Annotated in this window: 61 protein-coding genes; 50 read left to right on the top strand and 11 right to left on the bottom strand. The window is 41.5% G+C overall.

All coding sequences use genetic code 11. From position 1 onward, the window contains the following. Positions 1 to 9 precede the first annotated feature (9 nt). The 18 genes from CTT30_RS22390 (at position 10) to CTT30_RS22475 (ending at position 18289) form a co-directional block, all read left to right on the top strand. Entirely contained in the window at positions 10 to 546 is a 537-nt protein-coding gene (locus tag CTT30_RS22390; RefSeq protein WP_229631175.1) for a hypothetical protein, read from the top strand. A 2-nt stretch (positions 547 to 548) separates the two neighbouring features. Continuing rightward, positions 549 to 2015 carry a secretion/conjugation apparatus DotM-related subunit gene (locus CTT30_RS22395; protein ID WP_252037752.1) on the top strand — a complete coding sequence of 489 codons (1467 nt, stop codon included), beginning with the start codon at positions 549 to 551 and terminating at the stop codon, positions 2013 to 2015. After that, on the top strand, positions 2015 to 4843 hold the full coding sequence (locus CTT30_RS22400) for a type IV secretory system conjugative DNA transfer family protein (protein ID WP_252037754.1): 2829 nt from the start codon (positions 2015 to 2017) through the stop codon (positions 4841 to 4843). Before CTT30_RS22395 ends, CTT30_RS22400 begins: the two co-directional genes overlap by 1 nt. Positions 4844 to 4845: 2 nt before the next feature. Next, on the top strand, positions 4846 to 5409 hold the full coding sequence (locus CTT30_RS22405; protein WP_252037756.1) for a lysozyme family protein: 564 nt from the start codon (positions 4846 to 4848) through the stop codon (positions 5407 to 5409). Beyond that, positions 5393 to 7774, top strand: coding sequence for a DNA topoisomerase (locus CTT30_RS22410; protein WP_252037757.1), 2382 nt, complete (start codon positions 5393 to 5395; stop codon positions 7772 to 7774). The genes CTT30_RS22405 and CTT30_RS22410 overlap by 17 nt, the downstream gene beginning before the upstream one ends. Beyond that, entirely contained in the window at positions 7771 to 9999 is a 2229-nt protein-coding gene (locus CTT30_RS22415) for an ATP-dependent helicase (RefSeq protein ID WP_252037759.1), read from the top strand. The genes CTT30_RS22410 and CTT30_RS22415 overlap by 4 nt, the downstream gene beginning before the upstream one ends. Positions 10000 to 10001: 2 nt before the next feature. Further along, positions 10002 to 10145, top strand: a complete 144-nt coding sequence (locus CTT30_RS22420) for a hypothetical protein (protein ID WP_229631182.1) — start codon at positions 10002 to 10004, stop codon at positions 10143 to 10145. Continuing rightward, positions 10129 to 11178: an ArdC-like ssDNA-binding domain-containing protein gene (locus CTT30_RS22425; RefSeq protein ID WP_229631183.1), complete on the top strand. Its 1050-nt coding sequence runs from the start codon at positions 10129 to 10131 to the stop codon at positions 11176 to 11178. The genes CTT30_RS22420 and CTT30_RS22425 overlap by 17 nt, the downstream gene beginning before the upstream one ends. A 54-nt stretch (positions 11179 to 11232) precedes the next feature. Then, positions 11233 to 11880 carry a hypothetical protein gene (locus CTT30_RS22430; protein WP_252037761.1) on the top strand — a complete coding sequence of 216 codons (648 nt, stop codon included), beginning with the start codon at positions 11233 to 11235 and terminating at the stop codon, positions 11878 to 11880. 9 nt (positions 11881 to 11889) lie between these two features. Beyond that, complete coding sequence (locus tag CTT30_RS22435; RefSeq protein ID WP_229631185.1) at positions 11890 to 12609, top strand: DNA/RNA non-specific endonuclease; 720 nt, start codon at positions 11890 to 11892, stop codon at positions 12607 to 12609. A 418-nt stretch (positions 12610 to 13027) separates the two neighbouring features. Further along, the gene (locus CTT30_RS22440; RefSeq protein ID WP_252037763.1) at positions 13028 to 13507 is read left to right on the top strand and encodes a hypothetical protein; all 480 of its coding nucleotides are present in this window, start codon (positions 13028 to 13030) and stop codon (positions 13505 to 13507) included. Positions 13508 to 13609: 102 nt separating this feature from the next. After that, positions 13610 to 14248: a hypothetical protein gene (locus tag CTT30_RS22445; RefSeq protein ID WP_252037765.1), complete on the top strand. Its 639-nt coding sequence runs from the start codon at positions 13610 to 13612 to the stop codon at positions 14246 to 14248. A 216-nt stretch (positions 14249 to 14464) separates the two neighbouring features. Then, positions 14465 to 14686, top strand: a complete 222-nt coding sequence (locus CTT30_RS22450) for a hypothetical protein (protein ID WP_252037767.1) — start codon at positions 14465 to 14467, stop codon at positions 14684 to 14686. 349 nt (positions 14687 to 15035) lie between these two features. Further along, positions 15036 to 15713, top strand: a complete 678-nt coding sequence (locus CTT30_RS22455; protein WP_252037769.1) for a hypothetical protein — start codon at positions 15036 to 15038, stop codon at positions 15711 to 15713. 23 nt (positions 15714 to 15736) lie between these two features. Further along, positions 15737 to 16027 (top strand): hypothetical protein, encoded by a 291-nt coding sequence (locus CTT30_RS22460; RefSeq protein ID WP_252037771.1) that lies wholly within the window; start codon positions 15737 to 15739, stop codon positions 16025 to 16027. Next, positions 16015 to 16299, top strand: coding sequence for a hypothetical protein (locus tag CTT30_RS22465; RefSeq protein WP_252037773.1), 285 nt, complete (start codon positions 16015 to 16017; stop codon positions 16297 to 16299). Before CTT30_RS22460 ends, CTT30_RS22465 begins: the two co-directional genes overlap by 13 nt. A 4-nt stretch (positions 16300 to 16303) precedes the next feature. Further along, positions 16304 to 16672 carry a hypothetical protein gene (locus tag CTT30_RS22470; protein WP_252037774.1) on the top strand — a complete coding sequence of 123 codons (369 nt, stop codon included), beginning with the start codon at positions 16304 to 16306 and terminating at the stop codon, positions 16670 to 16672. Between the two features lie 501 nt (positions 16673 to 17173). Continuing rightward, complete coding sequence (locus CTT30_RS22475; protein ID WP_252037777.1) at positions 17174 to 18289, top strand: tyrosine-type recombinase/integrase; 1116 nt, start codon at positions 17174 to 17176, stop codon at positions 18287 to 18289. Positions 18290 to 19328: 1039 nt separating this feature from the next. On the opposite strand, the gene CTT30_RS22480 is transcribed toward CTT30_RS22475, so the two are convergent. Further along, on the bottom strand, positions 19329 to 21179 hold the full coding sequence (locus tag CTT30_RS22480; protein ID WP_252037778.1) for a replication initiator protein RctB domain-containing protein: 1851 nt from the start codon (positions 21177 to 21179) through the stop codon (positions 19329 to 19331). Between the two features lie 713 nt (positions 21180 to 21892). On the opposite strand from CTT30_RS22480, the gene CTT30_RS22485 reads away from it, so the two are divergent. After that, on the top strand, positions 21893 to 22339 hold the full coding sequence (locus tag CTT30_RS22485) for a hypothetical protein (protein ID WP_255907037.1): 447 nt from the start codon (positions 21893 to 21895) through the stop codon (positions 22337 to 22339). Positions 22340 to 22377: 38 nt separating this feature from the next. On the opposite strand, the gene CTT30_RS22490 is transcribed toward CTT30_RS22485, so the two are convergent. The 5 genes from CTT30_RS22490 to CTT30_RS22510 all read right to left on the bottom strand — a co-directional run bounded on the left by CTT30_RS22490 (position 22378) and on the right by CTT30_RS22510 (position 30184). Beyond that, positions 22378 to 23367, bottom strand: a complete 990-nt coding sequence (locus CTT30_RS22490) for a DNA replication terminus site-binding protein (protein ID WP_252037781.1) — start codon at positions 23365 to 23367, stop codon at positions 22378 to 22380. Further along, positions 23322 to 25025, bottom strand: a complete 1704-nt coding sequence (locus CTT30_RS22495) for a hypothetical protein (RefSeq protein WP_252037783.1) — start codon at positions 25023 to 25025, stop codon at positions 23322 to 23324. The genes CTT30_RS22490 and CTT30_RS22495 overlap by 46 nt, the downstream gene beginning before the upstream one ends. An 896-nt stretch (positions 25026 to 25921) precedes the next feature. Beyond that, on the bottom strand, positions 25922 to 27463 hold the full coding sequence (locus CTT30_RS22500; RefSeq protein WP_252037785.1) for a UvrD-helicase domain-containing protein: 1542 nt from the start codon (positions 27461 to 27463) through the stop codon (positions 25922 to 25924). 115 nt (positions 27464 to 27578) lie between these two features. Further along, positions 27579 to 28499 (bottom strand): hypothetical protein, encoded by a 921-nt coding sequence (locus CTT30_RS22505; protein WP_252037787.1) that lies wholly within the window; start codon positions 28497 to 28499, stop codon positions 27579 to 27581. A gap of 5 nt (positions 28500 to 28504) precedes the next feature. Further along, on the bottom strand, positions 28505 to 30184 hold the full coding sequence (locus CTT30_RS22510; protein WP_252046782.1) for a PD-(D/E)XK nuclease-like domain-containing protein: 1680 nt from the start codon (positions 30182 to 30184) through the stop codon (positions 28505 to 28507). A 414-nt stretch (positions 30185 to 30598) separates the two neighbouring features. Here CTT30_RS22510 and CTT30_RS22515 point away from each other — a divergent pair, with 414 nt between their 5' ends. The 4 genes from CTT30_RS22515 to CTT30_RS22530 all read left to right on the top strand — a co-directional run bounded on the left by CTT30_RS22515 (position 30599) and on the right by CTT30_RS22530 (position 35118). After that, positions 30599 to 31774, top strand: a complete 1176-nt coding sequence (locus CTT30_RS22515; protein WP_252037790.1) for a ParA family protein — start codon at positions 30599 to 30601, stop codon at positions 31772 to 31774. Continuing rightward, positions 31774 to 32940, top strand: a complete 1167-nt coding sequence (locus CTT30_RS22520; protein ID WP_252037792.1) for a hypothetical protein — start codon at positions 31774 to 31776, stop codon at positions 32938 to 32940. The genes CTT30_RS22515 and CTT30_RS22520 overlap by 1 nt, the downstream gene beginning before the upstream one ends. A gap of 12 nt (positions 32941 to 32952) precedes the next feature. Further along, entirely contained in the window at positions 32953 to 33654 is a 702-nt protein-coding gene (locus CTT30_RS22525) for a hypothetical protein (protein ID WP_252037794.1), read from the top strand. Between the two features lie 564 nt (positions 33655 to 34218). Further along, positions 34219 to 35118 (top strand): hypothetical protein, encoded by a 900-nt coding sequence (locus tag CTT30_RS22530; RefSeq protein ID WP_252037795.1) that lies wholly within the window; start codon positions 34219 to 34221, stop codon positions 35116 to 35118. Between the two features lie 221 nt (positions 35119 to 35339). Here CTT30_RS22530 and CTT30_RS22535 read toward each other — a convergent pair whose 3' ends face one another. After that, positions 35340 to 35660, bottom strand: coding sequence for a hypothetical protein (locus CTT30_RS22535; RefSeq protein WP_252037797.1), 321 nt, complete (start codon positions 35658 to 35660; stop codon positions 35340 to 35342). 402 nt (positions 35661 to 36062) lie between these two features. Between CTT30_RS22535 and CTT30_RS22540 the strand changes: the two genes are divergently transcribed. From CTT30_RS22540 to CTT30_RS22595, 12 genes are all read left to right on the top strand, one after another. Then, positions 36063 to 37310 (top strand): hypothetical protein, encoded by a 1248-nt coding sequence (locus tag CTT30_RS22540; RefSeq protein ID WP_252037799.1) that lies wholly within the window; start codon positions 36063 to 36065, stop codon positions 37308 to 37310. 157 nt (positions 37311 to 37467) lie between these two features. Next, the gene (locus tag CTT30_RS22545) at positions 37468 to 38190 is read left to right on the top strand and encodes a site-specific integrase (RefSeq protein WP_252037800.1); all 723 of its coding nucleotides are present in this window, start codon (positions 37468 to 37470) and stop codon (positions 38188 to 38190) included. Positions 38191 to 38205: 15 nt separating this feature from the next. Then, positions 38206 to 38544: a type II toxin-antitoxin system RelE/ParE family toxin gene (locus CTT30_RS22550; RefSeq protein WP_252037803.1), complete on the top strand. Its 339-nt coding sequence runs from the start codon at positions 38206 to 38208 to the stop codon at positions 38542 to 38544. Positions 38545 to 38616: 72 nt separating this feature from the next. Beyond that, a complete protein-coding gene (locus tag CTT30_RS22555) occupies positions 38617 to 38925 on the top strand; it encodes a helix-turn-helix domain-containing protein (protein ID WP_252037805.1) in 309 nt (102 codons plus the stop codon). 13 nt (positions 38926 to 38938) lie between these two features. Next, the gene (locus tag CTT30_RS22560) at positions 38939 to 39217 is read left to right on the top strand and encodes a hypothetical protein (protein ID WP_252037807.1); all 279 of its coding nucleotides are present in this window, start codon (positions 38939 to 38941) and stop codon (positions 39215 to 39217) included. Positions 39218 to 39285: 68 nt separating this feature from the next. Next, entirely contained in the window at positions 39286 to 39633 is a 348-nt protein-coding gene (locus CTT30_RS22565) for a hypothetical protein (protein ID WP_252037809.1), read from the top strand. 76 nt (positions 39634 to 39709) lie between these two features. Next, positions 39710 to 39970 (top strand): hypothetical protein, encoded by a 261-nt coding sequence (locus tag CTT30_RS22570; RefSeq protein ID WP_252037811.1) that lies wholly within the window; start codon positions 39710 to 39712, stop codon positions 39968 to 39970. Positions 39971 to 40060: 90 nt separating this feature from the next. Beyond that, complete coding sequence (locus CTT30_RS22575; RefSeq protein ID WP_252037813.1) at positions 40061 to 40450, top strand: hypothetical protein; 390 nt, start codon at positions 40061 to 40063, stop codon at positions 40448 to 40450. Positions 40451 to 40693: 243 nt separating this feature from the next. Further along, a complete protein-coding gene (locus CTT30_RS22580) occupies positions 40694 to 41053 on the top strand; it encodes a hypothetical protein (protein ID WP_252037815.1) in 360 nt (119 codons plus the stop codon). Positions 41054 to 41099: 46 nt separating this feature from the next. Next, complete coding sequence (locus tag CTT30_RS22585) at positions 41100 to 41594, top strand: hypothetical protein (protein ID WP_252037817.1); 495 nt, start codon at positions 41100 to 41102, stop codon at positions 41592 to 41594. 302 nt (positions 41595 to 41896) lie between these two features. Next, the gene (locus CTT30_RS22590) at positions 41897 to 42154 is read left to right on the top strand and encodes a hypothetical protein (protein ID WP_252037819.1); all 258 of its coding nucleotides are present in this window, start codon (positions 41897 to 41899) and stop codon (positions 42152 to 42154) included. A 30-nt stretch (positions 42155 to 42184) separates the two neighbouring features. After that, positions 42185 to 43147 carry a hypothetical protein gene (locus CTT30_RS22595; protein ID WP_252037821.1) on the top strand — a complete coding sequence of 321 codons (963 nt, stop codon included), beginning with the start codon at positions 42185 to 42187 and terminating at the stop codon, positions 43145 to 43147. A gap of 479 nt (positions 43148 to 43626) precedes the next feature. Here CTT30_RS22595 and CTT30_RS22600 read toward each other — a convergent pair whose 3' ends face one another. Next, positions 43627 to 44814: an AAA family ATPase gene (locus CTT30_RS22600; RefSeq protein ID WP_252037823.1), complete on the bottom strand. Its 1188-nt coding sequence runs from the start codon at positions 44812 to 44814 to the stop codon at positions 43627 to 43629. 304 nt (positions 44815 to 45118) lie between these two features. Between CTT30_RS22600 and CTT30_RS22605 the strand changes: the two genes are divergently transcribed. The 4 genes from CTT30_RS22605 (at position 45119) to CTT30_RS22620 (ending at position 47898) form a co-directional block, all read left to right on the top strand. Further along, positions 45119 to 45445, top strand: a complete 327-nt coding sequence (locus tag CTT30_RS22605; RefSeq protein WP_229631508.1) for a hypothetical protein — start codon at positions 45119 to 45121, stop codon at positions 45443 to 45445. A 2-nt stretch (positions 45446 to 45447) separates the two neighbouring features. Then, positions 45448 to 46251, top strand: coding sequence for a hypothetical protein (locus tag CTT30_RS22610; protein ID WP_252037825.1), 804 nt, complete (start codon positions 45448 to 45450; stop codon positions 46249 to 46251). A gap of 612 nt (positions 46252 to 46863) precedes the next feature. Then, positions 46864 to 47250 (top strand): hypothetical protein, encoded by a 387-nt coding sequence (locus CTT30_RS22615; protein ID WP_229631512.1) that lies wholly within the window; start codon positions 46864 to 46866, stop codon positions 47248 to 47250. Between the two features lie 195 nt (positions 47251 to 47445). Beyond that, positions 47446 to 47898 (top strand): hypothetical protein, encoded by a 453-nt coding sequence (locus CTT30_RS22620; RefSeq protein WP_252037827.1) that lies wholly within the window; start codon positions 47446 to 47448, stop codon positions 47896 to 47898. Between the two features lie 127 nt (positions 47899 to 48025). Here the strand turns inward: CTT30_RS22620 and CTT30_RS22625 are convergent, their stop codons facing one another. Beyond that, a complete protein-coding gene (locus CTT30_RS22625; RefSeq protein WP_252037829.1) occupies positions 48026 to 48805 on the bottom strand; it encodes an EAL domain-containing protein in 780 nt (259 codons plus the stop codon). A 205-nt stretch (positions 48806 to 49010) separates the two neighbouring features. Between CTT30_RS22625 and CTT30_RS22630 the strand changes: the two genes are divergently transcribed. Genes CTT30_RS22630 through CTT30_RS22645 form a run of 4 tightly spaced genes read left to right on the top strand, consistent with a single transcriptional unit; the run spans position 49011 to position 51449 of the window. Further along, positions 49011 to 49868 (top strand): polyamine aminopropyltransferase, encoded by an 858-nt coding sequence (locus CTT30_RS22630; RefSeq protein ID WP_252037831.1) that lies wholly within the window; start codon positions 49011 to 49013, stop codon positions 49866 to 49868. Between the two features lie 25 nt (positions 49869 to 49893). After that, a complete protein-coding gene (locus CTT30_RS22635) occupies positions 49894 to 50859 on the top strand; it encodes a hypothetical protein (protein ID WP_252037833.1) in 966 nt (321 codons plus the stop codon). Positions 50860 to 50906: 47 nt separating this feature from the next. Further along, entirely contained in the window at positions 50907 to 51101 is a 195-nt protein-coding gene (locus CTT30_RS22640) for a hypothetical protein (protein WP_252037835.1), read from the top strand. Positions 51102 to 51131: 30 nt separating this feature from the next. Next, entirely contained in the window at positions 51132 to 51449 is a 318-nt protein-coding gene (locus tag CTT30_RS22645; protein ID WP_252037836.1) for a hypothetical protein, read from the top strand. Positions 51450 to 51524: 75 nt separating this feature from the next. Here the strand turns inward: CTT30_RS22645 and CTT30_RS22650 are convergent, their stop codons facing one another. Further along, the gene (locus tag CTT30_RS22650) at positions 51525 to 51938 is read right to left on the bottom strand and encodes an H-NS family nucleoid-associated regulatory protein (RefSeq protein ID WP_229631521.1); all 414 of its coding nucleotides are present in this window, start codon (positions 51936 to 51938) and stop codon (positions 51525 to 51527) included. Positions 51939 to 52250: 312 nt separating this feature from the next. On the opposite strand from CTT30_RS22650, the gene CTT30_RS22655 reads away from it, so the two are divergent. Then, positions 52251 to 53447 carry a hypothetical protein gene (locus CTT30_RS22655; protein ID WP_252037838.1) on the top strand — a complete coding sequence of 399 codons (1197 nt, stop codon included), beginning with the start codon at positions 52251 to 52253 and terminating at the stop codon, positions 53445 to 53447. 137 nt (positions 53448 to 53584) lie between these two features. Then, complete coding sequence (locus CTT30_RS22660) at positions 53585 to 53944, top strand: hypothetical protein (RefSeq protein ID WP_252037840.1); 360 nt, start codon at positions 53585 to 53587, stop codon at positions 53942 to 53944. Between the two features lie 70 nt (positions 53945 to 54014). Here the strand turns inward: CTT30_RS22660 and CTT30_RS22665 are convergent, their stop codons facing one another. After that, positions 54015 to 54653, bottom strand: a complete 639-nt coding sequence (locus CTT30_RS22665) for a TfoX/Sxy family DNA transformation protein (RefSeq protein WP_252037842.1) — start codon at positions 54651 to 54653, stop codon at positions 54015 to 54017. Between the two features lie 233 nt (positions 54654 to 54886). Here CTT30_RS22665 and CTT30_RS22670 point away from each other — a divergent pair, with 233 nt between their 5' ends. The 5 genes from CTT30_RS22670 to CTT30_RS22690 are packed head-to-tail and all read left to right on the top strand — an operon-like array spanning position 54887 to position 57597. Then, positions 54887 to 56227, top strand: coding sequence for a hypothetical protein (locus CTT30_RS22670; protein WP_252037844.1), 1341 nt, complete (start codon positions 54887 to 54889; stop codon positions 56225 to 56227). A 55-nt stretch (positions 56228 to 56282) separates the two neighbouring features. Further along, a complete protein-coding gene (locus CTT30_RS22675) occupies positions 56283 to 56423 on the top strand; it encodes a hypothetical protein (RefSeq protein ID WP_252037846.1) in 141 nt (46 codons plus the stop codon). A gap of 50 nt (positions 56424 to 56473) precedes the next feature. Then, positions 56474 to 56782 (top strand): ASCH domain-containing protein, encoded by a 309-nt coding sequence (locus tag CTT30_RS22680; RefSeq protein WP_252037848.1) that lies wholly within the window; start codon positions 56474 to 56476, stop codon positions 56780 to 56782. A gap of 51 nt (positions 56783 to 56833) precedes the next feature. Next, positions 56834 to 57151: a hypothetical protein gene (locus tag CTT30_RS22685; RefSeq protein ID WP_229631528.1), complete on the top strand. Its 318-nt coding sequence runs from the start codon at positions 56834 to 56836 to the stop codon at positions 57149 to 57151. Positions 57152 to 57162: 11 nt separating this feature from the next. Next, a complete protein-coding gene (locus CTT30_RS22690) occupies positions 57163 to 57597 on the top strand; it encodes a hypothetical protein (RefSeq protein ID WP_252037850.1) in 435 nt (144 codons plus the stop codon). Positions 57598 to 57671 lie beyond the last annotated feature (74 nt).

Consider the following 57671-nt stretch of genomic DNA (forward strand, 5'->3'; position numbering starts at 1 on the left):
ATGTAAGAAATGGATAGTAAGACAGGTGTCGTACCTAAAGTCCAATTGGCATTGGTTTTATGTTTTGCAATCGCTACGCTCATTACAGCATTGGTGAGTCAGCAAATCGGTATAATGTTGGCTTTGTTTTTGGCCTTTATTGCCAGGCGAATTCGCAATGGTTGGCAGCAATCTAGAGGGCAAATGTTTTTGCCCGAATATCTTGGTGCGCTTGCCGGGGCTGCTGGGCGCTTTTATGCAATCATCATTGCTGTAGTGCTAGTCTATTTTTCTCAACATGACTTCACTTCATTCATTGACACTCACGCTACGATGGACCCAGAAACAGGAATAGACCTGCAATCCAATTCTATGATCTGGAATCAGATCATAATGCTGTCCACTTTCATAGTATTCACACTCACTCTGATTCGAATTGTCGTAGATTTGTCCAAGGGCTCTATCAAGACGGACGGTTCGTTCATTACTACCTTACTCTGGTTAGCTGTATCACTGTATAACGTTGTAAAACATTGTTTTACTAAAAAACCAGCTCAGGAAAGTTGAATATGAGTCGTTCAAACAATGATGATATTGAAACGGCCCTATTTGGTGGTTTCTGGTACTACGGTAGTCTGGCAGTCATATGCTTGTTACTGTTTAACTTCTATGAAGCATATCTATTTGCTTTTTGGAAGTGGGGGCGAATGGCAGAGCTTTACTTCTGGTACTGGCTTACATCTCCGTTTGATAGCACTTTCTTTTTGGAAGGTATCAATGTTCTCCGAACTACCGCACCAAATGAAATGAACTGGAGCTGGCTGTTTGAATTTGAAGCTTACTTTAATCAATACTTGCGTTTTTTCTATGCCCCCTTCTTTTTCATTGTCGCTGGTAAACTATTTCACAACTACTGGACGGTAACAGAGCCACTCAATGTTCAAACAATGATTGAGCTTTACGCGAAAGAAAGCAAAGCGAATGAGGTTTTAGTCTATGACAACCCGCTAAAACATCATTTGGTGTATGACTTTGACAATAGAAGTGACTATCACAATAGGCATGCACAAGGAATGCAGCCGAATCAGTATTTGACGGCTAACCCGCCGCCAAACGCCTCTAGATCAGAACTAGAAAAACACAAAAGGTTAGTATCGAGCGGAAAAGACTCAATATTCCAGCCTATTGCTTTAATTGATAGGAAGAACAATCGATTCAACTTCTCACGTGAAAGAGCCAAGCGAAGCTATGAGAGACAGTTAACCAACCCGCCAGTGAACTCACCTTTCTATTTGGATGAAGAAAACGCACCGCGCCTCTTTGACCAAGATGGTCAGCTGATACCTCTACAGAAAGACGACAAAGGTCGAATCGTTGGAGGCTTTGCTACTAATAAGTTGTTAAATAACGGACGAGAGTTTAAGGGAGCTGCCAGTGATGTGGCACTGCTGTTTAATCACATCGAACGGAATGTTTATTTTGAGCTTTGCAGTCGGTATCGCCACCCAAGTGTACCGTTAGAGAAATTGGTTATTGAATTGACCAAACAGCACGCGTACACACGCACGTATCTAGTCTCACTTCTAAATATTGTTCGTGCCAATGAACCAATAGGCTCATCTGAGTTCTATATGCTTTGGCGTCAAGACCGCATCTTGTATTTCTCAATGTATAGCGCTTCTGAAGAAAAACCATTCTGGGAAGCTAACGGAGTGATGGCGCACTATCATTTTGAAATAAAACTAGGTAAGGCAATCACAACGCCTCAAGTCATCACGGCGGTTGATGCGTTAGAAAAGGAATACCAACGTTTAAAACGTCATGAACCGGACTTCCAAGACATACTCACAAGGCTGACACATGGCATGTCAAACGAAGGATTTCTTACAAGCACTGACCAAATTGACTCAGTCAGTTTAGAAGGTGAGCTAGATATCCTGAACGATATAGACGCTAATAGTACTGGTGCCGGAACAGGTTCAAGAGAGAACGCGAACTCGCTTGATAGCGCCCATCGGGATATAGGTGAATTGTAATGGCAGGGGCTAGTAATTTCGCTAAGAGAACCCGATATGCGATGCAAACGGGTCTATTCGATCAAAGAACGGATATGATCGATGATAGGTCGATATTTGCGATTTTCTTCGACTCTCTTCCGATTATAATTTCCGGAATATTCGCATTCTTAGGTGTGTTGGTACTGGCATTCCCTTCGGTTTCCAATTTTATTTTTATCCTTGGACTCCCGCTGTTTTTCTACGGCATAAGCGTTCAAATTGATTACCTTATCAGTGCACCGTATGCCAAAGACAAAATTAAGCATACGGCTAAGAAAAAGAAGAAAGGAAAGAAATACGAGTCTGAAAACGCAAAGAGTGGTTTTCGCCTAAAACTTGGCGATGCTTTCATGCTTATCGGCTATGACATGCTATTTGGCCGACAGCTATGGATCTCTAACGACCGCGAAACTCGAATGGGCCTGATAACGGGCACAACTGGTTCAGGAAAAACTGTTACTCTCAACTCACAGCTGTTCCAAAGCTGCATACAAGGCTACATCAAGCATGGTGCTCCCGTCCTACTGGCAGATGGTAAAGGCTCAGTAAATGGATTGTATGATTTTCTGTTTTACATCGTAAGAACAGGGCGAATACATGACGTGAGGTTAATGAACTTCCTAACGGGAGGGGCCGAACACAATTCAGACTCCATGCTGGATGAAGAATATCCATCCAATAAATTTAACGTGTTATCCCAAACAAACTCTGAAGAATCTCGAAGTCTCGTTATGAGTTTTGGGCGGAACAGCGAAGGGGGAAGCAACGACTATTTCCGAGATCGAGCATCTAACATGCTGGCTGGTGTCTTTCCTCCACTTACGTGGTTGCGTGATAACCAAAGTGAACACCTAGATATCACGGTTTTACAGCAAAACCTTGGACTACGGGAGATGATTAAACTCGCTTCTCGTCAAGACATTCCAAAGGCAAAGACTCAAGCGCTTAGGGAATACTTGAAAACACTGAACATGATTAATGACTCTTATTTCACCTCGCCAGATGCTGACATCGAAATAAACCAAAAAGCAGACGAGCAGCATACCTACAACAAGTCGATGGTGTCGAAGACAGTTAATGAAATGGCGGGTACGTTTGGCCATATCTTCAGTACGGTTGGGTCTGATATAAATCCACGCAATGCCATCATGCACGGTCAGATATTGCTAGTCCTACTGCCTACTATCGAAAAAGAGCCGGATGCGATGGCTGAACTGGGAAGACTGTTCATTGGTTCCCTGCGACCAGCATTTTCTAGTATGTTCGGTCACCGAGTGCAAGGCTTGCGTAAAGATGTGGTTGATGGTTTGGCTATTCGTCGCATTGTTCCTGTGAGAGTTTTTTTGGATGAAGTGCTCAACTACTATCAGAAAGGTCTATCCCAATATTTGTCTTTGATGCGTGACCGCCTTGTGTCTCTAACTCTACTCGGTCAATCTCTTAAAGGTATGGAAGACGCTGGCTTGTCAGAAGCTAGACAGTCGCAAGCTAACTTCAACAACTGGTATCTGTTCAGTTCACAAGACGTGTATGAAACTTATGATCGTATATCTAAAGCACTTGGGACATTCAGAGTTAAGCGCCTTGCTGAGAAAACTCGCGACATATGGGGTAATTGGGTTCCAGGTGACCGCCTTCAGGAAACTGAGGAAAACGTTCTTAACGAACGCGATATCGCTGGTGCAGAACCAATGGAAGGGGTTTACCTTTATCGAGGCAACCCAATACCATTTAAGAGCGCTACGTTTTTCGCCGATGATGAACGTGATGGTGTCTTAGACCGATTCTATCTAAACCATTTCGCCGAATTAGAACCCCCAACAGATGCACATATTCAATATGTCCGTGCAATCTTAGACCTCGAAACAGCAGCAACTGATGGCACTCTGGCGTCGATAAAGCCTGAAGATAGCCCAAACGCAGTAGCAAATCATTTCGTGCAAAACGTTGAAGGTATTTGTTCTCGGATTGAACAAAAGGAGCAATTCGAGTTGTATCGCTCTTTCGATGTTCTTGTGTTTGCAATGGTGGACACGATTGTCGAAATGGACATCCAGAAAGTTAATCGTACAACAAAGGAATTGCAGGAAGAGGCCGACTTGGAGCGACAAGCTCGACTTGAAAACCGCACTATTGAAGAAGTACTTGAGGACAGCAACGAAAACTCAATGATCGTTGATGCTCAAGATGCATTCGCCTCTCATAGTGAGTATTACAGTGAACAGCTTGGAATTGGGGGTTATGACATCCCCGATTATGTCGATGACGAAGCTGTTTCAGCAAGTTCCGAACACATTGATAGTCAAAGTGATGTAGCTGGTGGTGATGGGACTTCTGAACGGGAAGATGATAATGATGCTACTTCGTCTCAACCTAGTGGTACGAGTTGGTTTGATCGCGCTGCTACAGGTGACTTGAACCAAAGCGCTCCGTCATATGGAATTGTTGTTTCTGGTGCGGACTCTGACACATCAACAGATGAGAAAGACAAAGACAGTGCAGCTAAGAAGGGAGCGGATTCGAATACTTCTTCCAGCTCAAACAGTCCACTAGTTAATACTGAAACTCAAAAGACAGTCAAGGATATCGAGCAGGTAACATCGTTGTCAGCAGACGAAATCAGCCGCGAACTATTGGATGTAGAGATCTACCCTACGAAACCGACTCCTCCAACGCTGGATTCTGAAGAGCAGTCGCGCCTTACCACTGATGTTGCAAATGAAATGAGCGAAACAGCAGATCGCTACCAAACTGAGTTGGATTCACAACATGCCTCCGCGTTAGATGACTTTTTTGGGGAGAGGTAATCATGTTTACAGATATACCAATAGACCACGATGTTAGTCAGCAGCAAATCGCATACTACCAGCAGATTGCGGCTTCAGAGTCAAAGAGAGAACCCATTGCTCGTTGCATCCTTAGAGCTTCGCGAATCTTAAATGTTCACCCGAACTATTTGTATACCATCTCAATTGCAGAGGGGGGGAGAACAGGTAAGTACCGACAGAATGCCGACAAAACGCATGACATTGGAGTTATGCAGATTAACTATGAGACTTGGGCGGTTGAGCTACCAAGAATTGGCTATTCAATCACCCCTCAATATTGGGCAAAAGTCCTTAAGAACACTTGCACAAACGTACTTGTGGGAGGAGTTATATTCAAACATCGTGCTAAACCAGCTCAAGATTCACTAACAGCAATGGCGAATTACCACTGGTACTCGATGGCCGAAAACAAAGCGCCTCACATCCGATACAAGAAGCGATTGGTAAAAATCTACGATGATCTTATTAAGGACCAAACTGATTTTATAAACAACGGAGCCGAAGTTAATGTGCGCTTAAGGTGTAAGTATGCTTATTGTGACTGAAAAGTACCGTACCGCTAATATTGTTGCCCGTTCTTTGGGCTTTGGTTATTTTTGTGAAGATCACTTCGCTAATGAGCATGGTGATAAGATTTGTTTTGCACATGGCCATCTCTATGAAACCAGTCATGAACAGCCGGAAATCTATGATTGGAAGACCCCCGATAACTTCAACAATCTTCCAAGGACACTCTACTCCATTCCGAAGAAACTGTCTGTCGAGATAAGAGGTGTCAAGCTCACATCAGAAAGACTGCGCACCACAATCATATCCAATATGCAAGACAGCGATATGATTATCAATGCCTGCGATTTTGACCGCGAGGGCGAGCGGATTTTCTATGATCTCTTTAATGCTGCTGACACTTCAGCACGCATCTATCGTATGGATATGTCTAACGGCTTAACTAGGCGTTTAGTTTGTGAAGCATATGCCAATCTCCTTGATGGGACGGAAACTAAATCTCGCTTCTATGCCTCTTCGGCACGCGATGCGGCTGATTATTCTTATGCTCTTTTGACGCAAGTGGCAACCTATCATGCTCGTAGCGGCGATTTGCACCCCGCCTTTACAGGCTACAAAGATGCAAAATCGAGCACACTATCAATCGGTAGGCTTCAGGTTCCACTAGCATTACTCATTGCACTTAAATGCAAGGAGGTGGAACAATTCGATGTAAGGGCAATCTTTATACCGCAGTTATCCGCGAAAATTGGACGATACAAGTGCCTTTTTAATTATGATCCCGAACTATCCGAAACCGATGGATCCTTATTGTCACACCCGAGACTATCTAAGCAGTACATCAATGCTCGCGAGCAGCAATCTAAAGAAGTGACGGTGGTGTCAGTATTAGTGAAGCCCGTAACATTTTCTCCACCAGCTCCCCATAATACGGCATCGATACAGGCGGAAATGAAGAACCTGACGCCTAGTGAAACGATGAGCGCCATGCAATCGTTGTACATGAAAGGATTAATTAGCTATCCACGGAGTGACAACGATTCATTGTCAGAAAAGAACTACAGTAATGGGCGACTAGCCTCGCTTTTGGAATCATTGAGTCGAAATGAAGGTTTTTCAAAAAAAGATGGAGATGATGCCAATCTATGCGCACTTGCTCGATCTCTGGAGCACTCTACTAGTCCACAATGCGTTAAAGAACATAGTAACCTAGCTCATAGCGCAATTGTTCCAACCGATGCGTCTGTTTCGCCTGGTCAGCTAAACGACAATGAGCAGCAGGTTTACAATTCAATTTGCAATCGTTTCACAGACGCTATGCGCGGGGAAACCTATGGCCAAGAAGTAACACTGTCAGTTTGTTTCAAAGAAGAGTGTTTAGGCTTACTTGGTGAGAACCGCAGTGTATTTACTTGCCAAAAGGTTATTGGCGAAGGCGACAACAAACTCACCAACTTGCTTCCAGGTGATGTCTTTTCAATTGATGAACTGAGCACGATCAAACACCAGCGAGATGTACCGCAATACCATTGCTTTAGCGAGCTTCCGCTAATTATGCAACAGGCAGGCTTGGGCACAGCCGCAACACGAGATAGAGCAGTGGCCAAGTTGTTAGAGCGTAAGATTATAGATGTGTTTTTTGATGCAGGGATTCGATATGCGATTATCACTGACAAAGGCATCGCTCTACTAAAAATACTGCCACCAGAGTTTAAGACACCACATTTAACTGCGCGGTGGGAGAAAAAGTTAGCTGAAATTGAACAAACACTCGACCATGACGAATGTAATGCCATGCGTAGTGAGTTCATAGCGGATGTCTTTGGGAGAGTTCAGTATCTTTGCCGAATGTTCAATATGGGTCAGTTGGATTTACGAACGTCTACATCTCCCGCTTCTCAGCAGCACCTTACTCAAGTGGAAGAAAGAGCCAAGGCGTTAAATGTCGACATTACCTTAGCCGATTTTAAGACGGTTCAAAGCTGTCATAACTTTCTTATAGCTAACCCCTTACCTTACAGTAAAGAAACGCAGAAAGAGTTCGCGCAAAGTGGGCTTGATGTTGACAGCGCTACCTTAAGAGACAGCAGGCGTGTCAACCTTCGTGTTAATCAGTCTTCTAAGGATGCTCCACCAAGTGAGAAACAGCTCACCAAAGCTTATACCATGGCCCAGCTCGTTCGAATCAAAGTTCCAGCTAACATCAGAAAAAGTGCTAAGGCTTGCAGCGATTTCATTGACTCCTGCCAAGCGAAGCGGAAGCCTAGAGTCGCACAAGTAAAAGCCCTGAAGCAGTTAGCCCAAAAACTTGAGTATCCCATTCCGTCAAATATCTTTAAATCCCGAACTAAGGTCGTGGACCTGACTAAAGAGCTCAGAAAACGTATGAAAGGCACTAAATGAAAAAGTATCTAGAAGGCATGACGGAAAGACAAGTTGCCGCGATTACCAATGAAGGGTGCACAGCTGTAACAGCAGGGGCTGGAGCAGGAAAAACCGCAGTTCTTACTAGAAGGGTCTACCGTTTGCTTTTGAAATACCGTTCTAGCGAACGCAAACATCCTCCGGTCGTGGCCATCACTTTTACACGTGATGCCGCTAAAGAAATGGATCGACGCATAAAGGACATGGCCGGAAAGTCACTAGCAAAAATGGCATTAGCAACAACCATGCATCAGTTTGCTATCAATAAGATTCTTAAGCCTAACTTCCATCTCCCTTTTTTTAAAAAACAAGGCTTTAAGCTATGGAAAATTGCCTCTGGTCGGGATAGTTTTTTCCACTTAAACCAAGCAACCGATATCGCGTTGTCAAACAAGCAGCTAGGTGACTTCAAGCAACTTGAAAAATCCATGGAGCTTAAAGAGTGGATGTCACTGGTGAGAGCGTTTGGTCACTCACCATCGAGTTATTTCGCTCAGAATAAAGCTGCGTTTCATGGCGTTGCATCTACACTGCAAGAGCTGCTCAGCTATGACCAATTACCCACAAACCTAAATGATACGCAACGAAGGAATTTCTATTGCCTGAAAATATGGCATAGGTATGTGGAGATTAACCGAAAGCATTCAATGATCGATCTAGATGAAGTGTTAGTTCAGGCCGCGCACCTACTAGAAAGAGATCCAGCCGTGCGTCGAACTCTCAGAGAGCGTCATCCTCAACTGCTGGTGGACGAGTTTCAGGACAGTAATCTGTGTCAGTTTCGATTTGTTGTAGCGCTAGCAGGTGATGGGGAGGGTTTGTCGACCTTCGGTGATATTAAGCAAGCAATATACGGTTTTAGGGGGAGCGACCCCCAGCTCTTTATTGAACTACTGAACAGGTTTCCGCGCCACACGCTGGTTAATCTGCCAGATAACTTTAGAAGTGCTTCACAAGTCGTGGAGGTTGGAAATGCCTTGGCGCGTAAGATGACACTTAAAGTTACTGATGAGCCGATGATTCCACGCAATGCAGCTAAGCCGTATGAACCGGTAATTTTTCATGAAGCCGATTACCCTTCAACTGAAGCTGAGTGGATTGCGACAAAGATGCAGTGGTTACGAGACAAAGGGATTCCTTATCACAAGATGGGCGTTTTGTATCGCTACCGTAAGCTGGGGGATGCGTTGGAGAACGAGTTGATCGAAAGGAACATGCCAGCAAGGCGTGTTGGTGGGTCTGATGACAAGTCACTCTATGAAGATGAACGTATCGTGGATATTGTGTTGTTCATACATATTCTGTTTAACCCATCCTCAAAAAAAGCCATGAGCACTTTTATCGCTGAAAACTCAGGTTTTAGTATCGATAGAAAGGAATACAACGTGCTGTTCCAAAAGCATGGGTTTGCTGGGAATCACCATAAGGCCATTTCGTATTTTACTAATCAGCATTTTTCACAAAGTGAACAGTCTTGGGTTGTATTGAACTCTATAGCTCAGGCGCTATTTGATTTGTCTGCAAGACTCGAAAGAGTGCGTACATTTGAGCACTACTGCCGACACAAGAACATGCAGTATGACGGACTACCTCCCGGGCAAAAGTCCAAAATTGAGAAACAGCTAGGGGATGCCTATTTAATGGCAGTCGAAGAGTTTGTTGCAAAATTGAAGAGTTACTACTGTCAGTCTTTCTTTATGCCATTTGCTTCAGCGCAAGTAAAAGCAAACGCCATCTCTAGGCACCAAGAGCGCATCAACGAAGATTTTGACTCAATTTTTTCATACTTGCTGAATCGTAACCGACTCGTACATGAGTCAATCAACGTTCATGAGTATTTGAAAAGTAGGCCACTAATCACGGAGCGGACGAAAAAAGACCAAGAAGAAAATACTTCCGACATCGAATTAATGACTGTTCATGCCTCAAAGGGGTTAGAGAAAGAAGCAATATTCATTGTTGGATGTTCAGATGAGACTTGGTTTAAGGACAAAACAGCATCAGAGCCAACATCACTAAACTACCAGGAAGAGTTGCGCTTATTCTATGTCGCTAATACGCGAGCACGATTGCAGCTGTATATCACCAGACATAAAGAATACAAGTACCGCAACTCTTACTACGAAACTCAGCCTCTAGATTTCTTGCAGTACATTCTAGATCTACCAGTCATTGAGCAATCAGATCTGCGTGAAGCGGGGTAAATATGACGAAAGAAACCAAAGAACTCACAACGGAAGAAATTGAATTCTTAGCAAGGTTAGACGCATTTGTGCTGGAAGATGGTTATCTCGATGATTTGGAGATAATGACAACTGAGCAGGGAGGGCATCATGGTGAAAAAGAGTGATTCCAGTTTTAAGAAAGATAAAACTTGGTGTGATGCGCGAGCTAGGTGTAGGAGCGTTGTTCTTGATGCCTTTGAGCAGTCATCAGACTTCCGCATTTGCACGCCAAGAGCACTGCAACTACCTGTTAATCCAATTAGTTGTAACTACTATGACGGCCTGAACGGTTTGTATCTTCTTTCTTCAATCTACCAGGACTTCAAATCTACCGGCATTTATGAGCCGCGCTTTGCTCAGTTTCACCAGTTCGCAGAACATGACCTAAGAGTGTCGAAGGGATCGCATGGAATTCCTGTATTGAAAATGAGTGCTTATGAGACTCACGAACGAATTGATGAAAATAGCGGAGATGTAACAGTGACATTGTCACGAAAGAGCGAGCCGAATCGTGGATATATCAACGTCTTTAGCGCTAACAGCCTTACCGCTAAGCCTGTAACGCCCACCAGCAATGTACTGGATGAGATCCACAATCCATTCGAAGATACAACGCTCGTTGATACTTTAGTCGGCAACTTAGTATCCAACCTAAAAATACAAGTGCGGTTTAATCCGGAGATGTGTGAGGCTCATTATGACCCCTCCGACCGCGTGATTACGATTGCATTACCTAGCTGCTTTGAAAGTAATGGTGATTACCTATATCAGCTATTCCATTTATTGATGATGGGTGCTTTACCAGACACAGAGCTTTGCAGTATTCATACTGATTCAGCTGCTGCTCTAGCATCGATGATGTTTTGTAATCACTTGCTGGTGGACTATCGGTGTCCTTTTGATTCGTCGTCACTGGTGGAGTATTTAAATAGCTTGGATATGAACAACTGCTTTTTCCATACGTTAGTCGCGGAGCAGGCTTATCGTCGCTGTGTAATTGCAGGGGCTCTATATCCATTAGTACGACAAGCGCATATTCAGTTCACGACGATGATTAGTCACGATTTCTTTATGTTTGCAAAAAGTAAAACGGAAGGAGTTACAGCAAAGTCTGAAGCAACTACTCAGCATTCGTGTTCATCAATAATAAGCTTTTAGTATTTCTCTTGTTGTGCTATATTATTTTGGTCAGTTAATAACATTGAGGTAATTATGAAAACACCATCCCAACCACCAGCATATGTCTCTCGTGATAACGTTAATTTCTATCATCACATTGGCAAGCCTTACCCGACCGAGTCTGTCTGCGCATCCAAAAGCAGAGTGTTGATGGACCTTTTTGGCTGTGAAAAGAGTTATGTTGTATTAAAGTCTCTATCTTCCTCTACGGCCGCTAATATCGAATCGGTGGATGCAACACTGTATAGAAAAGATTCAGTATTGGCTCTTCGCTTGCGATTCATTGATGAGAACGGTGCAAGTACTTTTAGTTTACTCCCGATCAGCGCTACAAACGATGCAACCATAAGTCCTCGCTTTCCAGCCTTGGATAGCAACATGCAGATAGAGGTGCATTTCATTGACCATTTTGACAACAACAGGCTGACACGAGTACTGCGTCTGTCTGTCCTCAATGAGCAAATGACCAAGACTTTGGTATCGGAGTATCAAGCACAGCAGCGTGCTGAGATAGATAAGGATACCGTGATGGTAGATATGAAAACGCTTCTATCTACACCCTATAAACACCTGCCCAAATATGAGATTGCGAATAGCCAGGTGCAAATTCTAAAGTCCAAGCCTGTAGATGATGAACAACAATTCATGCCACATACCAAGCCTGTCATGGCCGTTGCTTGAGGAGTGAATATGAAAGGTGTTTTAACTTCAGCCTTACTGGCCCTAGCAATATCAAGTACTGCCCACGCCGAGTTAGTACACGTGAAGTACAAGCTTTTTTCCGTAACGCTTGACTGCTCTACTAAGTCGGCAGTCTCTTGGAGCTATTCTCCTAAGCCGGATAGTAATAATTTCAAAAGGCATGACTCATTTTACTTTGATCCCAATGTCCCCACTCGATGCCAACAAACCTCCCAAGGAACTTACAAAAGCCATGGTGAGGTCAAGTACGATCGTGGCCACTTAGTTCCAGCAAATGCAATGGATTCCGACGAACTTGCCATCACTCAGTCCAATAGCATGGTTAACGTATTACCCATGGCTGCACAAATGAACAGGGGCGCTTGGTATCAAACAGAGCTGTATGTGGAGTGTCGTCGAGACATCGCCCCAGTATCAGTATACGGAGGAGTGTGGGCTGGGGAATCACCACAGGATGGCAATTTCATGATCTCTCACGGCATCATGGCGCCGCAAGCATTTTGGAAAGTGGTTGTCACGGAAAATAATGTTATTAGCTGGTGGATACCCAACTCGCCTGAAGCGACCAAATCCAATATCGATCTATACATTACCTCTGTCAGTGAAATTGAGGAGCGAGCTGGCGTGTCGATACAAATCCCTGAATACATGAAGACGCTCAAAGCCGCTTCGACTAACGCGATGTTGTCAGGCTGCAACTACAGCTAACAACAACGCAAGTCTGACTTCTTGCCCTGAATGGAAGGGTTTTTCTGCAAAAGTAAGCTTTAGGAGAAGTATATGAACAAAATTCGAGTATTTCGTATCCGTCCTTTGCCAATTGAAGCAGTATGTATTGGTTGTGGTTGTAGTGATAGTAAGGCTTGTTTCAATAAGGGGAAGGCGTGTCACTGGTTGATTGTAGATCGAGAAAGGGAGCTTGGCGTTTGCTCCAATTGCGCTGAGTTTAGGTCACAATTTCAGTAGGGCGCTATATAGTTTACGAAATTGCATTTGACCAAGATTTAGAAGGTTGTTTCATTCTAACTCAGTTACCTAAAGTTGAGCTAGAGCTTTGCATCCTTATCACACGCTATATAGAAACATGTTGTGTAACCTGGTCAAACCGAGATGAATGAGGTGTTCTATGCGCTTTGGAGTGGGGGTTGTGTTTTTAGTGTTGCATACCGCGTTGTTCATACACGGTTTAAACATCTATGTATCCGGCGTTCCTAACCCGTCATTAATGATGTTTATGCTAGGTTTCTCGCTGTTGATTGCGTTTGTTTATGATCTAAAAACGGGGCGTAGTCGCAGAACATTAGCTTTGTTAACCTCGTCTGCTGTGTTGTTTTCTATTGCTCCATATATGGCCATCGAATTGCGGGTAATCTACCTGGATATCATATCTATTCTTGGAGACATCCCGATTGAAGAGCTTGAAGCGAATGGTTATCAGCACTACGTTAATATATTGCTGAATCCAATGATGGGTATTGGTTCATGCTTTGCTATAGCGCTTGCAGTGATTCGTTTAGTGCTAGGAAGATTGGTAACAAACCTACTACTTAACATCATCCTAGGTCATGGGGGTGAGTATTGTGCTAGCTGTGGCAGTAGACTCTAAGTGCTTTTCTCCGGCTGATTTAAAGTCTAGTGAATCTGCCATTTACAACACTAAAAGGTAATAAACATCGCTAACGTGTAATGGATTAAAAGGAGTACGAAAATGGAAGAGGAAACACATGAAGAACTAGAAAGGGCCGATAATGAGCACTTCCTAAAACTGGAAGCAGACCTAGACGGCTACTATAGCGGCATCGAAGCTCAAGACGATGCTGATCAAGAATATAGTGCAGAGACTGCCGGAGCATGGGCATTTAAGTTGGGCAAAAATAAACCAAATCATATAGGCCGATTAACTGAAAAATACGGTTACTTCGAACCTCACCTCTTATCTCACAAAGAATACTTGAACTATCTATATGAACAAGGTTGGTGCTTTGAAGAAATGGAACTCAATTCAATGTGTGGTCACGCAGTGGCTTTATCCGATAGCCCCATTTATAGAGCTGCGATCATTATTGATGTATTAGCAGAATCTGACAATGACGATATTATTACCTTATTATTTCGACCTCACCAATGTACTGCCACTGAATTTGTAGAATGGCTGTTGCGGTACTATGAAGCAAACAGAAAGAAAGAGGAACTAGAAATCTGTATCAATAAGCAAGATTCAAACTCGCTCTTATATTCAATCCAACTACCATCAAGTAGAAATTATGAGGTTGGGAGTAACCTTATAATTACAGCACAGAATGCTTTTTCGATGTTCTTAGATAATGCAATAAACGAGGCCGTGTGAAATTATCCCCAGAACTTTTGATGTCGGCATACAATAATTATAAAAAGTGTGTTCATAAATTGGGTTGATTACAATGAAAGCTGAGGCTTGCGACCAAAATAGTTTGATCATTTTTGCAGGCTCAATGCTGAGGTATCTACGATACTCGTACCAATTAAGTTTGATCAAAATACGGTTCGTGAAATTGGATACATAATTCGATCAAAGGAGGTCGCAATGGCGACGATTAATTTAACAAAAACAGAAGCAGATACACTAAGCAGCATTATTTACAACCTTCTTGACAGTGGTTATGAAGAAGATGCAAGCAATAAACCTGATGCTATTAGTCAACGTTGGATAAACCTCGGAGTTAAGGCTGTTGAGGCTGGGGCTTCCTTGCGTGGGTCTCATGACTATGTTCAAGCAGCTATCTCCAAGAAGAGACGTCGTAAATAACCTAAAAGCGACAAACTTTATTGGAAGTGACAAGCTTTATTGTCCTTCGACATTTGAAACTTTCGTACCTTAAATGAAAAAATAAGCAAAAAAAGGGTTGTTACGAGACGTATAGAGTACACCTTTCTTAACACTGGAACCCGAAGAAGCTATCACATAACATCGATGTGTATTTGAACTTATTATACCGTATCGTTGTACAATGTAGTTAGCGATTAAATCAGGTTGCGTATTACAAAATAGCGGTGCAAATGACAGTAACGGATCGGTCGGTTACCAAGGTGCAGTTTACAATGTTCAAAAAGGCTGCGTTAAGGAATAACTAATGCGAAATCTAGGGGATATTTAGGTGTTAACCGCTGCTACTAAAACTCATAATGAGCAAAGAGAGCTCATTTACCATGGCACTCGTTCTGAACGATTTTCACAGTTTGACTTAACAAAGCTAGGGACAGGTGAGGGTGCTCATGCTGCGAATGTGATTTACTTTGTGACATCGCTCAAGGGAGCTTATAACCACGCTTCTTATAGAGCAAGGCAAAAAGGAGCGCCTTTAGTGTATGTTTGTCAGTTCAAACCTGATGCTAACGTTCTTACCATCGATGTTCCTATTTGTGAACACCCCAGTAATGTTACGGAGTTATGGGATTCTTTACCAGTATGGGTATCAACCAAGAATTCTAAAAATTGGTATAATGAGCTTGCATTTACTCCTGAGAGCAGTGTCGACCATTACCTTCCTCCACTTGATGAGCGTAAGCGTTGCGATATGCTTCGTAGCTTCGGGTTTGACGGAATCAGAAACTTTGAAGCTGGTGGTTGGGCTGACAGCTATCTACATGGACGTTCTCATGTGGCTCTGAATCCCGACAGCGTTGACATAATTGAAGTTTGGCATGCGGATGATATTGAATCAGAGGTAATTGGAGCTGCGAACAACTATCTCCTATTGGAACATCCAGAAACACTGGGGGAGACAGGGGTCAGTAGTCGGCTTAAACGTACGAGTTGGCTAAATAATCAATAACAGTTCTAACAAAGGGAAAAAACGTGGAAATTTATACTGATGATGTCGGTACTAATGAACTTCGATTTGGCAGCGATATGGAACATTCAGTTACATGGTCAGGCCGAAATCCAGAGGATATTGTTTTCTTTATTACTGCTAGAGATGTAAGTACCAGTGTTGCTTTAAGTATCGATGGCATTAGAGCATCTCTAGTAAAAGAAAGTGCCAGCATTAGGTTCTCTAACCCTAAGCAGCTTATGGAGCAGGCGACATTGCCTTTAGACGTGGCCAATGTTGTTTGTTCAGCGTTGGATATAATGTGCGAAGGCTAATGGGTGATGACGTGGTTACTGATACTTACATATACAATGAAAGTTCAACTATTCGTACTGATGACAATATTGAGCGGTACCCGCTGACAACTGCTGATGGTAATGAAATAGTACTCGTTTACGTCGATGAAGTTGAATACAAAAGCGCTGGTGGTAAATGGGCTAGTAAAGGATTTCGTTGGGCTATTGTCGAACCGCATTTAACCGATCAGGAAATTGCGAATTGGTTGCTCAACAATGGCCTGACCACAGTGCCGTTTCTTAGGGGGTGAATCTGTGAAAACTGAAAGATATGAAATTGTTACGCATCCAGAGTTGCCAGGATTTCGCTATATGGCCATTGATACACTAACCGACTTAAAGTTTGAAGAAAAAAATGAAGAGTTGACTGTATCCGTAAGCAGTATAAGTGCGATAGCCAGCATTGCAGTGGAGCAAAAGGTAGTGGCTAGCGAATTGATTCATTCAGCTAGAATCAGCGAAGAAGGTCATGTATTTCCGATCCTTAGAACTACTGACTCAAAAGTATCCATTGCATTTGACGAGTTAAAAGGTTACCAAGCTGTTTGCAAGATGTGCGGAATCGAGCCCAATCCCGAGGTTTCCGAGAAGGCTAGGTTTTCTGAAGCTGAATCGTTGGAATAGATGCATGGCCTACTTACCTCATTTGTTGGCAGCACTTTCTTTCATATTGTGTGTGCTCAGACTAATTACAAAAAACTGCACTTACCTCTATCTTGCGATGACATCGTTGTTTGCTTCTTTTGCCATAACGCTAAACCTCTAGAAGCTAGATATTTTAGTTATGGCATTAAATTGCCAGTAGCTCATCAATCTTAACCGGTAAAACCCAACGTATTGCGAACTCACATTATTGTGGTTCGCTCATAGCTGAAATTCTCAACTATATATAATTGTAATTATCTATAATTGATGAAATGTAGTTACTGACATACAATATCTGTGTTGTATAGAGACAATAAAGATTACCCGTAAGCACTAAAGTTCGCCCGTAAGAGCGTTTTTAGACAATAAAGTTTGCTCATTTCGAATAAAGATTGCCGACTTCATACGATATGTAAAATAAAGTTTTCCGAAATCTACAGCTGTTCTGCTACTTAACTGACTCAATCTGGGGGAAATTACATGACAACCACTGAATTATCTTCTTTGAACGATTTTTCTGGATTGCGTCCAGAGCATGTAAACCAGGCGATTCAGCAAGGCAGAAAATATGGGTTATCTCGTGAGCAATCATCAAGAATTCAGCAGGCCATCAGTCACTTGTTAAGTGAATTTGAAAAAAGAGAAGCGCGCTATTCAGATAATACTTTGACACAACTTAAGTCGAATTGGGGGCGGTTTGTTGATTGGTGTTTAACAGAAGGACATAATTCTCTTCCGGCGGCACCAGAAACGGTGGAGTTGTTTTTCGAGTGTAAAAAAAGCGCCCTTCATAGGAATTCTAAAAAATCCTATGGCTGGGCGATTTCTAAGATGCATCGAGTTACCGGTTGTCCTGACCCCATGATCGATGAAATGGTCAGAGACAAAATGATTGCCATCTATAGAAAAAAGGTGAAGTCCGGTGAAAGAATAACTCAGGCATCCCCGTTCCGTGAAAAACATCTGGATGTTATTACGGAATATTGGCGACAATCCCCTTCTCTTTTGTTACGCCGTAACCTTTCAATTTTGACCGTTGCCTATGAGACAATGCTGCGAGCATTTGAATTGGCCAACATTCGATTTGGTGATTTGGAATTTCCTGGTGACGGAACTGCAATAATTACTATTCCAATCACTAAGTCAAATCACTCTGGCGATCCCGATACAACTTTATTGAGCGCAGAGGCTGTAAGTATTTTGTTTGAGTACTTAGACATGGCCAAGCTCGATGCCAGTATTTATGAATCATATGTATTTGCGGGCATAACTAAACACAATTCAGCAATGAAACAGAAATGTAAAATAGACCCAGACACCCACGAGAGAGTCTATCGCAAACTTAGCACTCAAACTATAGAGATAGCATTCAACGAAGCTTGGAGTGCTCTGAATCTTGGTCGGGTTGGTGTAGCGCCGTTCACTGGCCACAGTGCTAGGGTTGGAGCTTGCCAGGATCTATTAGAGGAAGGGTATACTATTCCCCAAATCCAGCAGGCTGGTAGGTGGTCAACTCCAAACATGATTATGCGTTACGGGCGTGCGATTCTCGCTAGAGACAGTGCGATGGCTCGAAAGCGAAGTAGTCGGCAATAAACTTAGGCGAATTTTCATGCCAGCTATCAATCATAGGTATGGCCATGGTTGCTTAATTCTAGAGTCGAAGGGGATAGCTTGTGACACCATGTCAGTTATTGATGACAAACTTTATGCGCTTGGAAACAACATAGCCCGTAGGGTTTGGGGGCATGCTAGGTTTCGAATCACCTGCAAGTTAACATTGGGTTTACTTGCAGGTGCTCATGATGATGTATAAGCTTAATCTCGCCTGTTACCGCACGTGTCTTCCAAATACCGATCTTGGACCCTTGAATAACACGAACTCCCACTCCAGTGATACGACCTGTATTGTTCATAAGCTTTACAACCACTACTCCAATACCGTATATGAACATCATCAGTAGTTAGGCATTCAAGTTTTCTATCGAGATTACTAATAGGTGCAGATGCATTGTTTGCGATAAGTTGCTTTATCTCGTTACACAGATTTTTATACACTGGATGTGAGCAATTTACAGGATTCACATTAGCATCAGGAGCTGTTCCTCCCCTACTTCCATTCGGGCTTTGGCCGTTACTTCTACTTGCCACTGAATCGTCATGGTTAGTAAATTCTTTGGGCTGATAAACCTTATCCCTAATGGATGTATAGTCAGAATACTCGGTCGTATCCTTTGGGCGCTTAGATATCGGCGGCTTGTTTGTTGGTTGAGCCTCGGCAAGTACTGGTGTATGAATGACCAGTGCGATGCCGCAAGCGATAAGTGATAGTGCACGTTTCATTTGAACCTAGCTCCTTATTGTTTCTTTGTTTCATCTTTAGCCACACTATCATCATTACATACACATATTATTATTATATATCACCCTACGCATTGCAAATCTTCGAGCATTTTTATTGGAGTACAAAGTAACATTTTATGTCTTTAAAAAAGAGGCGCTTCACCACCTCAGCCCCCGAAACAATTACCTTCGCTTCAGGTTCAACAATGTCTAAATATTTTTAGCAATCGAACCGCGCGCGCAATGCACGTGGCTAGACATCCGTTACTTTGTACTCCAATTATGGAATGAGTTACGAATCCAGATATGTGACGATGTCACTCATGATATCTTCGTCTATTGTTAGACCGTTTCGCATCATGCGCTCCACACGTTTAGCTAGGTCTGCTCTAGATGAGAAATAAACAACGAGGTTATCTATCGAAACACCATCTATATTGTTGTAATAATTGAGCATTTCATGAATGAGGTTTTTTAGCGAAACTTTACCAATGTTCACTGGCTCACATGCGCTTCGAATATTTTTGAACATTTCTAGTAGCTCAGCCTGTTTCAGTTCGAAGCTTTGGAACATTGTAGCCAATACACTTAGAGTGCTATCATCGGTATAACAAGTAATCACACATGATTTCTCGATTGCGGGGTCGCGAACAACTGTATAGTTGCCATACTGCTTCTGCTCAAGCACTCGTTGTTCTTGTCGTGCGTTTACTTCATCATCAGTTTCAATAATTTCCATTAACATTGCTGCAAGTTCGTTCCAATGTGTAGGAGCTTCTCGTTCTGGATCAACATTGGCGTACTGATAAACAATGTCTCTTCTAGCAACAATCGTTATTTCATTCACTTCAGAATTGAGTGTTAATTCATATCCAAACAAATATAACGTGGCGGTGTCGTCACTGACAGCAATGTCAAGGCCGTCCATATCGATCTTTTTTCGTGAGTACTTGCGAAGAACTTTAAAAAATTCTTGAGTAGTTAGTGTCAGATAGTTGTGCAGAAATTGGTTTAGGGCTGTGTTTATTTCAGCGCCCCATCCTTTGGTGACTTTTAGCCTGTCCATACCACGGAGTTTGAGGTACAACACAACTAACACCGGGTCAATGGTTATAAGCTCTTTAGGCAGAGCGAAAAGTGCCGAGCTTTGAATGATGGACGAGAACAACTCATCGTCCCACTTTAATATAAAAATATTGGCATCATAAAAGGCAGTTCTTGCTTCTGCTTTATTGCTAGGTAGGGTGTTAAGTATTGCGTCACATTCTAGGATTCGTCTTCGCTTAATCCCTTTTTCTTTTGAGGTGCTACCGCCGTCAATTTTTAGCTCACCCATGAAGTCATATGCTGTGTCACGTGTAACATCGAGAGATTCTCGGATCATCTTATAAACATCAGGATTACGGGGTTTCTTCAAAACACTTCGTATTGCACTTAGTGATAGTAACGTTTGATTAGGTGGGTGCTTGATCTTGTTCTGTTGGTAATAAGGAAGTCTGTATTTATGGTATGCATATGTTAAATATACACAAGCAAGTATAACTACAACGTCCTGTACAGCAACAATACGTTTGTTGCCGGTGTGTATTTTAACATACCCATTTTTACCATCAGTCAATGTATCTTCGGTTTGAGTTGATGAGCGAGCAAAACTTACAAACCTGGTAACTTCAGCTGTAGCTATAGACATCGATGCTGTAATACTTTTGTTGTATCCAAGCTCTTTGGCCGCTCTGTTTTCCTGAGCAACAATGCTTGGTTTAGATGCGGTACCGTCCTTTACATTATCATTTGGTAAACCTGATAGTTTTTCATAATTTAGGCTATAGCACTTGGCCCATTTTTGGGCTTGATTCGCTTCACTACTAAATTCTATCTGTTGGATGTAATCACACAGAGGCTTTTTATTAAACATCCTCCTTATGTAATTATCATCACCTGGTCTATTTAATTTGTCTTCGATGTCAGCGAATTCAATTACGCTGTGTGGAGGTGACTTTTTATGTAACTCATCTAATGCTTCCAGAAACGCCCTCTGAGCAGTTTTTCCTGAAAAAGTTGCTAATACACTTTCGCTGATAGGAGCAGGCCTGTCTTTGGTAAAGTAAAACGATTTTCTAGAGTTACGTTCGATTGCTAGCATGTGATGTATAAAAAAAGTGCTGTTAAAATTTTTCTATGCTTAATTTTACTTTGCAAATCAGTTTTTGACAAACATTGTGGACCGTCGAGTTGACGACTGTTTTTCTCATTAATTAATAAGATCTTATTTTCCTATTTTTGATCTTATTTTTCTTATTAATTATATTCTCTTATAATGACTTTTCTTTGTCATCTAATCTACTGTATTTAAACGAGTTTTCTTTACCATGACTAGAGTGTACCGTTGCGTTTTTTAACCGTACCGTTGTGTTTATCGATCCGTACCATTGCGATTTTTAACTGTACCATTGCAACTAATTTAGTGTACCGTTGCGTTTTTTAACCGTACCATTGCTTTTTGTTAACCTAATATCCACAGGGTTTTCCACAGAAAAAAGTCATCTTTATGCTGTTATGCACAAGCAGCTCTATCTGTTACACACTGTATCGGTGGATATTTAGTGTCTTCTTGTGATCTCCCCCTCACGAGTATCATAATTCGATATATTGTTATCAAAATATGATAACATCAAGCCAAGTAGATGGTACACAAGGTTATTTATTATGCTAATGACAATGGCAGACTACATTGGACTCCACTTTGGAGGGAAGGTAAATGCATATTCAGAGTTCTGTGGTATACCTTATTCAACCTGCGCGAAGCATGCCAAAGATACGAGGCTCTGGGTTGAAGTGGCACCACACGGGTCCAGAGTGTTCAAATTAGAAGGCGAACTTGAACCTCGTGCATATGATGTTCATTATGATAGATTCAATCCATACTTCTTTACATTTGGTTTTTGTGGTTTAACTTATCACGTCTTAGAGTCAAGAGCTTCAGACACACCGACTTATTTGTTTAGCTCAATAGCATCTAATGAATCGGTTTTAGATATGCTTGTTGAGAAATCACAACATACCAGTTTCGTTTCGTTTGTTTTTGTAGTTAAGTCTTCTCGAAAGGCTGTATTGGAATTGATCGCTGATGAACAAGGTGCATTCATCATCTTGCAGCCTGCTAGAACTTATGAATTTTTTAGGGGGAATGAGCGACTCGATGCTTTTGTAGCTCATGATTTTCGCCAAGCTGTAGAATTGTGTAGCGAGGAAGGACTTATATTAAAGATGGCGAATACTGTTGTTTACCCTTACTCAAGCTAAATTCAAAGAATGGTTTTAGATATCAAAACTATGGAGCGCTATTGTTTAGCGCTTCCATTTTTATAGAACCCTAGCTTTTCTATTACAGGTATTCTTTCAACACGTTTCCTATTTCTGTTTGGTTGAAGTTCAGATATTGAACGCACATCTGCTATCGGCGTATAGTCTAGTAACGGTTCATTCTGTAGTAATAGGAGAGGAACCACTGACCTGACAGGGAGTTTTCTGATATTTGCCCCCCCTTCCCTTATCGTCAGCCTGTGCCTAGGGTTAATTTTCCCTGGTAGAAAACGATAGTAAATTTCACCTGGTTTTAGCTTGGCGAAGTCCTTTTCACATAGTTCGGCATAATCCATTCCAATTTCTTTTGATAACTTGAGGTTAGTGTCCTCTATAATTGTTTTCACTTCCTCATAAGAATATTTCTCTTGGCTATATCCATTAGCAAGCCATGAAAAATGCACCCTCGTAACAGTTTCTTTAGAAAAGCGGATAAGTCGCGTTATGCTCTTTGGAAGGATGTCAGGGACATACTTCTTATAGAATTTTCGAGTTCTAGCCATGCTATTCGGGTAATAGTCTGACAACGCCTTCTTAACGTGGCTTTTCAAGTCATTTATACAGTCAATCAGATTTTCAATTTGCGTCTTTGCATCCTCATTCATTGGCTTTAAATGAATGAGACCTATCATCCTTCTTGCTGCTATTTGAGATATTTGGAGCCCTGGAGCTGGTGCGCTCTCATGCCGTTGCTGGAACCGTAAATGATTCAAATACGCTTCAGTGGCATCATTTCCAATAAGCCTATCCAATTCAATGCTACTGATTTCCTCATAAACAGAATCATGGCCATCTTCGTCAACAAAAGCTTTGGGTGGAATCGCAATTTCACAGTGATGTGTATCACATTCAGAGAGTAGTTTTATTAACTCTTCTGTCTTTGATTCGATTAAACAAATGCATTCATAGATTGAATCTGGTGTTATACCAGTAGATTCACTATGGACTGTGCAGTTTGGCTTTTCCATTGTGATGTATTCCTATCCAGTATCTTTGATATCGCATTGCTGTATAAATCGATATTGTTCGAAATATAGTCGGCTAGTACTTCAGCCGCTTGCAGCAGAAGGAAGTCTCTCATGTTGAATCTTGCATCAATAGAGAGTTTGGGATTTACATAATGAATTGTTTTGTTCCCTTTTTTATCTTCCTCATCATCTACAAGGTTTATGATAAAGCCACTATTTGCTTCGACAAACACGCCGCTTTCTTCCGGCTTGATATAGAATGATCTTCTTCGGTTACTGGCGTTATGAAAGGCTGAAATGTTCATGCTGGGAGCATCGACGTTCAACAACTCATGTAGTTTATTCCATTGTTGTACAAATGATTCAATAGCCATCTCTTGGCGGAATAACTTTTGTGCGTCACTAATTCCATTTGTGGTTTGTTCATATCCTATGATCTCATAGCTTTTAGCACGAGAAGCGGCCCCTACCCTTTTAGGTTTGTTGATTGTATTTGTGATAAATTCAGGAGATACCTTTTCGCACCAATGCATAAATACATCAAACTCTTTTGCTGTACGTGCCAATCTTGCTAAGTGGCTAATTGGGGCACAAATTAATGTATATAAGCTTGGGTAGCCATAGTGCTCCTCTATACTCTTTTTCATCTTAGCCATTGAGGAAGAGCTGAAATCGTTACGAGATAACGAGGTACTAGATTGCTGATGCGATATTGCATCAATTGCTTCCCACTCGCCTTCAATTGAAAGGACTTCAATCTCTAGCTGGTCAATGATCGCCTCTACTTCGGGGTAGCTATACTTGTTTCCAAATAGTTCTTTAAGTGAGGGGTACTGCGCATCATTTATTAGGTTTGCGATTGGTGCTATATCTAGCCTCTTAAGTACTTCGCCAAATGCGGTTGTAGAACCCAAATTGACAGCATAAAAGTAGTGCCACTCCCCTTCTCCGCACTTCTTAACTCTCCACATTGGATTATTTACTTGTGCTAGTCCTTTGTTTAGACAGATGATTGGTTTTCTACCATCAAAGGATATTTTCGCAAATGCCTTCGATTGGGTTTCAATTGCGTACTCAGTTCTCCCATTTGTCATGGTAGGAGTAAACCCTATTGCCTTTGCTTCTTGTAGAGTGATCGTTTCCACCTGAAAGTTTGCATCATGTATTCGACGAACAAGATGCTTAATATTTACCAATCCAACATGCTCGAATCTTATTTCACGATATTTCTCACCGTTTACTACGTTGTTTGTAAATGGCGAATTTAGATAGCGAAATGTGTAGGTATTTACGCCATATACATGCTGTACAGCTTCTCTCCAAAGCTCACTGTTTAGCAATTTAGGAACTAGCTGATTGACTAACTCGACAATTTCGTTCAAAAAGCCGACGCAGTAATCATTCTCTCGCGCAGTCACCTCTACCCAGTCTTCTACCCCAGTCTGGTCTATTCTGAAGATAGTTATGTTGCTTGGGTCGCTTCCCAAGAACTCATACACTTCTTTTCTTCTGTTATATGTTTGGATATTTGAAAACTTAACATTGCTGAACATCACTCCCTTTTCAGAAGCATTTGGATGCTTCCCAGCAGTGGCCATATAAAAGTAGCAGTCCTTCTTATGAGTTTGTTCGGGTGGAGTGTATTTTAAAATTTTCATTGTTAACCTATGGTTTTGTTATTTTGGTTTGGTAATAGGCTCTTGTGCTTCATTACTGACAATATGTATGTAGCTGATTGATCTGATATTGAACTTAGTCCATGTGTATCAGAAGATATCAGTAACCCAATTTTTGTTGCTGTAGTATTGCTGGGGCTGAGTAACTTTAGCGTACGTATTCTAATGTTAGACATTTCATTAATGGTGTCTCTATCTTTCGTGTGATTGAAAGCTTGAGTCGACCTATATGGGCCTAGCGCAGCCAGGACACTCCCTGTTACTAAGCAGGCTAGCCTCTTTGCATATTGATTGTCGTCGATGTCAAAATATCGCACTATTACAATCGCTTTGATCATAGTGTATAAAGTCAAGCTTCCAAAAAACAGATACGTTAGTAGTGACCAGGTTCCTACTCTTTCTATCCAATCTGATATTGACAACCAATACACGTCACTGTGAAGGCGTTGTAGAGGTGTTACTGCGAAAGCAAAGACATGTTGTGGTGAATTTCCAAAGTAGAGAGCCAATCCCATCAATGCGATAATAATGAAGAGTAGCAATGTAATCAGTTTATTTGCTGTACTTTTTTGTATTGCCATGCTGTAAGTTCTCCTAACTATCTTCCACGACACTCATACTATTCGATTCTAACACCTTTATGATTCCGACGATGTTAGACCAAACTTATTTGTGAGTCTCCATCTTTACTACTTTCAACTATCTGTTATCCATAGGTGCGCTTAAAACGTGACGTAGTAACGTTTACGAAAAACGCATTATTTACACATAACTACTTCGACTTTTCTTTGTACTTCTAGCGTAGTCAATTTCAACAATAGAGAGTTCTCGTTGAGCGTGTTCTATGATTCTCTATGTGAATTGACATTGGAAATTAATTAGCCGAATAGTGCGCTAGCAGCTTCACGTTTCTTTCTCATTTTATTCATGGATAATAGTTTGTTGGATGGCCTATTTAATAGACTTTGCAAAGTGTAACATTGTGAAATGTCTAAGTTTAATTTTGCACGTGTTAACGCAACATATAATAGGTTCACTTCTTGTTTTTTCGTACTTCCTTCAGCTCTATTAAGAAATACATCAAAATCTGGACCTATCACCACACTATTGTGTTCAATTCCTTTTGTAGCGTGTGCGGTGGCGAAAACGAAGTCTGCATTTTCCTTCGCTGCGCCGCTGCTCTTCATTACGACACTTCGAATTTGGGCAAAGCCGTATTTCTCGATATTGTCGTAGAATGCTTTGAACTCTCCTCCGCTTTCCGAGCGTGCATGCTCACTAAACTCAGTCCAATCATTAAACAGTCGCAATGGTCCTTTTAGTAGTTTTTGACCGCTGTATAGCCGCTGAGCATCATCAATGAGGCTAACATATTCTTGTGGTTTCTTTAGAATGCAACATGAATAACCTTGTTCATATTTATTTATCAAGGATGACATTAATTCTGAATTAGTGCGAAATAACATCAGTGATTGCGCTGGTCGAGATGTAGGTTCTCGAACTATTATTTCGGTTGACTTGTTAGGGTTTCCAGAGAACTCGGGATTAACGCCGTAATATTCATTGATTAGCATGTTAGCCAACTCAGCCACTTCTGGTCCAAATCGATAACAAGTCGTTAAACGATTTACTGGATTACCATTTCCTATATAACCCTCCATCACATTCACTGCATCACGCCACTCGTATATTGCTTGGTACTTATCTCCAACTATTAGAACGATTGCATGTAGTAACTCTAACATCCGTCTAACGACAGGTGTCGTATCTTGTCCTTCATCTAGGATGACAACATCATAATCTAGTTGTATTTTTCCCATCTCTAGATCTAGTACGAATTCCTTCAAATAGACATCATGAGTTGTCGGAAAGCGAGATGCTCTATCCGTCATCGATGTCCACAGTTTTTTTGTGTACGTAATCAGACTATCTTTCGCTGCCAATTGGTTTGGTTTTAGGAAACGGGACAAGTTAGCGGCAACAAACTCATCAATTGAAGAGCTGTCCGAAACGCAGTATTTGTTGATAGCTTTTAATATGATTGAAGCGAATGATTGTTTAGACACTCCTTCTATTTGCTCTGGTAGCTTTAATTCACTATCTACTAATTTTATTGTAACAGGCGTATTTAGCCGCTCTTCCTTGAATGGTTTGATGTGCTTTTTCGCAAAAGAATGTGCTGTCAGCACAGTGCAGTTATCTGGAAATTCTTCCTTCATCTCTTCGACAATAATAGAGTTGTATGCTAGAACAAGGATGTTTTTTTCCATGAAAACTTTCGATGCAACTGCATTGGATGTGAATGTCTTGGTGGCACCAGCACCAGCATCTATTATTAGGGGAATGCCTGGCTTGAGTTGTTTGGCTGAGCTCAAGACTTTTAGTTGTTCTTCTGTTAGTTCAAACCCTTTAAATTTCATTACGAGTACCTTTTTTGAGTGGGCACACTGTGCCCATTCACGATAAATTGTAACTGGGCACAGTGTGCCCACTAGTGATAAGTTTCAGCTGGGCACACTGTGCCCACCTCTGGTATTAATGTGATGGTATTGAACTAAGCAAGCCTTGGTCGCCCTCAATGACAATATTTTTGGTTTCGTTGTATATCTTTCTTATAGTGTTCACTTCTGACTCCGAAACGTTGCTCATGTTTGACACTAGCTGAACTAGCTTGTGTTTGGCTTCTGTTAAACCGCTAACATCACCTTGCAGCTGTGCATTAATCGCATTTGTTTGTAAATCTACAGCTTGTTTTATCCAGTCAGTAGAGGTGGGGTTATCAACTTGTTGAGAGATGCAATCTTCATTGATGTCTGCGTTTTCTACTGTTGAAACCGTAACATCTTCACTTCTACGTGTATCGAGTATGGAGCCCTCTAGCTCATAAGAGTGTACAAGTTCGAAAAATTGGTGATGTGCTAAATCTCTATACATGAGATTCTCCAACCGTCTTTTGGGACCTGTAACCCAAGTCGAATCTTCTGACCTGCGAGAGATGTCGATTTCGGACAAGAACATTGTCTTAATCATTGGCTTTCGGTTTGGATCGTTAAAATCAACTTGAATTGTAAGACCTAAGCTAGACTCAATGTCGCGTTCCCACAGAGGAACAAAGTTTGTTTCACTTGTGTGGTGGACTACCTCCTTTTTAAAGCAATTGTGTACCTTGCTCCATGGTCCTTCTTCAGTGAGTTGTACATCTTTGACCTCGCAATTATTATAGATAGCCATGCGATAGATAGAACCTGTATGGTCGAGCTTTCCGTACGTATCGATGAATGAGTTGCTTACCATATAGTCAGGTTGAATCCCCCATGCGCGACCTTTAATAATGAGGGCATATACGGTTGCCAAATCACCCCTAAAGCTTACATTTGTAATCACTGAATCTACATATAACTCAGCAATACTGAGTATATGGCTGTGATATAACTCTGAGTTTGGCTTAGTAGTCATATCGGTTACCTTGCGTTCGCAATCAAGTCGAAATCAGGCATAAGATCATCAATACCATCGTTTTTCTGCAAAACAGGAGTGTCAGTCAGATTTGACTTCGTCAGTCTTTGATTGGCGTTTGCAATCCATCTTTCTTCTGCTTTAACTTGATAGGCTGGCACATCAATATCGTCGACATCTTCAAATCCATCATAATTGCCAGTAGAGTTCCAAACCTCAGTTAGCACTAAAGCGTACTCTGTCATTCGACTAGCTCTTTCTAGATGATGCACTTTATATTTAGCGACTCTGATACGAGTAGGTTTGATTTCATCATCGCCTAGTTTTTTCGCGTCTTTCTCAATTAGAATCAGAGCGAATTCGGTCAACTCTTCGGGGCCATCAGGTAAGGACTTTACTATTTGATTGAATCCGTTTTTATAGAAAGAAGCTTGAACGTGGTACGTGAATTTTCCTGCATCTCTTTCCATCGCATCAAACTCGATAGTCGACATGAACTTAGTGTCAGATATGAAGTTCATCGATAAATTAAGAATATCTGCTTTAGCTTTACAGAGAACTTGCCTCTTTCGTGGATCATTGTTGAGTGATTGAGTTTCTGTATCAGGCAGTTCTGATAGAGCATCATGTTGTATGATTTCATTCCAAAACATTGCCACTTCATACTGATTACCTGGCGCTCTTAATATTGGTCCCGCCTTTGGGTGATTAAGAGCTGCATCGACAATTCTCTTCGCATGGTCGTATTGTTCTTGGGAAATTAGTGTTTGGTTATTGAGTCCGGCGATGCGTTCCTCTTCATCAATGAGCTCGTTACGTAATACCGGAGCGCCATTATAGACACGCTTGATATCAGCAAGAACTTCACGACAGCTATAAGTGGAATCACAGGTTTTCTTACCGCCGACTGTAACGATCTTACTGCAATAGAAATTCAGATTTTGGCCGTAAGAATCGTTTAGTTTTGAGATAACAGGCGAACATTCTCTCTTTAGTTGCTCAATCATTTCTTGAGGAGACGCTTTGTCATTAAGAAGCTCCTTTTTTACACCATTGGCTTGTGAACGGTTGTAACTTGATATGGCCTTCGCCTTGGCTGATTCAGAAATTTCGGCGTAATACCACTCGGTTGGAACGCATTTCAATTTATCTTCATCATTTTTTGCGGCAAATATACTGCGAAGAGTTCCAACTAAAGAATTAACGGCAGCAACTTTCTGGAGGGTAGAGGACTCACTAAAAGCTTTCATATCAGAAATAGCGAGACTGATCTCTTGCTCAAATGTGCTAACAAGCACTTCGATTTGTTTGACTTGCTGGCTTTCTGAGGAGCTAGCATCTACTTCAATGAGTAGTTCGTCCATTACTTTTGCAAACAGACGATGCGTTGCTGCCTTTGATGCTTTAGCTGTTCTTGCTTTTGGTGGTAATTGTTCGTAGGTGGTTATTTTTTTATGTTCTTGTTTTGATTCCTCGTTGAACTCCTTGATTGATTCCACCAGCTTTTTTTTAAGTTCTGAGTAAACTTTATTATGTTGTGTTACGAAGCTCTTTAGCTTGTCTACATCAGAGAAGTAAAGTGGATTGTCTTTATGTATAGCATCGTAATCTTTACTGATGACGTATTTTTGGCTAAATGAAGCTTCTTCCAAAAGCATGCAGTGGAGCAGGCTACCGTCTTCCATACCTGAGTTGGTTTTCCTTTCGCCGCGCTTATCTACAGTAAAGAATTTATAGTCAGTTCCACTTTTAAATACGGGGCTTAATGAGCTCTTAGAGTGCGCTTTGATTTTTCGATATTCCTGGTCTGACAACGGGATAATACAACCCGTTGGAGTACTGAGAATCGGTGCGACTTCAAAGTGGGTATGAATAGAAGCTGCTGATATTCTATTGATGTTGGCGTTCGTGGAAACAGAGTTCATAGTGAATTCCTCATGGTTAACTGACATTATTAATTTAGCGCACATTCGAAAGGTTTGCAAATTTATGCTGTGTTTTTTCGTATTTGCTTGATTTTTTTCTGCATTCAGTTATTTTTACTGCATTGCAACACTTTTAGCAGCATTGTTATTTTGTATTTCATAAAGGAGCTTCAAATGGACCAGCAGCAGACGGCAACCCTTTTTGCAAACCTTCAAGATAAAGGACGTGAATATCTAGCGCGGTCGAGAAATCGTATTGAGAAAGAGGAACGTTCGTATCAAAACAAAGAAGTTCACGCATTTTTCGGATTGGACCCACGGACAACGAAGAAATATGCCTTGGAAGCGTGTGGTATAGCGGACATCAAAAATTTAACCTTAACTCAGATGTGTGATATCAGAGATGCTCTTCCACAAAATCTACGTGTTGCGCTAAAATTTGAGCGTAAAGAAAACCAGCATTGTCAGGTAATTGCAGTACAAAATCAGAAGGGTGGCGTAGGCAAATCTACACATGCGACAACTAGTGCAACTGGATTAGCTCTTGAGTATCACCAAGAATATCGCATTGGCTTTATTGATTTGGATGCTCAACACAATGCGTCATCATTTTGGTTAGACAACTTGGAGAGTGACGAGCATGTTTCTGCTGGTGAGCTAATTATAGGTGAGTATGAATTAGATGAAGGGGAAACAGAAAAGGAGTTTTTCTCTAGTTGTTTTTTACCCACATCTATTCCTAATTTGAGAATCCTACCCGCATCGCAGTTACACCGTTCTTACGAGTTTAAGTTCCACCAGCAACTTAATAGCGGCAATAGAGAAGACCCTTACAGACGCTTGAAGCACATCATCGATACAGTTTCCGATGAGTTTGACATCATAATCATCGACACTCCTCCTTCTAGTGGTTTTGTAACGCTCAATGCGTACTTCGCCGCAACAGCTGTAGTGATACCAGTCCAATTCAATGAGGTTGATGTCGAAGCTACATGCAGCTACTTCAACTTTATTCCAGATCTCTGGCAGATGATGGCTGATCTTGGCCACCCTGGTTATGACTTCGTAAAAATACAAGCAACCAACTATGATGAAAATTCAAACTCAGAACTTGACATAAAAAATAAGTTTTTAACGCAGTTTGGTTCATACACATATGGTGCACAATTCTTCTCAAGTGAAGCAGTTAAGGTTTGTAACAACCTAAATTCCACTCTATTCGAGATGTCTGCGAGTCAATATCCAATGACCAAGAAGTCTTTTCAACGAGCGCAGACAAATGCGGGGAATGTGGTGTCCGAGTTGCATCATGATATTTTGAACGCTTGGTCAAGTAGGGAGGGATTATAATGGCCAAAAGAGGTATAAATAAAACAAACAACCTCGGCGTAGAGCTGGATGAGTCGACTGTAAGACGAAACGCGGTTAGCGAAGTTAAAGTTATAGCGGACCGACTCTCAAACGCCATAAATGCCGCAGAAAAAACAGGCATGTCGTTTGACGATGTTGTAGCCCAATTGACTCCAGACCAAAAAGCGATATTTGAAAAAGAAGTAAAATCTGGGGCTCAAACTATCCACCTTCCATTAGGACGTGATTTCCGCATGATCCCATTCGAATTGCATGAAATCCCGCCTGATGAGATTGAAGAAAAAACTTGTCTTCACGCAGCGAACATTAGGGTTCTAAAGTACTTCTCCGATTTTGATAAACAGAAGTGTAAAGAAATGCTTAAGCTTACAGACCCAAATGGAAAGGAAAATAAAGAGGTCTATGTTAATACAACACCAACCCTAGCAACATGGGACAAGAAGAAGGAACAGTTTGCAATTTTTGATGGCCTTCGCCGCCGCTTTGGTGCCATGGGGCAATGTCCGTTAAAAGTGTATGTGACTAAAGAATCAATTACACATTTCCATGCTCAGTTAGCTTCGGATAAGAACAATGACCATTTAACAAATGGCTTTTTGGATCGCCGAGAGATGTACATATCAAAGGTTAACAGTCTCCAGCACCAGCAACAATTGAGTAGTGAACCTGAGCTCTCAGAACGCGCTTTAGCAAAGAAGCTTGGTATTCATAAGATGCTGCTATCAGCATACCTGAAGTCTAAAGCTATTCCAGATGAGCTATTGATTGCTCTGCCTAGTCCCACAACACTGGGGCGTCCACTAATATCGAAGCTAATTCCGTTATTTGGAGAGGGTGGGGAGTTAAATGATGGCAAACTTTTAGCTAAGTGCATAACAGTGCTAAAGGAGTTCAATAAATCCTTAGATTTGAATACAAATCCTGATACAGCTAACAAAAAGGCCATAGAGAAGCTGTTCAAAGTCATTACGGAAAGTCGCCCTAAAGATGAAGATTCGAAGGATAGCAGTATTCCATATGACTATGGTAGCATTTCTCGCTCTAGCAAAACGAATGAAGTGAATATCACAATTAATGATCTAAACACTACAAGCGTTAAGGAATTAATGAAAGCTTTACAAGGAATGTTGAGCTCAGATTCTTAGATTGAGGTTGTTTTGCTAAAAAACCTAAGTGCCAATAAGTCTGGCTTTCAAGAGCGAGTTCAGACTGAAGCTACGCTGATGGTCCAAGTGGCAATCAAAGTAGCTTCAAACTATTTCAGCGAATTCGATTTTGAGCATTTGTTTGATCCATTTGGATTTGAAGTTGAATTGGCGTGGAATGGTTCTAGTGAGAGTGAGGTTGTCGTTTGCGGCTCCTCAATCCACATGAGACTAGCTCTTCATGAGTTGTTTCGATATGAGAGGGGAGGGCAGTTTTATTACAGTGAAACCACCGCCAGTGCACGTAAAAAAATACCCGATAGCTATATGTGCTATCGAGGAGCGCTTTGCGCGTTGATCGCACATGAAGTCGCTCATTTAGCACTGTTTGTTGTTGATAGTGACTATGGTAAACGTCCGCACAATAAAGCTTGGTTGGAGCTCACTTTGTACCTGAGAGCAAAATTGTTGCCGGTTCTTTCTTTCGATGCTGAGGAGCTGTATCGGGAATACCTTAACGGTCACGACCACTTAAACTTTTCTTGGCCACTACTCAAATCTTACAATGATGGATTTTGGAAAAACGCTCCTCTGGAGCATCGAACTACCAAATCTTTTTACCTTCTTGTGAAGGAAATTATTGAGAGACTAGTGAGCCAACACGAAGTAGAGGGGTTGTATTTGTTGACGGAGTCGTTGTTTGTGGATACATAGATACTGGTCGGTCCCCGTCACTATGAATGGTATTTCCAGTTGTAAAGGTGCTTGAAATTAGATGTTTTTAGCGCCTTTTTTGATATATAAAACATAAACTACTATTTTAATTTTGTTTATTAATGTTTATTCATAATCTCGCCTTTATAAATCCCTGTGTTTTTGATTTTTTGATTTGATCTTCCTTCATAGCCCCGTTAAATTCCGTTGCATGAAAATGCGATCCACTTCAGGATATCTTCCGAATCGAGTGATGTGTTAATTAGAGTGGTTGATTTCTATAAGAACGTACGCAACTAGACGCAGTTCTCATAATCACTTCCTTCATATAACGAAACTTATATGTTTCATGGCTGTCTCATTGGTGAGATTTGATCGATGTTCCATAGTTGATCAATTTTTTAAATTGAGCCGTTATTTCATAATGAAGTAATCTATAATTTATACATATGTATCACTATTGCTCGATGGTTATCGCTCTGTAGTAGTCAGGTTGGATTTCTGACAGCTAATTTGGCGTTTGATGGATCGTAGTTTGTTGTAACTACCTTATTTGAGGTGTTGATGGTAAACCCCAACAAAAATCAGATTAATCAGAACAGCTTCTTTGCTGGACGCTATGACCAATTCATAGACCAGGAAGCGAGGCTGTTAATTCGTGACCGGTTGATTTCTTCTTCTCCAAATGCGAGTAGCATGGAGATGGCCGAGTCTTTGGTCAATTTAATGAAAGGTGATCCAGATAATTTCACTGCTAGCTTGTTTAACAGTAAGCATCTTAATGACAGTGGTGTATCACCAGACAGAATAAAAGACGTGGCCACCAGCTCAATGGCTACAATGAGAAGCGAGATTTCTAATTTTGGTAGCCAGGATATAGCGCAGGTTAGCGCACAGGCTAACTGGGATTTTTCCGCTTCGGTTAATGGAAAGATAGCAGCAATGCTGACTGACTATCTAATGCATCGAACTTCTGATGAGCCGCTTATAGAAGAGGTGAGTAAGTACGTTGACAAGCATATTGTAGAGCCCATATCTCACCAGATGGAAGTACAGCAAAGCTTGCCAGCAAGGTTGGTTGCTATTAATGAATTGAAGTCGAGTGTGATCCAGGGGGCTACTGGTAATTTTGCTGAGCGTTACATGGGAGCTTTGAGCGACTCTAGTATCAACCTTAGCTCTCTAGAAGTGATTCGTCTCGATGCAGAACAAAACGGTATAAATCTTCCTGATGAGTTTGTATCGCTTCAGAAGGGACTTTCAGAACTAAATGACATAGTTCAGGCGGAAGATTCGATTGTGTCTGTTCCAAGCTCATCTGAAGCACTTCAGACGTTGTTTAACAGGGAAGGTTTAGACATGAGCAGCCCTCTATTAAATAGAGGCGTACAAGAGCACTTGGAACGCTATAGAGCTATTGAAGGGCATGACAGGAACTTGTCTGTTGATGACCCTCAACTATGATTCTGTTGCATAAATCTTAAAGGAGCCGAAAGGCTCCTTTTTTGTAGCTACTTTCGCGCGGTGAGATGACAACTCGTTAGCTAGGTATTTCAACATCATCTGGATTGCAATCGCTTATTATCGCTACCGCAGCTTTAATTTTGTTTGACGCAGCAAGATGAGAATCAGCCTCTACGAAAAGTGTGTGGTCATCTAACGGATAATTGCAATGTGCGCAGTATCTAAGCATCATCTTTTCTAGCGCCAAGCAGTTTCTGGATATCTTTACCAACTAAACCATACAATATGACTGGCAATGCAAGCATTCCAACACCACCAAGTGCCGCATTATTCCAGTCTGAAGGTTGTGCTTCAAAAAATAGAAAACTCCACGGTGTTGCAGAATTAGTTATCATTTCCATTCCAGTCATAAAGAGTGCGATACCAAACAAATAGAATACTAAATACTTGTTCCTTTTAGCACTCCCTAATTTTCTAATCGAAAGCAAAGAAATGACCACCAACACTATTTTCAACACTGTCATCGTATTATCTAACGCCACTATTCCCCCCGTTACACTCTTTCGCCACTATCAAGCTACAAATCGTCAACGTTTACGTCAACAAGAATGTGATCTTTCTTCTTGAACCTATGAACAGCTAGCGCAGCATCAAATTGTTCAGATGCGGGGCAAGACGGGGTAACTTTTACTGAAAGACCACCAGCGTGAGTTTCCTATGCACTCCAAACTACTCTACAAGCAGATATAAGCAAATCTAATCCAATTTTATATTGAACTTATCCTCAAACCTCGATAAATTGATTCCATGAGGTTTATCGTTGTCCTCGGCATCCACCGCTGCCAAAACGTGTAGTTGCAACCAGTTAACCTGAATCTTTAGGGCTGCGCTTGCGCGAGGTGGACGTATGCAGCAATTAAAAGCCAAAGTGAAAGGATTAACGTATGAAAACACCGCACCCGATCTACCCATCTCAAACGAATAGCTTCAAAGAAAAAGCAAAATCATTTGCTGAACTAATCGCACAACAATCAGATACAAAAACACTCAGCTCTTTTAAGCGCAACGATTATCTAGCCCAATCACTTGGTTATAAAGGGCATACCGACTTACTCAAGCTCACTGGATTTCGTAAACAAGCTGACTGTAATCAGCCATTAATGCTCTTTAATCAAGACGTAATTCGTTCAGCCATTATTAATCACTTTGCCCAAAAACTACCTACTCTAGAGCTAGGAGCAATACAAGAAGCAGCTTCAATTATGCGTGAACGTGAAGCCATTCAATCAAATTTCAACCCATCATTTAGGTTTCCAGTGCATATGGATGAAGCTACACCATACATGACGGGTTCAATGAGTAAGCTTAGAGATGAAATAAACGCAAGTGTAACCCGCAAAAATCATGTACCTGTATTGACGTTTGATTACTCGGAACTGCCCAAAAACGTATTTGATGCTTTCATTTCTCACGATATGGTGAAAAGGTTTGCGATTGATAGCCAGCGCTCCGATGTTGAAGTAATCAAAGTTCAACCTAAATCTAAAAGAAACGACCACTGGAAGATACGGGTATCATTCGATGTATGGGGCGCAAGCGACATCCCAATGGATATCCTAAACGATTGGATGGTATTCAAAGAATGGCTGCTACAGTTCAATCTTTCTGGTCGAGTACATGTAGCTGATCGCTTAAAAAATCATTCATTCCTTACGTATCACACACAAGCTCATGCTAGCTATTCATTACACAAACTCTATGACGATATGAGTAGCGAGGAAGATAAACACTTGCTGTATGTTCTAATGAATCCAAACAAGGTACTCATGCATGGCGATAAATCAGTATCGTCAGGTGAGGGGTGGACTGTTGAAGCTGTTTTCGAGAAAAATGGCATTACAGATTATCAATCAACTAGCTATGGGTATGTTTTTTTCATTAAAGGGATATCTACACCGATTCAGGTGAAGTTGACGCCTCGTAGTGATTCAAGTTTCGTCGATTTTGCCTTGAGTCATTACATTAGAACGCCAGAGCAAATTGGTGCGTATCTCCCGTCGAATCAATTTGGTGATTATTATGAATATGCGCTTCAACGGGCAGTTTCGAGTATTACAGGTCAATATCAGATAGCAGTAAACAACAATCATGATCCTGACGATAGTTGGCTAGTCGAAAATCCATCATTTTAGGTGAAACCTCCCCGTAACTCGCATTAGCCCTATTAATGCGAGTTTCCTATTTGCTCTCAAAAGTTGATTTACCTCAATAGCTTATAAGCAGTTAACTTTTCTCAGAGCAGCTTTAGTGTAAAATGTGCGCCACAAAAAGCATAAGTGGCGCATGCATGTGAAAGGTAGACCGATTGAATTGACTGAATTTCGGCAGTTGATAACGAAAAATACACCAAGAAATGATGAGTACGCTCTATTGAAAGCAATGCCCTTGTATTTGGCTTGCATGGCAGGTCTGAGAGAGCTAGAGATAGCTTTGCTGCCAACGCGATCATTTATTAATGTGAACGGAACACTAAACGAGCTTGTTGATATACCTGAGTCGATAGCTCATAAAGGTAAACCAAGAACGATTATTATCATTCCAGAGCTTCAACGACTGATTGAGCAGTACATTAATTTGTTGAAAAAGAGTGGGTTCAACACTCATCCAAGCGACACATTTCAAGGTCTGGCCCCTGACAGTGTGTTCATTCTTAGTGAGAGTTTTGAACCTTACAAGATCCAGAGTCGGGGTAGTACATCGAGAACTGAACGCATTGTGTCACAAGAACTTAACTTGCACATGGATGCTTGCATCGAAAGAGCTGGTCTAAAAAATGTTGGGATCTCTCGTAAAAGCCTCCTTAGACGCTTCGTGATTGAAATGTACCTGTCAGAAATACACCCAAAGGATATTGCGTATATATCAGGATTAGGCGAAGGGAGTGTTGCTCAAACATTGATGATGAACCTAAGCCAGTATCAACCATTACTTAACCACTTTACTAATCGAGATAAACGCAAAGAGCAGACCAAAAAGCGAAACGTGCAGAAGCGTAAGTGGCTGTTAGATTAAAGGAAACGGTAGGACATGAAGCGATTTGAATTTGTTAATAAGCAGTCGAAAAAAGAATTCGACAACTTTCCAGACCACATACGCTTGCGATTCGGTAATGACTTAAACGCTATAGCTCAAGGCAAAGCCCCGTTTAGTAAATTCAAGCACATTACTGACTCTGTAGGGGTAGGGGCTGTCGAGTTAATTGAGAATGGTCGTCCTGCCTATAGAACGGTCTACGTGGCTAAATTTGGTGATACTGTTTGGATACTTCATTCGTTTGTTAAGACAACAAATGGAGTGGATCGCAAAGCAATGGACACTGCAAAGAAACGCTATAAGGCGATGAAAAAACGAATCGAAGAAAGTTGATATATCAGTACTTGTATATCAACTTATTGGTGTTATACTGAGCATATATCAGTATTGATATGTGAGGGAATTATGAGTGATTTAAGTTTTGACAATATTTTTGATGCCATTTGCGACACGAAAGAGCAAGCGTCAGAGTTACAGACACGTTCAGATTTAATGATCGCCTTGCGTGACATTATCAATGAAAAGGGTTGGGAACAGAAAGAAGCAGCTCAAGTCATGGGCTTAACTCAACCAAGAGTCAGCGATCTAATGAACGGTAAAATAGAAAAATTCAGCATTGACAAGCTAATGGGGTGTCTCTACCGAATTGGCTTTAGATTCAAGCCTGTTTATCAAGATCACACGCTTTCAATGACCGTCCAACAAGTCGGCTAATGGGAAAAAGAAAATGTTTAGAGCAATACCACCAATTCAGGAAAAAGAACCGAAGTGGGAAGAGACGCGCACTCGGATTAATGAGGATTGCGTAAAGGTAAGTCGAGTTAATCTTAATGCGCCTACCATTTTTGACCCGAAAGGCGATTTTTCGATTATTGAAAACACGATGTTTATATGCAATGGACAGCTACCGTTTGGCGAATGGCTGAAGAAGTTAAGTAAGAATGACACCGCCCCTCGCGGTGCATGTTCAAGCTATTTTGATAAAAACGTTCGTTTCAGACGCTAGGGGGAAGAGAACTTATAGTACATCTGAGTGTGTCATCGAAGTACGAACTATCTAATAGGAAAAATCGTATGAAATTAAAGCTACTATTTATCATCCTCGCTACCTGTAGTTTCTCAGCCTTGGCGTCACAAAACATAGAGCTGGATATAGAGGTTATTGAGTACCAATCTTATGGAACTACATTGTATGTGAAAGAGGGTTGCGAGTTTCACGGTTATCACAAAGATAAGACTGAATCCGTTTTCTTAGTTCGATGTGGAAACAAGATTGCCAACCACAAAGTACAGAATAGTGATTGGAATATTATGGGATTTAATGTCCAGTCCGATACTGATATGCAGGTACCACTTAGACTAAGAGGCGAAGTTTCCAGCATTGACCTTGAAAAAGTGGTCGAATCACTAGCAAACCAGTGATGGGAAATTGACCCAGCAGTCTTGACTACCGAATTATAGCAATGAAGGAACCCTGTAGGGGTTTATGGAGAACTGGATGACTAAAATGAGACTATCAGGTGACAAAAAAGTGTTACCTCTGATTACTGAAAGCGCAGAAAACTGGAAGAGTGAACAAAGCAAGGCTGGAAATATTGTCGTTATCGATCATGATAATGGCAAAGAAGTAAATGAAACATACACCGCATATGGAAAAGATGACTGTATTGTATCGGTTGCGGGCATTCGAACGAGGAACCAAGGAGCAGAGTTAACTTACCACTTTTACGCGGTTGACCTGTCCTATGAAGGCATCTAACTACACATTGGAAATTGAGCTGGTTTGCCCGGGCACGAACGAATAGGAAAATAGGTTTTTGTGCAAAACAATCAAATGGGGTATTTCGCTATGAGCGTTAGCATTAGACATCGTTATCACTACGGGAATGTGCTGATAAATGACGAAAAAGTCATTACTGGAGATGCCATAACGGGCAATGCCATTCCGGCCCTACGAAAGAATGGCAGCCTGAGATACATGCCATTTGGCGGTGTGATTGATGAGGATTGTGTGTTTGGTAATGCTATCCCTGTAAAGCTCGTGAACCTAACGTGCTTTTGGTGGAACGACATAGGTATGGGTAGTGACGGCTACGAAATCCCTTTAAATCACGCAGTAAAAGGCTATTTGTTCCATGGTAAATACTATGTCGCGATTAGAAACGATCAGCCCTTGCATTGGGAGATTCAGCGCCCGACCACAAATTACCACACTGAAAACGTCGTGAGTATTCGATAGCAGGACAATTTATGAGAGCAATCAACAAGAGCAATGCGAACCAGATTAATGCCCTGAAGCAGCGTCTAGAAGCGATAGAGCATTAGTATAACGGCATAGTAGACGTACTCGATAACCACAAACTCTGGTCAAACAGTTCTTCGCTATTCACTTATGCTGATATTTTAGACGCTAGTAACACACTACATAATATGTAACCAATATTGGAAAATGGTTTTTTGTGCAACAAGGTATTTATAAATCATGACACTCAAGAAATATGGTGAACTAGAACCAGCAGTACAGCGAAATGTTACTACAGATTGGGAACCACCGAACATTCCTGAAATTTTCACTTCGGCAATAGTTACACTGATGTCTTCAGGAAATGTAACTCTTGATTTTACGTCAGCTCGCACTCAAGAAGGAGACATCCTCCGTTACTCGAATGCATGCGGTAAGCCGCAATGCATGTGGCCGTGGGTATCAGGTTATAGCCCGACAAAAGAAGATTGGAAGAGTATTGGGTTCGAAGTTGTTATCGGTCGCGATTCTGCATATTTAACTGATCGAATGCATCATTTTGAATCATGGATTGGTAAGAGTCCGACTAAGAACCAATGATAGGAAATTGAGTTGGTGGATATAACTCCGACAAAAGAGAAAGTGAATGATTGATTTTAACTCGATGAGTACTAGTAACATTCAGACCTTAAGTGCAGTCTTCGTTAGTGTATCGCTAGGTTATTTAACATTATTAGTCTTTTTCTCAATTCGCATCACCATTAAAGGTCGTACCTACTACGAATCACACGATATTTTAAGGCATTTTACATTGAGAAAGATATTGCTCGTTACTTTCTTGATGATCGGAATGCTTGCAGTTGGCCAATCAGCTGGTCGATATTGGCTAAAATCGATATCAGCCTTTACTGCGGCTCATACATTAGTTACTGACTTTAAGGTCATCACGCTTCGTCTCCCTGACTCAAATGAAATGTTGGCCGAACGGTTTGAGCTGCCGAAGTATAGCCATACAAGGAACGATGATCTGGAGAATTTTACCTGGTTCGTTCAAACCAAATTCAATGTGGATGCCTCGACTCTTACATGGCAAGAAGTTTTGCTGTTATCAGAAGACGTCATACGCGAAGTGGAAAGATAGGGACCCAAAGTTTCCACAAAAGCGATTGAGAACAAGGTCAGGGCTGACGAGCAGCTTAAGGGAGCGTTAATATGATGAAGGAAGTTATTCAGTATATCCCAGTAGTTTTGTCTCTTTTTGCAATCCTTTTTGCATTACAAAGCAGAAAGGATTCTAAGGATACCGTGAAGGTTGGGAAGCTCATTTAACAGGCATGACAGAAGAACAACACGATTATGCAGTTGATTCAGATGAAGCAACTGCATGGAAACTAGGATTTCATGATAGAAAGTTCAATCGTAATTAATTTAGGAAACGTTCGTATGGATACAGAATTACAAGCTGGATTAAAACTACTGCAAGAAAACTGCTCAAGAGGGAAAGTAGTCGTTGAACCTAATGTTGGTGGCCACTGCGTATATGTGACATTGTTTGCACCAAAAGCCGAACAAGAAGGATTACTAAAAAAGTCTCGACTAGTTAAGCCTTTCAAGGGAGCTGAACAGTTTGTAACGGTGCATGTTGCTGACTTGCCAATATGGGCGTGTCGTTTACGAAAGTATGCTGCTTACATTGTCTAATTACAAAGCAAAGGGTAAACGGAAACCTAAATGAATGAACAAAACATATTTATCAATTCAGTTAAGCCAATATCTGATACCGAACAGCTTTTTACGTTAGTAAATGCCACTGACCCATCTGCATTGCCGCATACACATCTTTATTACTATTCTGAGAGAGAAGACTACCCCAAACTATTGGTAACTGGTAACGCAATGTATGATTCTATTGCGTACTCTAGCCACCAGTATGTTTATATAGCGGGTGAACACGGGCATGTGATAACTAATTGTCCAGGGTTTCAGTCACGTTTTCCTAAGCGCCAGGATTTAACTTGCTACGAACCAGATATATCTTCCGTATACTCTTTAGAGAGAGTGGCGGATAGTAGGGTTTGTTTGGCTATAGGTTTTGATGACTCTAACACCGTCATATTTTGTACAAAAAGTGGACAAGCCTTAATATATATTGATGGAAAGCTAGAACATGATCTTAAGATTTCAAAAGACCCCATTTCTTATTGTGTGGACAAATCTGGCAACATCTACGTTGGCACTGAAGAAGGCAGGGTATGGTTGTTGGCGGGTAAAGACGAACCTGAAGAAGTAGAAATGCCCAAAGCAATCATTAATGGTATGGCGGAGTCGCCGGAAGGTGAGTTATATGTTGTTTCGTATAATGGCTATATTGCTAAGAAATCAATTAATGATCGTAGCTATGCGTTTCTTGATGCTCCTTGCTTAGCATATACGGACATTTGCTTCGTCAACGATGCAATATATATATCAACACATGGTGGTTTATTTTCAGCCAAAGACGTAGATGGAGTTGTTCAGCTTATTGAACTAAGAAATACGTTTAGCGCACTATCGTTATCGACATTCGGCAATAAGCTGTATTTAACCAGTGACACTCCCAAAGAGCACCCATTCTATGTCGAGGCCACGACAAGTGACTTAATTGACAGGTTGGAGAAGTGCACCGCAATCAGTGTTCCGTATAGCACAGAGTAACCATAGAGTTAGACATATCGATGCAGAAGGAGTGTATATGAGGCTTATACCTGCTTAGCTCTCAGTGAGTGGATAGCGTTAACACTATACATATGCAAACCACCTAACACCCCTTTTTTTTGTTTTCTAGAAAAACCTAACTATTGCTGCTTCATTCGAAGTATGGATATAGCTCTTCGAACTCCAATGATGTTTGCTTTGCTATGATTTTACAGGCTACCTCTTCAGCTTCATTTATAGAATTCAACATGAAAGGGGGTTGATACTTTTCAGAACATAGCTCGAAGAGTTTCTCATCAACCAATGAAGAGCTTTCATTGACAATAAATGATTGGCCATCTTCGCATTCAACGAGTCTTAGATCGACCAGATAGTCCCGATCCCAAACAGTAATGTGCCGATGAGACTTTACATGATACAAACTGTATACGTCCCATCCACAGGTGGTTTTTATAGGTCTACACATCGGTACCGCTTCCTCACACCAATTGGCCAAGGACTTTACGTCTAAGGTATAGTTCGAATGAGCGGTCTGGTATGAAATATCGATTGTCTTCTATATCGACAATTTGAATTTGTTTCTCTGTCGACTTTATGAGTTGCTTTAACGCAGACTGTAAGGTGGGCTTGCTCATTTCAGACGCCTTTAGGTTCGCTTCTGTAAACAGGTTGATTCCTCCGCACCTGGCAATGTGCTGCAAGGCCAGTCTATGAGAGGGGCTGTGTTTTTTCTCCAGCATACTGTATAGAGCTTCATCAGCATCAAGTATCTCATTAATGGCCTCTGAAACGTGACTGTGCTCTATCGTCTTTATTTCAGGGTTGAACATGACATTCATGTATAGCTGATGGCAGACTTGTTGGATCAGCTTGCTCTCGCCCTGTGCAATATCATGGTAGATTAAATGGAAAATTTCCGGAGTAATTTCTGCGTTCATTTTGTCAGCAACAAATTTGAAGAAGTCAGCCTCATCAATGGCTTTAATCTCTAAGCCTACTGCAATTTTGTACAGAGCCGCAGAATCGTTGTGGAACAGTTCATTGAGCATGTGACGTTTACTGCCACTAAAAATGAAGCACACTTCATTGTCGCTTCTTTGCAAAAACTCCCTCAATTTGGCATCGATACGACAATCAGTGACCTGAGCTATTTCCTGAAATTCATCTAATGCGACAACCACTCTTACATCGTGATGCTTCGAATATTCGTTCAGCCCTATCATCGTATCTTCTAAGTACTCGTCGAAACTACGAGTAGAGGAGTTGGCCAGTACGGGTTTGAAACTTGCCTCGCCGGAACTGGAAAGCGTGATGTCAAAAGTTACCTTTCGGAAATAGTCTCTCAGTTCTTTCGCCGTATTCTCGATACTGAATCCACCAGCTGACCGCATAGCAGCACTTGCTGACGCATAGAACGCTTGTGCGAAGTCATCGGCATTCATAATAGAGTTAAGATCTACATAAACAGGCAGAAATCCATTTTTGCTAATGGCTGTGAAAGCAGATTGGATCAAACTTGTTTTGCCAAAACGCCTCAAACCGTGAACGAGAGAATTCTGTCCAGTCTCGATACGATAGATAATTTTGTTCAGTTCTTCACTTCGTCCACAAAAATTTTCGTTGACCGCGACTTGAGAAAATACAAATGGATTAGAACGTCTTTTCATAGTGAGCCTTCTAAGAGCTTCAGTATTTAGTGATTAGTATTTAGAGTTTAGTATTTAGTTTAAATACTACAATGTCAACCTTATACTCTTTATCTCAAGTGCCGTTTAGATCTCACCAATGAGAATATTATCAGGTCACAGAATAACTTGTGCCTATACTCATAGTTCAGGTGTATTTTAAATCCCTGACGCAAAATAACTTTCAACAATAACAACGTTATAACCAGGCTAGTTCATATAAAAAGCGACAATTAGTTGCTCTGCGACAGGTGCCTGGAGATAGCGTTTCGCAAGGAGCAACAAAATGAAAGTACCTATGACAACTCTTCTATGTGGCTTAGCACTCACTGGATGCTCAACTACGTCACCTTCGACCCCTTCATCTAAGCCAAATCAGCAGGTAGTTAATGCCGTTACTATATGTGGTGCAGGGCTCTCTAGTAGTCAAACTGCGTCAATTGCCGCAAAAATGAGCAAAAATTTATCAGAAGGCATCAATGTTTCCGCTGGGATTGAAGACTTAGTAGTCGGGGCATTCATGGCATCAGCGAAAGTAACTGAAGAACGTGCGGTAGAGCTTCACGATCAATACACCAAATGTGTCGACAACTATCTTGATAAGGTGAACTAAACATGTCTCTGTTAAAGCACTTAGCTCTGACAGTTATAGCAATTTCCATACTCGGATGTAGTAATGACCCTGTTCCACCGTTACCTGATAGTGTCGTCAAATGCAGTGCAGGTAGTAATGTTGAATTGACCTTAGAGCTTAGAACGGACTTGTATAACGCTTTAGCAGGTAATACAACCGCTCAAATAATGGTTCGTAAGACCGTGCAGGGCCAATTCATGAGCAAGGCAAACATTACTGAAGAGAGGGTAGTGGAGCTTTATAAAGCATATGCAAAATGCATCAACCTCCAGTCAAATGTTGATGAGTATGTTGCGGTTTTGAGCTCAAGGGCTAGGTTGGTGGTTTCGCAAATGCAGTCCAGCCAATTGGCCGATGAAGCTAAAGAGTTTCAGAAACTTCACAATGAGCACATTAAAGCCATTAACCAAGGCCATTGGTTGCATTCGCATGAGATCAACCAAAGGATAAGGGCTCATATAATTGCCGCTACCCAAGAACTTCCAGATGAACGAGAAATCACCTTCTTATATTCAGAAGGTAGTTATGATGACAGTAAAGATGGAGCTTTGTTAGCTGCGGAGGCTTTTAGAAAGCCGAGTATCCCCACAAAAGCAGACGTTTTCATGGCTAAATGTAGGGCTGGTAAGTTTCCTGTCAGCTACGACTCAAGTGATATGCCGTTCGCATACCCAGTGGATTTGGAGGCGGTATGTCGTGATGCAGTCGATAAAGTCATAGCCAAATCTATGCATGAAGAAGCAAATATACTTATGGATAGTGAGCTAATGAGTGCGGACTACTGACTATAAAGAGACTTAAACGTAGAAGGCCACCCAAAGTGAGTGGCCTTCTAGAGTTGCTCGCTTTTGTAACAGGCTTTGTCCCAAAGAACAAACGTGAAAATGTCAGTTAACACGGAGGTACTATGCGATTAGTGCAACAAGTTTAGTTTATACCTAATGCTTCCCTAGAGTCAACGAACTAATTCTTCCCAAAACGTAATTGCTTGGTTTTTATGCAATATAGGAATGAGGTTTCGTTTCGCTCGCTATCTCTCGTAATCACTCAATAAGTCCTTTGGAGTTTCATCAAACATAAGAACCCCACTAACTGACCTTACTATTTTTCCATACATTGCCAATTCGCAATTGATTGTGTTAAATTAATATGGTCAGTTAATAATCAGAGGCCAGAAAGATGTTTGAGCGTTTTCAACTAAGTGTGTTTAAAGCAAAGGAAGGGATTCGAGATAGCTTTGACTGCTATGAGGGCATAATCAGTGTAGCCAAGTATTTAATGGCTTTACGTGTAAAGATTGTTCCAAAAGTCGATAAGCCTATTGAGTCGCTTTTGTGTTGCGTTTTTGTGGTCACTCCTGGCAAAACACTGCTAGCAACAAACATAGGAGGGGAAAAATGAACGCTATTCCAGTATCTCTTCCAGTGCTTGGACCGAAGCAGTTTTGCAATTTTGATTATTTCGTGGACTCATCCACCAGCTCAACAACTCCTGTACTGGTGTTGTTAGAAGATGGCAGGTCATCAAGTAACGTAGATGTGCTCACCGCAGTTGATTGGGTCAAGGTATACATTCATAGCGCTTTAGAGTCACCGCCAAATGTATGGGTGTACGCTAATTCCGAGGGGGAATTTTTTCAGCTGGAGAAATCAACCACATGTAATGCCCCTAGCATTGAGCCTTTGATGGCAGAAGGTGAACGCATTAAAGATATCAGAGTCGCGATCAAGACCGCAGTGTGCAACTATCTCTTTGAAAGCGCGAAACGAGCACAGGACCATTAGATATGAGAACTCAAAGACTCGATATTACGGATGCGGAGCTACTTAAGGGAGTTACCCATTTGTTCTATTATGGTTCGAATAAGGGCACGGCGAGCTTTTGCAGTAAAACCCAGAGTGAGAGTAACTATGCCTAGGAAATTCAATAGGGGAAGCTTATTTGTTTGGCCTGACTCTAAACGAGACGGCGCTTTCATTGTGAACATTCCTGCAATTTGGAACGATGAAGATGACTTTAGCGGTTACTTTGGAGCAAGGAAATGGAAGCATCCTAAGCTTGTGGCGCAGAAGGCTGCTAGGCACTTTGTGGAGCGTTACTATGGAAAAGAACGCACGGATTTGATTCTATCCATACCAAGATACCTTGACAGGCTTACCTTTGGTTGCGGCGTAAGTGCTCGAAAAACCGTTGTGAGAGTACGTGGCCGTCCATACCATAGAATTTTGATAGAGTGGCCTGAGTATGATTTTTCATCAGGTGAGTGGCGCCCAAAAAAAAGGTCTAAGTCAATAAATTTTACGTCTTCCAATCTGGCTGAGACTGAGCACAGAGCAAGCTTGATTGCAGCGGAGAAAAGGGCGTTGGTTGCTTTGTCGGAATTAGATAAAGGAGTTTTTGATTTGGAATTCGATCTGAGTGCTATTCAGTAAAAAAAAAGCCTCAGTAATTACTGAGGCTGGATGTAGTAAACAACAAAACATAAAAAAACGTCAGTTGGCAGGATAGCCAAGCAATTATTTATCACAATTGCTTTTTTATATTACATGAAAAGGAGGGTTACGCAAGCATTTGTGTCCTCCACTGTTCTTCCAGGTGGGAAGGGTCAACAAGTAAATCATCTGTTTCATTCAGCCTGTAGGGAAACAGCTTCGGCATTGCATGATAGTAGCCTTGTTGTAAAACTGCCCCTATGGACATAAGAAACTCACACTCATTGCGTGTTTCCACACCCTCTGCGATCACTTCCACGTTTGAACTTCGTGCTATTTTTATAATTGCTTCCACAACATCTTGCTTGAAAGATTTTTTATCAATATCTGATATTAAGGAGCGGTCAATTTTTAGTTGATTGATCGGCAACTCAAGCGCACGCGCTATATTTTGACTACCAACCCCAAAGTCATCCAGACTCAGATTTATTCCTTTGTGTGCCAATGGAACAATAGCCGCCATGAGCAGTTGATTGGACTCACAAGGTTGCTCAGTGAGTTCAATGGTTAACAAATTTGGTGGATAGTCGTACTTATCAATTAATGCTAGTACCTTATCGACCATTTCAGGCCGACTAAGTTGATCTGGGGAAAGGTTGAAGTTTATCGCTAAGTTCCTTCCACTTGTTGCAATGAGGCTTACTTCTAGAGTTTGAAGGCTTACAATGTGTCCCAACTGACACTTTTCTGATACTTGAATTAAATTGGAAGTTTCAATGGCCGCAAGACGAGCTAGAGCCTCAAATGAGTGATAACGGCCAGTTGATACATTAACCACAGGTTGTAGCGCGGCCTGCATATCTCTGTTTGAGATGGCGTTTATGATACGTTCGCTATGATCTATCATTGTCTTCCGTGTAATTTATGTTAGCAATACAGATATAAATTTATACCAGTGTACATTTATCAGCCAATGTAATCCATGGCGATGTGATGTGTGTCAGCGTGAAATGCAACTCAATGTATTCGATTAGAGTAATATGAGGTGGCTAATTTACTCATTTGTGTTATATTTATTTGGTCAGTTAACAATCAATTGGTATCCACTCTTTATGAACTCATTTACCATTAAAAATGGCGATGTTTTGCAAAAAAAGCTAAGTAAGCACTTTTCAGGGTTGCCTAAACTAGCTAGCTATCGAAAGGATTCTTGCCAAACAGGGCAATGGTCACTCAAACGTTTTACTCATCGCCCAGTAAAGGGTTACTTCAGTGCCTTATCTGAGGAAGGTGAAGGAGTAGCACTTCTAAAAGATGGCGAAACATGGATGTCATTAACACCTCTAGAGATTGAGTCGCACTTAATGGCGCACCACTCAGCAAAAGGGCGGGTAGTTGTCGTTGGGTTGGGGTTGGGAATGATAGCCTTAAGTATCTTGCGCAAAGCTAGTGTAAAACAGCTAACGATTATTGATATCGATGATACATTGTTGAAAAGCTTCCCTGATATACTTGATGATTCAGAACGTCAATACGTTTTGGAGAATATTAAAACTGGAAGATTGCGAATGGTTTGTGCTGATTGTCGCGCAGCTCTTCCTGTTGACCTGGTCGCTGATTTGAGGGGAGTCGATTACCTTTGGATAGATATATGGCCAGAATTGGGTACCGAGCAAGCTTATCATGATGCAATACGCCTTCAATCTCAATTAAGGGCTAAGTGCGTTGATTATTGGGGGATAGAGCTTCACCTATGTCAGTCATTCGCGAGCAGTTGTGATGTTAAGCCAACTCAGTTAGGTAACCGTATGGCACGGCTAAAAAATCACTTTGCTAAGGTGGTTGAAACTCACCCAATGCCTATATCAGCAAAAACGTTAGACAAGCGTGCTTTTAATGTATATTTCGAAATATGCATACTGGTATCAATGAATCTACGCGATACGCTTGGCAGCAGAATGGGTTACTAACCAACAATAAGGAAATAATTTAAGAATGAAGAAATATCGTTGCTACCGCACTAGTGTTGAAGATTTTCTTACCGCTCCACAGCAAGCAGGAATAGCACCTGAGCGATACTTCTCTATGTTAAACGATGCATTCATTAAAGATAATGGCGTTGAGTATAGCTTCAGCATAGACCATGATATCAACCTCATGGAGCTGGCGTTTGTGAACAGCGGTAGGAACTACGTGTTTATCGATAATGAAGATGCTGAGTATCTATATCGAATGAAGTTTAGTGGTACTATGATGGACTCCTTACCACTACACCGCAGTGTTTTTGCCATTTCACCAACGACCAATTTACAGATTGATGGAGTGCCGATACTGCCAATTATGGTGTGTGACTATGAGAGTCGAACTGAGTCTACCAAGCAGATCGCAGATGCATTTAATCAACCAGTATTGGGTGCACCAGTTAACGAAGAGCAGCTGCTTTTTACGATTGTTATCCCTGACAGTATGGCTAAACACAATCAAAAATTAACACTGGGTGTCTCGGGCGCTCAATTGAAAGAAATTGCCGGTACAAACGATCCAGAACGCATTCACGATGTTGTTGGCCACTACGGAGCGGCCCTGACCCTCACAGCTGATGAGAAAAAGAGGCTGGCAGTCTCCCTCAAGTTGGTTGTCTCTATGTCGCTGTTTAACCATATAACCGAAGGTGAGTATTTGCGAGATGGTTTCCCTGTGGGTTTAGCTAAAAAACCCAAACACCTTGGCCTCATGAAGCATGAATTAAAGGGTAGCCGTACAACCGTTTTTAAGTTAGGTGGTGAACACAATACAAGTAGCCGTGGTCAGCATATAAGAAGTGCACACTATCGACAGTTAGTGGACGAAAGGTACTATAGAAATGAACACCAGGACAAGCCAGTTGGAAGCCGATGGATACCTGTAAAGGCTTCTATTGTTGGTGGAGGCAGTGCGGAAACGCAAACAACACCGACATAATACACTTGTACGCTAGATTAAGTTCCAACATGAGCAAGGAGGCGACTGTGGAGTACTATATTAGACGCAATAGTGATGGCAAGTATTTAAGAGGGGCTATGTTTTGGAAGTGGACCCGTTTTAAATTTCTCGCTTGCTCGTTAACTGAAATGGCCTTTCAAGAACGTCTGGTTGGGGGATACTTGGAAAAGTACGGTATCATCGAGAAGTTTGACATTGATTTGGTTGAGAAATCTCATTAGAGCATTGGTTTACGTTTAGGGGAAAGAAGGATGATAAAACTTTATCTTTTAGGGCAACCACTGTTCCTGTTTTACGATCCATTTAGTCTGGCTGCCTTTGCCTGTGCCATTTGGTCTGCACATTACTACTTATCGACGCTTAAGCTGGGAGTGCGGGCTGCTTTTGTTACAATGGCTGTATTCTTTTCGGCTATTATTATCCCCGCTTCAGAGTTTGAGTTTAGTTATGGGGCTATTACCAACTCGCAAGCACATATGGCTATGCTAGGCTTAGTTCTTACCTCAACTTTACATTTCTTGTGGTCCGTGAGAGTGCATTTTATTGGTAGCCACGCAAACACGATCTAAGCTGCACCACCAGTAAACATAAAGCGAGCATATTGCTCGCTTTACATCAAAAGGTTTTTCTGCAAAAGTTTTTGGTTAAGAGGTGATCAGAAAATCATCTAATGTCTTTCCGGAGCTACTCATTTGCTCTTCCATAGCAGCGGGTGTTCTACCTTGTCCGGTCCATGTCTTTTCAACGCCGCCATCCGTATATTTGTATTTTGGTTGGACAGTGCGTTTATTTTTTCTTCCTGCCGTTTGGCCCAGCTCTAATCTCGACACAAAATCACGAGTGGAAATATCGGCATCATGAATTTTCTTAATCATTTCGTCGATAAGACGATCCTGCTCTTCTTTCTTAGCTCTCGCTTCCTCTTCAGCTTTCTTGAGTGGCTCCGCCTCTTCCATTAACAGGTTGATGAATTTCTCTAATTGTTCGTGCGTGACACTGTCTTTTTTAATCGCTGCACGCAGGTTCCTGCGTGACATTAATTTCGTAATACTTTCCATTAGACAACCCTCATTATTTTATTCTAGGTAGTAACAACTGGTAAATTTATTCCATATCTGATGTTAATGACACCTTTCAAAGCTAATCCAATTCAGCGATTTATATATGATTTATTGAAATAGTGACAGTTTACACATAAAAACAAAACCAGTATGACGTGACTCAAAGTTTATGAAATTATTAGCACGATGTGTAGCCGTTTGGAGACGGCGAGCATCTCAAATCCAAAATTTTAATAAATCGCTTGTGAATCATATTTATTTGCGCTAAGTTTATATGGTCAGTTAACAAGTTAAATACGGAGTCTATTCATGAAGCGTCTTTTATTGGCTACTGCATTGACAGCAAGCTTTGCAGCCAGCGCAACCAATCTAGAAATCTCTCTTTTTTACTCAGAGGGGTATACCTCTGATTCAAGCATTTTAGTTTCTAGCGAAATTATTGGCTTTTATCGCAGCATCGATGCGGCGAACACCCTTTTTTCTGATTCAAGTGCAAACCTGGTATTAGTGCCAGCAAAAATAGAAGCCTTGGATGAAGCAACCTTTGCGGCAAACTACAATGTTTTTGGGTTACTTAACGATATGTCTTCTGGCTCTCTGGAGGCGTCAACGGATAATGCCGGTCACCTTCAGCTAGGAATAGCGCGTGATACATTCAATGGCAACTCTGGTTACGGAGAAGCTATTAATGAGTTTCGATTCGTCGGCCTACGCGGTGGCGGCACCGACTACAAGAAGGTGGCGGTAACAGGTAATATTCTGAACCGTTATGAAGCATCAGGTTACAAACACTTTATGGCTCACGAAGTGTTACACGCAGCTGTAGGTGCAAGTCATACCGCTTCGGATGCGGCTTTGTTTGAGTATAACAGTTCAGGCAATAGCTTTGGGTATGGTCAAACCTGTGATGATGGCTCTGCATCATTAATGGATTCGAATTTTGTAAATAATGCCAGCACTGTGACTCAGAAAATCAGTGGTGCATCTGGGTGTGCATCTGGGGGTGGCAACGTAGTTAGTCACATCAACACCTTCGCCCCAGAGGTTCCAGCGCATGCTTCATATTTGAACATGAACACGATGACAATGTCTGTGTCTGAAAATACGTCTACAAGCGAGTATGAGTTCACTGTGACACGGACCAAAGATACCACCAGCGCGATCAATGCGTATCTTCATATCAGTGGCACTAACGCAACTGTTGGTAATGAGCTACAACCAGTTACAGTTGCTTTTGCAGCAAATGAAACATCTAAGACAGTTACCGTTCCTTTCAGCTCTATCCATGCGATGTTTAACGATGCCGACCCTTACGACGATAAGGTTTATGCGGTCGCGATTTCTGAAAAAGAGGTCATGAATTCATTAGTAGACCTTACTGCCATAAACACGACATGGTCTGGTGATAGCTCTACAGCGTCTACTAGCGGTGGCGGCGGTGGTGGTTCAATCGGGATTCTTACTCTTTTGGCCATGGGTTTATTGCGTCTAAGGCGTAATCGATAAATAGCTACACTTCCTTACTGCACAATAAGAACTACCTCAACTGACACTTTACTGCCTAGCTCTTCATTTTGAGTTAGGCATTTTTTTTGACATCTATTTGTGTTAAAATAATATGGTCAGTTAATTGAGGTGTTACTATGAATGAGATGATTACGTATGTTCTTTCACACGAATCGGTGTTGTCTGCATTAATAACAGGTTCTTTTGCAGTTGTAGCAGCTGCGATTCCTTCCGCTATACTTTACCGCTTGTCTATTCGTTACATGCGAACAAAGCAAACGGAGCATACCTGTTTGTCCGCTCTTGAAGAGTTAGAATTTAAGAATGCAGTGATAGCGACATTGCGCGAGAAGCCACAACTTACACTTAAGCAAGCTATTGAGGTAGTCAATAAAGAGCACTCGTTGTTTTCAACTCAGCTGTTTACTCCATCAAAGCTACAATCAAAACTGCGAACATACAGGCGCAAGGTCGAGCGTTCTGCTCCAATGCTTTAGAGTGCTAAATACAAACAAAGCCAGCTCGATGCTGGCTTTTTATCTTTCATGGCATGGTGATGCAAATTAATTATGCACGATTTCTATCTATTGCCGAGCTCTCGAACGCTACGTGGTGAGGTAGTTTGTTATTGTTTATGTGGTTGTTCTTGACGACAAGGTAGTGTTTACCCGTTATCGCCCCTTGCAGTTTGTGGATTAGATCCTCTGATACATAGCGCTGTGCCTCTTGAAGCTTCTGAATGATCGCCTCCGCTCCCTCTTGACGCATTTGCTCTGGGGTTGTGATACCCACACCTTTTAGTAGTCGCTCAGTCGTTAGCTGCATATTGGGCAGATCTTTGATGCGTACGACAGGAACCTCAGTTTGTTCGAGTTTATCTTGTTTGGACTCAGTGTAGGCTTGGTGGGCCAACTTATTAAGTAGTATTGTGTCCACCAGCTCTTGAGATGAGAGACGGTAATACCTTGTTTTAACTTCTAATACTTTTGCAGCGTGGCGTTTCTCTTGAACAAATGGTTTACGCCCAGCTGTTATATGCTCAGATTTACGCGATTCGCTACTGCGTATGTAAAAATCCCCTTCTTGGTACATAGCAAATGGTATGTTGTCAGAAAAGAACGTAATGCCACCAAACATTGGTCTGGCTACTAAGTTAGGCAGATTAATGCTGGCGTGAATCGCTTTTACAGCAGGCTCCAGAATCATATTTTCCTCTTTGAATCAGAATGTCTCTTGTGACATTTGCAGAATCATTTTGATGATTTTGTGTTGAATACTAATTTTGCTATTATATATCACATGATCTTTTTCTGTTCTATAAAGATCTTTATGTGGCCAATGTGTTGTATTCAATTCGGATACATGTACGAAGGTCGACCATGGCCTTTAGCCATAGGTCATAGATTGTGAACCCTATGTATCATACGAAAGGACACCGAATGAACGGAATTTTGGATGACCCCATTTGTTTTGTTAAGTCCAAGGAATACAAGAGAGCGCTTTGCAATGTCGTTGAAGCGCAAGATCAGAGTTGCTGGCGTTACAAATGTGCCGACACAACTGGTCTTCTAATCGCGATAGCAGAAGTCGAACTTGAGCTATTGGTTCTCAAAGGAATTAAAGGCATAGGAGCCGATGACTGTCGTAAATGCCCCGACGAGAGTAAACATTTGCTCTACGAAATGGGATGTGTCATCGGGTCAAAGCATGTAACACTACCGGAAGACTCAAAATATTTACCTGAAATAGAAGGGATTAAAGAGAGTGGGAACCATCACTTCATGTTGGGATATAAACATGGGGTGCTATGGCAATCTCAAAAGCCCGAAATTGCACTTAATCCAGGTGAGATATTAAAGATAACAAGAGATTTATTGTTGGACTCGAAAGCTGTTTTTTACAGTTCCATTCAACGTTCAAATCGCTCCTATCTCTTTCCTCAAGACTTAACGAACGCCACTACAGCTATGCTTCTTTCCAAGATAGAAGAGCACCTGCCTGCGGCATTAAATTCCTGTGATGGCACTCAGTTTAATTCTCAAATCGGTCACGATTTCGGGTGTGATGTGATTGAGCAAGTGAGGGATGAGTTGATATGTAGAGGCTATGAGTTTTCCCAAAAAGAGATATCGCAACTGGATTTCATTAAGTGGCCACTGAATATCGACAGTGCCATCAGCAAAGCAATCAGACAACTTCGATCTAAGCTTCTAAAGGAGTGGGGGCATACTCTCAATGGTCTTGTTTACGGAGAGCGCGAACCTCAAGACGTCGAAGGCCAGAGATTGTTAGATACTTTTTGTGCGTGTATTACTCAAACCACCAACAACGAAGAGCTCAATCCAGAAGATATAGCGATTCGGATTTCTCGGCATAGCAACACGATGCCCCAAGCAACGAAACAGGAATTGCTATCCATCGCCATGGATATTGAACAAGCCTCCGTTGCTAATTCCTTTAGGTTCAACATTACCGACTTCAAGCACGGTAGGAATATTCAACGACATGATGAGCGAGAATTCGACAATAAAGTATTCTGGGAAATAAGCTGCGTACCTACGTCAGCCGTTTCCTTATGGAAAGCACTATTTAAATTGCAACAGCAATGCAAGACGTCAATTAAAGTTAGTCAGCGTTACGCCAAGCAACAGAGATTTTCTATCGAAATCAATCAGGTGGGTGAAAACAACTTCACTTACAACTATAGCCATAGTTACCCCTTCAAAAGCGAAAACAAAGTGGGCATTAGCCTCTATCAAGATCCATACATATTAGTTTGACAGAAACTGGCGAGCAATGGTGCTCGCTCCTTAATAGAACGTGGAGGAATACAATATGAAATACGTGTTAACACGCCACTCGGATAGACAAGAGTTCACCAGTGACACATTGCTTGGTGTTTGGATGAATGCTCGAAAGGCAGAAGGAGTCATGTTTGCTACCAGAATTTGCCTAACATTGGGTCTCAAAAGCTAGCCTAGCTCTTCGCTCTTGTGATGTTTAGTTAGCTTGAGGCGTGATTCGTTATGCAGGAGATTCCATTTACACCTAGCAATTATCAAAAGTTGTTCAAGGACGAGCGTTCAACAATACGTTTGGGGGAGCGCTCTTATTACAAAGGGGAGGTTTTATTAACTTGTCGTAGCCTGGAATTGTCTTTTATTTCCACCATTCGAGAAGTTGAAATAACAACATTCGGAAAGCTTGACGATATACATGCGGCAATGGAAGGTTTCTCGAACTTGAGTGAGTTAAAAGAAGAGCTCCGGTTATTGTATCGAACTGAAATTACTTCAGCTGACACAGTAACCATTGCTTATTTTGGTGAGAGTTAACTTTAGTTGCAAAACCTGCATGTTGGATGTAATCACTACATGGATAAACCTATGGAACAATCAGAAGAAGAATTTTACGAAGAACTGACCAGAGAAATGGATGCAAACGCGAGGCAAGTTCTAGACAAGAATATTCAGCCGCTCATCGATGGACAAATTGATGGCGCATTGTGGTGCCGGAATATTGCTTTTGAGCATCATATTCCAGAAGGGTTTTCAGCTTCCTATCTGAAAGAGCGGCTAGGGCTAGAGGTTGAGCTACTTCCTGAACCAGAAATGAAAGTTTTCATTAGCTGTGAGGCATGTTTGGGCTCGCCTCATGGCCAGTGTTTTGAATGTTTCAGTCTAGATCAACACGAGCCAGAGTAAACGGGGTTTATATGTTGGTAGAGTGTTTTAAATACGATAGATGGGAGCAAGTAAACCCGCTTTCGCTTACTCCTGATGATGTTTATGTGCATGATGGCCGCACATTCGTAGTTGAAGATACGCCCTTCATTGATGGCAGTAAACTCATCATTCCAGGGCGTTCATATGAAGCTGGTCGCCATGAATTAGCTTTTGGCGACAGGGACATGAATTTTATAAGTATGGCCTCTGATATGGTCGGTTCTTCTGCTGCCTGTTTTGAAGATGGAACGATTATGATCGGAGAAATTGATAGTGGTATTACTCATGTGTATTCCCCACGCTTGCCTAAGCGAGAACTCAACAACTTTTGTGAGCGACAAATGAGTAGGTATCAAGAATTCTTCGATAAGCATAGGTTACGTATCGAGGATGGAGAACGAATTGCTATGGAGAGATTTTGGTGACCTCACGTTGCGAAGTCTCGAACCACCTAAACACCATTCAATAATGGTTCATTGTTTATTAAATCACGGTGATT

Origin of the sequence: Vibrio coralliilyticus (assembly GCF_024449095.1) — a bacterium.
Classification (GTDB): domain Bacteria; phylum Pseudomonadota; class Gammaproteobacteria; order Enterobacterales; family Vibrionaceae; genus Vibrio; species Vibrio coralliilyticus_A.

What these genes read in the sequence shown, in the direction of transcription:
- CTT30_RS22390 (WP_229631175.1), top strand. Translation starts at nt 10, where the DNA reads ATGGATAGTAAGACAGGTGTCGTACCTAAAGTCCAATTGGCATTGGTT.
- CTT30_RS22395 (WP_252037752.1), top strand. Translation starts at nt 549, where the DNA reads ATGAGTCGTTCAAACAATGATGATATTGAAACGGCCCTATTTGGTGGT.
- CTT30_RS22400 (WP_252037754.1), top strand. Translation starts at nt 2,015, where the DNA reads ATGGCAGGGGCTAGTAATTTCGCTAAGAGAACCCGATATGCGATGCAA.
- CTT30_RS22405 (WP_252037756.1), top strand. Translation starts at nt 4,846, where the DNA reads ATGTTTACAGATATACCAATAGACCACGATGTTAGTCAGCAGCAAATC.
- CTT30_RS22410 (WP_252037757.1), top strand. Translation starts at nt 5,393, where the DNA reads ATGCTTATTGTGACTGAAAAGTACCGTACCGCTAATATTGTTGCCCGT.
- CTT30_RS22415 (WP_252037759.1), top strand. Translation starts at nt 7,771, where the DNA reads ATGAAAAAGTATCTAGAAGGCATGACGGAAAGACAAGTTGCCGCGATT.
- CTT30_RS22420 (WP_229631182.1), top strand. Translation starts at nt 10,002, where the DNA reads ATGACGAAAGAAACCAAAGAACTCACAACGGAAGAAATTGAATTCTTA.
- CTT30_RS22425 (WP_229631183.1), top strand. Translation starts at nt 10,129, where the DNA reads ATGGTGAAAAAGAGTGATTCCAGTTTTAAGAAAGATAAAACTTGGTGT.
- CTT30_RS22430 (WP_252037761.1), top strand. Translation starts at nt 11,233, where the DNA reads ATGAAAACACCATCCCAACCACCAGCATATGTCTCTCGTGATAACGTT.
- CTT30_RS22435 (WP_229631185.1), top strand. Translation starts at nt 11,890, where the DNA reads ATGAAAGGTGTTTTAACTTCAGCCTTACTGGCCCTAGCAATATCAAGT.
- CTT30_RS22440 (WP_252037763.1), top strand. Translation starts at nt 13,028, where the DNA reads ATGCGCTTTGGAGTGGGGGTTGTGTTTTTAGTGTTGCATACCGCGTTG.
- CTT30_RS22445 (WP_252037765.1), top strand. Translation starts at nt 13,610, where the DNA reads ATGGAAGAGGAAACACATGAAGAACTAGAAAGGGCCGATAATGAGCAC.
- CTT30_RS22450 (WP_252037767.1), top strand. Translation starts at nt 14,465, where the DNA reads ATGGCGACGATTAATTTAACAAAAACAGAAGCAGATACACTAAGCAGC.
- CTT30_RS22475 (WP_252037777.1), top strand. Translation starts at nt 17,174, where the DNA reads ATGACAACCACTGAATTATCTTCTTTGAACGATTTTTCTGGATTGCGT.
- CTT30_RS22480 (WP_252037778.1), bottom strand. Translation starts at nt 21,179, where the DNA reads ATGCTAGCAATCGAACGTAACTCTAGAAAATCGTTTTACTTTACCAAA.
- CTT30_RS22490 (WP_252037781.1), bottom strand. Translation starts at nt 23,367, where the DNA reads ATGGAAAAGCCAAACTGCACAGTCCATAGTGAATCTACTGGTATAACA.
- CTT30_RS22495 (WP_252037783.1), bottom strand. Translation starts at nt 25,025, where the DNA reads ATGAAAATTTTAAAATACACTCCACCCGAACAAACTCATAAGAAGGAC.
- CTT30_RS22500 (WP_252037785.1), bottom strand. Translation starts at nt 27,463, where the DNA reads ATGAAATTTAAAGGGTTTGAACTAACAGAAGAACAACTAAAAGTCTTG.
- CTT30_RS22505 (WP_252037787.1), bottom strand. Translation starts at nt 28,499, where the DNA reads ATGACTACTAAGCCAAACTCAGAGTTATATCACAGCCATATACTCAGT.
- CTT30_RS22510 (WP_252046782.1), bottom strand. Translation starts at nt 30,184, where the DNA reads ATGGAAGACGGTAGCCTGCTCCACTGCATGCTTTTGGAAGAAGCTTCA.
- CTT30_RS22515 (WP_252037790.1), top strand. Translation starts at nt 30,599, where the DNA reads ATGGACCAGCAGCAGACGGCAACCCTTTTTGCAAACCTTCAAGATAAA.
- CTT30_RS22520 (WP_252037792.1), top strand. Translation starts at nt 31,774, where the DNA reads ATGGCCAAAAGAGGTATAAATAAAACAAACAACCTCGGCGTAGAGCTG.
- CTT30_RS22530 (WP_252037795.1), top strand. Translation starts at nt 34,219, where the DNA reads ATGGTAAACCCCAACAAAAATCAGATTAATCAGAACAGCTTCTTTGCT.
- CTT30_RS22540 (WP_252037799.1), top strand. Translation starts at nt 36,063, where the DNA reads ATGAAAACACCGCACCCGATCTACCCATCTCAAACGAATAGCTTCAAA.
- CTT30_RS22550 (WP_252037803.1), top strand. Translation starts at nt 38,206, where the DNA reads ATGAAGCGATTTGAATTTGTTAATAAGCAGTCGAAAAAAGAATTCGAC.
- CTT30_RS22555 (WP_252037805.1), top strand. Translation starts at nt 38,617, where the DNA reads ATGAGTGATTTAAGTTTTGACAATATTTTTGATGCCATTTGCGACACG.
- CTT30_RS22560 (WP_252037807.1), top strand. Translation starts at nt 38,939, where the DNA reads ATGTTTAGAGCAATACCACCAATTCAGGAAAAAGAACCGAAGTGGGAA.
- CTT30_RS22565 (WP_252037809.1), top strand. Translation starts at nt 39,286, where the DNA reads ATGAAATTAAAGCTACTATTTATCATCCTCGCTACCTGTAGTTTCTCA.
- CTT30_RS22570 (WP_252037811.1), top strand. Translation starts at nt 39,710, where the DNA reads ATGACTAAAATGAGACTATCAGGTGACAAAAAAGTGTTACCTCTGATT.
- CTT30_RS22575 (WP_252037813.1), top strand. Translation starts at nt 40,061, where the DNA reads ATGAGCGTTAGCATTAGACATCGTTATCACTACGGGAATGTGCTGATA.
- CTT30_RS22580 (WP_252037815.1), top strand. Translation starts at nt 40,694, where the DNA reads ATGACACTCAAGAAATATGGTGAACTAGAACCAGCAGTACAGCGAAAT.
- CTT30_RS22585 (WP_252037817.1), top strand. Translation starts at nt 41,100, where the DNA reads ATGATTGATTTTAACTCGATGAGTACTAGTAACATTCAGACCTTAAGT.
- CTT30_RS22590 (WP_252037819.1), top strand. Translation starts at nt 41,897, where the DNA reads ATGGATACAGAATTACAAGCTGGATTAAAACTACTGCAAGAAAACTGC.
- CTT30_RS22595 (WP_252037821.1), top strand. Translation starts at nt 42,185, where the DNA reads ATGAATGAACAAAACATATTTATCAATTCAGTTAAGCCAATATCTGAT.
- CTT30_RS22600 (WP_252037823.1), bottom strand. Translation starts at nt 44,814, where the DNA reads ATGAAAAGACGTTCTAATCCATTTGTATTTTCTCAAGTCGCGGTCAAC.
- CTT30_RS22605 (WP_229631508.1), top strand. Translation starts at nt 45,119, where the DNA reads ATGAAAGTACCTATGACAACTCTTCTATGTGGCTTAGCACTCACTGGA.
- CTT30_RS22610 (WP_252037825.1), top strand. Translation starts at nt 45,448, where the DNA reads ATGTCTCTGTTAAAGCACTTAGCTCTGACAGTTATAGCAATTTCCATA.
- CTT30_RS22615 (WP_229631512.1), top strand. Translation starts at nt 46,864, where the DNA reads ATGAACGCTATTCCAGTATCTCTTCCAGTGCTTGGACCGAAGCAGTTT.
- CTT30_RS22625 (WP_252037829.1), bottom strand. Translation starts at nt 48,805, where the DNA reads ATGATAGATCATAGCGAACGTATCATAAACGCCATCTCAAACAGAGAT.
- CTT30_RS22630 (WP_252037831.1), top strand. Translation starts at nt 49,011, where the DNA reads ATGAACTCATTTACCATTAAAAATGGCGATGTTTTGCAAAAAAAGCTA.
- CTT30_RS22635 (WP_252037833.1), top strand. Translation starts at nt 49,894, where the DNA reads ATGAAGAAATATCGTTGCTACCGCACTAGTGTTGAAGATTTTCTTACC.
- CTT30_RS22645 (WP_252037836.1), top strand. Translation starts at nt 51,132, where the DNA reads ATGATAAAACTTTATCTTTTAGGGCAACCACTGTTCCTGTTTTACGAT.
- CTT30_RS22650 (WP_229631521.1), bottom strand. Translation starts at nt 51,938, where the DNA reads ATGGAAAGTATTACGAAATTAATGTCACGCAGGAACCTGCGTGCAGCG.
- CTT30_RS22655 (WP_252037838.1), top strand. Translation starts at nt 52,251, where the DNA reads ATGAAGCGTCTTTTATTGGCTACTGCATTGACAGCAAGCTTTGCAGCC.
- CTT30_RS22660 (WP_252037840.1), top strand. Translation starts at nt 53,585, where the DNA reads ATGAATGAGATGATTACGTATGTTCTTTCACACGAATCGGTGTTGTCT.
- CTT30_RS22665 (WP_252037842.1), bottom strand. Translation starts at nt 54,653, where the DNA reads ATGATTCTGGAGCCTGCTGTAAAAGCGATTCACGCCAGCATTAATCTG.
- CTT30_RS22670 (WP_252037844.1), top strand. Translation starts at nt 54,887, where the DNA reads ATGAACGGAATTTTGGATGACCCCATTTGTTTTGTTAAGTCCAAGGAA.
- CTT30_RS22675 (WP_252037846.1), top strand. Translation starts at nt 56,283, where the DNA reads ATGAAATACGTGTTAACACGCCACTCGGATAGACAAGAGTTCACCAGT.
- CTT30_RS22680 (WP_252037848.1), top strand. Translation starts at nt 56,474, where the DNA reads ATGCAGGAGATTCCATTTACACCTAGCAATTATCAAAAGTTGTTCAAG.
- CTT30_RS22685 (WP_229631528.1), top strand. Translation starts at nt 56,834, where the DNA reads ATGGAACAATCAGAAGAAGAATTTTACGAAGAACTGACCAGAGAAATG.
- CTT30_RS22690 (WP_252037850.1), top strand. Translation starts at nt 57,163, where the DNA reads ATGTTGGTAGAGTGTTTTAAATACGATAGATGGGAGCAAGTAAACCCG.